49 protein-coding genes and 1 pseudogene (1 of these 50 cut by a window edge) are annotated in these 56,863 nt (G+C 71.3%); 27 read left to right on the forward strand and 23 right to left on the reverse strand.

The window, feature by feature from the left end:
* Positions 1-324 precede the first annotated feature (324 nt).
* A complete protein-coding gene (locus tag IE263_RS44575; RefSeq protein ID WP_189943859.1) occupies positions 325-975 on the reverse strand; it encodes a DNA-3-methyladenine glycosylase in 651 nt (216 codons plus the stop codon).
* Between the two features lie 147 nt (positions 976-1,122).
* Between IE263_RS44575 and IE263_RS44580 the strand changes: the two genes are divergently transcribed.
* A complete protein-coding gene (locus IE263_RS44580) occupies positions 1,123-1,905 on the forward strand; it encodes a sporulation protein (RefSeq protein WP_189943860.1) in 783 nt (260 codons plus the stop codon).
* A gap of 110 nt (positions 1,906-2,015) precedes the next feature.
* Here the strand turns inward: IE263_RS44580 and IE263_RS44585 are convergent, their stop codons facing one another.
* Complete coding sequence (locus tag IE263_RS44585) at positions 2,016-5,417, reverse strand: LamG-like jellyroll fold domain-containing protein (RefSeq protein ID WP_189943861.1); 3,402 nt, start codon at positions 5,415-5,417, stop codon at positions 2,016-2,018.
* A 77-nt stretch (positions 5,418-5,494) separates the two neighbouring features.
* Here IE263_RS44585 and IE263_RS44590 point away from each other — a divergent pair, with 77 nt between their 5' ends.
* Complete coding sequence (locus IE263_RS44590; protein ID WP_189943862.1) at positions 5,495-6,034, forward strand: YbhB/YbcL family Raf kinase inhibitor-like protein; 540 nt, start codon at positions 5,495-5,497, stop codon at positions 6,032-6,034.
* Positions 6,035-6,246: 212 nt separating this feature from the next.
* Positions 6,247-6,753 carry an HNH endonuclease gene (locus tag IE263_RS44595; RefSeq protein WP_189943863.1) on the forward strand — a complete coding sequence of 169 codons (507 nt, stop codon included), beginning with the start codon at positions 6,247-6,249 and terminating at the stop codon, positions 6,751-6,753.
* A 114-nt stretch (positions 6,754-6,867) separates the two neighbouring features.
* Here IE263_RS44595 and IE263_RS44600 read toward each other — a convergent pair whose 3' ends face one another.
* The 3 genes and pseudogenes from IE263_RS44600 to IE263_RS44610 form a co-directional block, all read right to left on the reverse strand.
* The gene (locus IE263_RS44600; RefSeq protein ID WP_189943864.1) at positions 6,868-7,824 is read right to left on the reverse strand and encodes an SPFH domain-containing protein; all 957 of its coding nucleotides are present in this window, start codon (positions 7,822-7,824) and stop codon (positions 6,868-6,870) included.
* Positions 7,825-7,966: 142 nt separating this feature from the next.
* Entirely contained in the window at positions 7,967-8,398 is a 432-nt protein-coding gene (locus IE263_RS44605) for an NfeD family protein (RefSeq protein ID WP_189943865.1), read from the reverse strand.
* 334 nt (positions 8,399-8,732) lie between these two features.
* A pseudogene (locus tag IE263_RS44610) lies at positions 8,733-9,263 on the reverse strand (ABC transporter ATP-binding protein); the annotation flags it as partial.
* A 154-nt stretch (positions 9,264-9,417) separates the two neighbouring features.
* On the opposite strand from IE263_RS44610, the gene IE263_RS44615 reads away from it, so the two are divergent.
* Positions 9,418-10,206 (forward strand): Rv1486c family protein, encoded by a 789-nt coding sequence (locus tag IE263_RS44615; RefSeq protein WP_189943867.1) that lies wholly within the window; start codon positions 9,418-9,420, stop codon positions 10,204-10,206.
* A 581-nt stretch (positions 10,207-10,787) separates the two neighbouring features.
* On the opposite strand, the gene IE263_RS44620 is transcribed toward IE263_RS44615, so the two are convergent.
* From IE263_RS44620 to IE263_RS44630, 3 genes are all read right to left on the reverse strand, one after another.
* Positions 10,788-11,033: a chaplin gene (locus tag IE263_RS44620; protein ID WP_189943868.1), complete on the reverse strand. Its 246-nt coding sequence runs from the start codon at positions 11,031-11,033 to the stop codon at positions 10,788-10,790.
* Positions 11,034-11,212: 179 nt separating this feature from the next.
* Entirely contained in the window at positions 11,213-11,854 is a 642-nt protein-coding gene (locus IE263_RS44625; RefSeq protein ID WP_189943869.1) for a response regulator, read from the reverse strand.
* Entirely contained in the window at positions 11,847-13,025 is a 1,179-nt protein-coding gene (locus tag IE263_RS44630) for a GAF domain-containing sensor histidine kinase (RefSeq protein WP_189943870.1), read from the reverse strand. The genes IE263_RS44625 and IE263_RS44630 overlap by 8 nt, the downstream gene beginning before the upstream one ends.
* 214 nt (positions 13,026-13,239) lie before the next feature.
* Here IE263_RS44630 and IE263_RS44635 point away from each other — a divergent pair, with 214 nt between their 5' ends.
* The 3 genes from IE263_RS44635 (at position 13,240) to IE263_RS44645 (ending at position 16,142) form a co-directional block, all read left to right on the forward strand.
* Positions 13,240-13,938: an SDR family NAD(P)-dependent oxidoreductase gene (locus tag IE263_RS44635; protein ID WP_189943871.1), complete on the forward strand. Its 699-nt coding sequence runs from the start codon at positions 13,240-13,242 to the stop codon at positions 13,936-13,938.
* Positions 13,935-15,101: an S-adenosylmethionine:tRNA ribosyltransferase-isomerase gene (locus IE263_RS44640; protein WP_189943872.1), complete on the forward strand. Its 1,167-nt coding sequence runs from the start codon at positions 13,935-13,937 to the stop codon at positions 15,099-15,101. The genes IE263_RS44635 and IE263_RS44640 overlap by 4 nt, the downstream gene beginning before the upstream one ends.
* A gap of 300 nt (positions 15,102-15,401) precedes the next feature.
* Complete coding sequence (locus IE263_RS44645; RefSeq protein WP_189943873.1) at positions 15,402-16,142, forward strand: transglycosylase SLT domain-containing protein; 741 nt, start codon at positions 15,402-15,404, stop codon at positions 16,140-16,142.
* A gap of 98 nt (positions 16,143-16,240) precedes the next feature.
* On the opposite strand, the gene IE263_RS44650 is transcribed toward IE263_RS44645, so the two are convergent.
* Complete coding sequence (locus tag IE263_RS44650) at positions 16,241-18,760, reverse strand: FHA domain-containing protein (protein WP_189943874.1); 2,520 nt, start codon at positions 18,758-18,760, stop codon at positions 16,241-16,243.
* 246 nt (positions 18,761-19,006) lie between these two features.
* On the opposite strand from IE263_RS44650, the gene IE263_RS44655 reads away from it, so the two are divergent.
* Both IE263_RS44655 and serB read left to right on the forward strand, forming a co-directional pair.
* Positions 19,007-21,355, forward strand: a complete 2,349-nt coding sequence (locus IE263_RS44655) for a streptophobe family protein (RefSeq protein WP_189943875.1) — start codon at positions 19,007-19,009, stop codon at positions 21,353-21,355.
* A 625-nt stretch (positions 21,356-21,980) separates the two neighbouring features.
* Positions 21,981-23,192 carry a phosphoserine phosphatase SerB gene (gene serB / locus IE263_RS44660; RefSeq protein ID WP_189943876.1) on the forward strand — a complete coding sequence of 404 codons (1,212 nt, stop codon included), beginning with the start codon at positions 21,981-21,983 and terminating at the stop codon, positions 23,190-23,192.
* Positions 23,193-23,274: 82 nt separating this feature from the next.
* On the opposite strand, the gene IE263_RS44665 is transcribed toward serB, so the two are convergent.
* The 4 genes from IE263_RS44665 to IE263_RS44675 all read right to left on the reverse strand — a co-directional run bounded on the left by IE263_RS44665 (position 23,275) and on the right by IE263_RS44675 (position 25,813).
* Positions 23,275-23,793, reverse strand: a complete 519-nt coding sequence (locus IE263_RS44665; protein WP_189943877.1) for a SixA phosphatase family protein — start codon at positions 23,791-23,793, stop codon at positions 23,275-23,277.
* Positions 23,794-23,899: 106 nt separating this feature from the next.
* Positions 23,900-24,106 carry a hypothetical protein gene (locus IE263_RS44670; RefSeq protein ID WP_189943878.1) on the reverse strand — a complete coding sequence of 69 codons (207 nt, stop codon included), beginning with the start codon at positions 24,104-24,106 and terminating at the stop codon, positions 23,900-23,902.
* Positions 24,107-24,331: 225 nt separating this feature from the next.
* Entirely contained in the window at positions 24,332-24,448 is a 117-nt protein-coding gene (locus tag IE263_RS49670) for an SGM_5486 family transporter-associated protein (RefSeq protein WP_268256143.1), read from the reverse strand.
* A gap of 78 nt (positions 24,449-24,526) precedes the next feature.
* Positions 24,527-25,813 (reverse strand): CynX/NimT family MFS transporter, encoded by a 1,287-nt coding sequence (locus IE263_RS44675; RefSeq protein WP_189943879.1) that lies wholly within the window; start codon positions 25,811-25,813, stop codon positions 24,527-24,529.
* Between the two features lie 70 nt (positions 25,814-25,883).
* On the opposite strand from IE263_RS44675, the gene IE263_RS44680 reads away from it, so the two are divergent.
* Positions 25,884-26,573 carry a FadR/GntR family transcriptional regulator gene (locus IE263_RS44680; protein WP_189943880.1) on the forward strand — a complete coding sequence of 230 codons (690 nt, stop codon included), beginning with the start codon at positions 25,884-25,886 and terminating at the stop codon, positions 26,571-26,573.
* Here the strand turns inward: IE263_RS44680 and IE263_RS44685 are convergent.
* The 3 genes from IE263_RS44685 to fabG all read right to left on the reverse strand — a co-directional run bounded on the left by IE263_RS44685 (position 26,554) and on the right by fabG (position 28,542).
* Positions 26,554-26,904 carry a hypothetical protein gene (locus tag IE263_RS44685; RefSeq protein ID WP_189943881.1) on the reverse strand — a complete coding sequence of 117 codons (351 nt, stop codon included), beginning with the start codon at positions 26,902-26,904 and terminating at the stop codon, positions 26,554-26,556. The genes IE263_RS44680 and IE263_RS44685 overlap by 20 nt on opposite strands.
* 160 nt (positions 26,905-27,064) lie before the next feature.
* The gene (gene fabI / locus IE263_RS44690) at positions 27,065-27,832 is read right to left on the reverse strand and encodes an enoyl-ACP reductase FabI (RefSeq protein WP_189943882.1); all 768 of its coding nucleotides are present in this window, start codon (positions 27,830-27,832) and stop codon (positions 27,065-27,067) included.
* 5 nt (positions 27,833-27,837) lie between these two features.
* Complete coding sequence (gene fabG / locus IE263_RS44695; RefSeq protein ID WP_189943883.1) at positions 27,838-28,542, reverse strand: 3-oxoacyl-[acyl-carrier-protein] reductase; 705 nt, start codon at positions 28,540-28,542, stop codon at positions 27,838-27,840.
* Between the two features lie 320 nt (positions 28,543-28,862).
* Here fabG and IE263_RS44700 point away from each other — a divergent pair, with 320 nt between their 5' ends.
* Genes IE263_RS44700 through tyrS form a run of 3 tightly spaced genes read left to right on the forward strand, consistent with a single transcriptional unit; the run spans position 28,863 to position 33,090 of the window.
* The gene (locus IE263_RS44700; RefSeq protein WP_189943884.1) at positions 28,863-30,386 is read left to right on the forward strand and encodes a TldD/PmbA family protein; all 1,524 of its coding nucleotides are present in this window, start codon (positions 28,863-28,865) and stop codon (positions 30,384-30,386) included.
* On the forward strand, positions 30,383-31,777 hold the full coding sequence (locus IE263_RS44705; protein ID WP_189943885.1) for a metallopeptidase TldD-related protein: 1,395 nt from the start codon (positions 30,383-30,385) through the stop codon (positions 31,775-31,777). Before IE263_RS44700 ends, IE263_RS44705 begins: the two co-directional genes overlap by 4 nt.
* 44 nt (positions 31,778-31,821) lie before the next feature.
* Positions 31,822-33,090, forward strand: a complete 1,269-nt coding sequence (gene tyrS, locus IE263_RS44710) for a tyrosine--tRNA ligase (protein WP_189943886.1) — start codon at positions 31,822-31,824, stop codon at positions 33,088-33,090.
* A gap of 219 nt (positions 33,091-33,309) precedes the next feature.
* Here tyrS and IE263_RS44715 read toward each other — a convergent pair whose 3' ends face one another.
* Positions 33,310-33,588 (reverse strand): GlsB/YeaQ/YmgE family stress response membrane protein, encoded by a 279-nt coding sequence (locus IE263_RS44715; RefSeq protein ID WP_189943887.1) that lies wholly within the window; start codon positions 33,586-33,588, stop codon positions 33,310-33,312.
* 161 nt (positions 33,589-33,749) lie between these two features.
* On the opposite strand from IE263_RS44715, the gene IE263_RS44720 reads away from it, so the two are divergent.
* Both IE263_RS44720 and IE263_RS44725 read left to right on the forward strand, forming a co-directional pair.
* Positions 33,750-34,226, forward strand: coding sequence for a DUF3099 domain-containing protein (locus IE263_RS44720; protein ID WP_373312285.1), 477 nt, complete (start codon positions 33,750-33,752; stop codon positions 34,224-34,226).
* 227 nt (positions 34,227-34,453) lie between these two features.
* Entirely contained in the window at positions 34,454-34,672 is a 219-nt protein-coding gene (locus tag IE263_RS44725; protein WP_189943888.1) for a hypothetical protein, read from the forward strand.
* 2 nt (positions 34,673-34,674) lie between these two features.
* Here the strand turns inward: IE263_RS44725 and moaA are convergent, their stop codons facing one another.
* From moaA to IE263_RS44740, 3 genes are all read right to left on the reverse strand, one after another.
* Positions 34,675-35,664 (reverse strand): GTP 3',8-cyclase MoaA, encoded by a 990-nt coding sequence (gene moaA / locus IE263_RS44730; RefSeq protein ID WP_229911524.1) that lies wholly within the window; start codon positions 35,662-35,664, stop codon positions 34,675-34,677.
* Between the two features lie 158 nt (positions 35,665-35,822).
* The gene (locus IE263_RS44735; RefSeq protein WP_189943890.1) at positions 35,823-37,442 is read right to left on the reverse strand and encodes a monocarboxylic acid transporter; all 1,620 of its coding nucleotides are present in this window, start codon (positions 37,440-37,442) and stop codon (positions 35,823-35,825) included.
* Positions 37,439-37,795, reverse strand: coding sequence for a DUF485 domain-containing protein (locus tag IE263_RS44740; protein ID WP_189943891.1), 357 nt, complete (start codon positions 37,793-37,795; stop codon positions 37,439-37,441). The genes IE263_RS44735 and IE263_RS44740 overlap by 4 nt, the downstream gene beginning before the upstream one ends.
* 318 nt (positions 37,796-38,113) lie before the next feature.
* Here IE263_RS44740 and IE263_RS44745 point away from each other — a divergent pair, with 318 nt between their 5' ends.
* Together IE263_RS44745 and IE263_RS44750 are read left to right on the forward strand one after the other, a co-directional pair.
* Entirely contained in the window at positions 38,114-39,643 is a 1,530-nt protein-coding gene (locus IE263_RS44745) for a S8 family peptidase (RefSeq protein WP_189943892.1), read from the forward strand.
* A 128-nt stretch (positions 39,644-39,771) separates the two neighbouring features.
* On the forward strand, positions 39,772-41,145 hold the full coding sequence (locus tag IE263_RS44750; protein ID WP_189943893.1) for a CoA transferase: 1,374 nt from the start codon (positions 39,772-39,774) through the stop codon (positions 41,143-41,145).
* A gap of 106 nt (positions 41,146-41,251) precedes the next feature.
* On the opposite strand, the gene IE263_RS44755 is transcribed toward IE263_RS44750, so the two are convergent.
* Positions 41,252-41,944 (reverse strand): lysoplasmalogenase, encoded by a 693-nt coding sequence (locus IE263_RS44755; protein WP_229911525.1) that lies wholly within the window; start codon positions 41,942-41,944, stop codon positions 41,252-41,254.
* The gene (locus tag IE263_RS44760) at positions 41,941-42,819 is read right to left on the reverse strand and encodes a sterol desaturase family protein (RefSeq protein WP_189943894.1); all 879 of its coding nucleotides are present in this window, start codon (positions 42,817-42,819) and stop codon (positions 41,941-41,943) included. Before IE263_RS44760 ends, IE263_RS44755 begins: the two co-directional genes overlap by 4 nt.
* A 154-nt stretch (positions 42,820-42,973) precedes the next feature.
* Here IE263_RS44760 and IE263_RS44765 point away from each other — a divergent pair, with 154 nt between their 5' ends.
* From IE263_RS44765 to IE263_RS44785, 5 genes are all read left to right on the forward strand, one after another.
* Positions 42,974-46,033 (forward strand): NACHT domain-containing protein, encoded by a 3,060-nt coding sequence (locus tag IE263_RS44765; protein WP_189943895.1) that lies wholly within the window; start codon positions 42,974-42,976, stop codon positions 46,031-46,033.
* A 189-nt stretch (positions 46,034-46,222) separates the two neighbouring features.
* Positions 46,223-48,991, forward strand: a complete 2,769-nt coding sequence (locus IE263_RS44770; RefSeq protein ID WP_189943896.1) for an MXAN_6230/SCO0854 family RING domain-containing protein — start codon at positions 46,223-46,225, stop codon at positions 48,989-48,991.
* 187 nt (positions 48,992-49,178) lie between these two features.
* Entirely contained in the window at positions 49,179-50,180 is a 1,002-nt protein-coding gene (locus tag IE263_RS44775) for a DEDDh family exonuclease (protein WP_189943897.1), read from the forward strand.
* An 80-nt stretch (positions 50,181-50,260) separates the two neighbouring features.
* Entirely contained in the window at positions 50,261-50,494 is a 234-nt protein-coding gene (locus IE263_RS44780) for a metallothionein (RefSeq protein WP_188291435.1), read from the forward strand.
* 48 nt (positions 50,495-50,542) lie between these two features.
* Complete coding sequence (locus IE263_RS44785; RefSeq protein ID WP_189943898.1) at positions 50,543-51,334, forward strand: SURF1 family cytochrome oxidase biogenesis protein; 792 nt, start codon at positions 50,543-50,545, stop codon at positions 51,332-51,334.
* A gap of 68 nt (positions 51,335-51,402) precedes the next feature.
* Here IE263_RS44785 and IE263_RS44790 read toward each other — a convergent pair whose 3' ends face one another.
* Entirely contained in the window at positions 51,403-51,783 is a 381-nt protein-coding gene (locus IE263_RS44790) for a hypothetical protein (protein WP_373312286.1), read from the reverse strand.
* A 315-nt stretch (positions 51,784-52,098) separates the two neighbouring features.
* Here IE263_RS44790 and IE263_RS44795 point away from each other — a divergent pair, with 315 nt between their 5' ends.
* The 5 genes in view from IE263_RS44795 to IE263_RS44815 are tightly spaced (at most 33 nt apart) and all read left to right on the forward strand, a layout consistent with a single transcriptional unit that may run on beyond the window.
* Positions 52,099-53,655, forward strand: coding sequence for a sodium:solute symporter family protein (locus tag IE263_RS44795; RefSeq protein WP_189943899.1), 1,557 nt, complete (start codon positions 52,099-52,101; stop codon positions 53,653-53,655).
* A 14-nt stretch (positions 53,656-53,669) separates the two neighbouring features.
* Complete coding sequence (locus IE263_RS44800; protein ID WP_189943915.1) at positions 53,670-54,233, forward strand: SigE family RNA polymerase sigma factor; 564 nt, start codon at positions 53,670-53,672, stop codon at positions 54,231-54,233.
* The gene (locus IE263_RS44805) at positions 54,230-54,544 is read left to right on the forward strand and encodes a hypothetical protein (protein ID WP_189943900.1); all 315 of its coding nucleotides are present in this window, start codon (positions 54,230-54,232) and stop codon (positions 54,542-54,544) included. The genes IE263_RS44800 and IE263_RS44805 overlap by 4 nt, the downstream gene beginning before the upstream one ends.
* Before the next feature lie 33 nt (positions 54,545-54,577).
* Positions 54,578-56,368 carry a glycoside hydrolase family 15 protein gene (locus IE263_RS44810; protein WP_189943901.1) on the forward strand — a complete coding sequence of 597 codons (1,791 nt, stop codon included), beginning with the start codon at positions 54,578-54,580 and terminating at the stop codon, positions 56,366-56,368.
* A 5-nt stretch (positions 56,369-56,373) separates the two neighbouring features.
* Positions 56,374-56,863: the 5' portion of an SDR family oxidoreductase gene (locus IE263_RS44815; RefSeq protein ID WP_189943902.1), read on the forward strand. The gene runs 266 nt beyond the window's last position; only the first 490 of its 756 coding nucleotides appear in the window; its start codon is at positions 56,374-56,376; its stop codon lies beyond the right edge, outside the window.

The raw sequence follows: 56,863 nt of genomic DNA on the forward strand, positions 1-56,863 counted from the left end.
CTCTCAGGCTTTCCTCCGGGCGCTTCCCTTCGGTCTTGCGTTTCCGACTCTATCAGATCCTTTCGGTGTCTGATTCCCGGTCGGCGGGATTTGTCTGGAGGCTTTGAGCTTTCGCCCGTCGGCCTTTCGACATTCACTACGTTAGCCGACTCCCTCGGCAACTCATAATCGAGTTCCTGCGAGTCGAATTCGGGCATGCAGGCACGCCGAATTCGCTCCCGCTGAGGGGCGTTGTAGGTAGTGGGTTGGCCGCTTCCGGCTGCTGGCGAATGCCGTACCCGGTTCAAGCGGCTCGGGCTACGTTACGCCCCCGTCAAGGGCGAGTCAACTTCGTCGGCGCCTGGGGACATGGGCCCGATAGGGGCTCACCGTCGGGTCGTCGGCCACCCAGTAGCGCCAGGGGTGGACGTCGCCGTTCCCGCCGTCACCGGCGACCCCGGTGCGCGGACCGTTGCGTACCTGGTCGGAGGGCACGGGGGCGCCGGTCAGTATCCGAAGCGGTGTCTCGCCGGGAGCGCAGGCATCCGTGCCGTCGAGGGCTCGGTCCACGTCCAGGGCCGTGGCCAGCCGGGCCGGGCCTTTGGCCAGTTCCTTGTCGTCACGGGCTGAGAGTCGACGTTTGCGGGCCAGCTCGGCGCCCTCGATCACCTCGCCGGCGCGGAGCAGGACGGCGCTCGCCTTGCCGTCCGGGCCGCAGACGAGGTTCATGCAGTGCCACATGCCGTAAGTGAAGTAGACGTAGACGTGGCCGGGCGGGCCGAACATCACGCTGTTGCGGGCGGTGCGGCCGCGATAGGCGTGGGAGCCGGGGTCGTTCGGGCCGTCGTAGGCCTCGACCTCCGTGAGGCGGAGGGTGATCGGACCGTCCGGGGTGGTGCGGACGAGGAGGCGGCCGAGGAGGTCGGGGGCCACGTCCAGGACAGGGCGGTCGAAGAAGGACCGGGGCAGGGGCGTACGGTCGGGGGTCGCGATCATGCACTCCGAGCGTAGTGGAGACGAGTGGGTGCGTCGGGGTGGTCGGCGGGCACTCGGCTTGCCAGGGTGTGAGGGCGGAACCGGCCACGGCCGGATCGCGTTTCTAGGGATCAAGGATCCCGTCGTACAGGTCGTAGAGGGAGAGTCATGGCGTTCAAGAAGCTGCTCGCGAGTCTCGGGGCCGGTGGGGCTTCGGTCGAGACGGTGCTGACGGAGGTCAACGTCGTCCCGGGCGGCGTCGTCCAGGGTGAGGTGCGGATTCAGGGCGGGTCCGTCAACCAGCAGATCGAGGGGCTGTCGGTCGGGCTGCAGGCCAAGGTCGAGGTCGAGAGCGGCGACCAGGAGTACAAGCAGGACATCGAGTTCACGAAGCAGCGGCTCGGCGGGGCCTTCGAGCTGCAGGCGAACGCGGTGCACGCGGTGCCGTTCGGTCTTGAGATCCCGTGGGAGACGCCGATCACGATGATCGACGGGCAGACGCTGCGCGGGATGAGCATCGGTGTGACCACCGAGCTGGAGATCGCGCGGGCCGTGGACTCCGGTGACCTGGACCCGATCAACGTGCACCCGCTGCCGGCGCAGAAGGCGATCCTGGACGCGTTCATCCAGCTGGGCTTCCGTTTCAAGAACGCGGACCTGGAGCGCGGTCACATCCGGGGTACGCGGCAGAAGCTGCCCTTCTACCAGGAGATCGAGTTCTTCCCGCCGACGCAGTACCGGGGGCTGAACCAGGTCGAGCTGAGCTTTGTGGCCGACGCGCAGACGATGGATGTCGTGCTGGAGATGGACAAGAAGCCGGGGCTGTTCAGCGAGGGCAGTGACACCTTCCGGTGGTTCCAGGTGGGCCTGAACGACTACCAGGGGACCGACTGGACGGCGTACCTCAACCAGTGGCTGTCCGAGGTCGGCAGCAAGCGCAACTGGTTCTGAGACGTACTGACGCACTGGCAGGGGCCCGGAACGCCGTCGGTGTTCCGGGCCCCTGTGTGTGTCCAGGTGTGTGTCCGGGTGTGTGTCCGGGCGCTGGATGTGTTGGGGCACTACATACGGGAGTAGCCCTGCGTGGTGACCTTCTCGAAGGGGAGGTGGACGACCGTGGCCCGGTCCACGGGGTCGGTGTTCGTCTCGCGGAGGGTGGCGAGTTCCTCCGGTGTCAGGGCGCGGCGGACGAGGCGGAACTCGTCGAGGGATCCCTTGAGGCGGGTGGAGGCGGCGCCGTCGGGGCGGACGCCGAGGTAGAGGCCGGTCACGTCGAAGGTGTCGCCGTAGGTGAGGGATCCTGCCGGGACGGTGCCGGGGGTGCCGGTCACGCCGTCGACGGACAGGGTCAGTTGGGTGCCCTTGCGTTGGAGGACGACGTGGTGCCACTGACTGCCGGTGCGGAACGCGGTGTCGGGTGCGTAGGCCGTGGTGGCGGCGCTCTCCGTCTGGATGAGGGCGGCCAGGCGTTGGGATCCTGGTTCCGCGCGGAGCCAGAACTGCCGTTCGGGGGCTCCCATGCCGTAGGCCCAGGCGAGTACCGGTGTTCCGGTGGCCGTGGTGGCGTCGTAGCGGAGCCAGGTGGCGAGGGTGAAGTCGCCGGTGCCGAGGGCCTTTGACGCGGTGTACGGGAGTTCGACGGAGTCGTCGGTTCCGTCGAGGTCGATGGCGCCGCCGAAGGCTCCCGAGGTTCCGGAGAAGCCGGGGTTGCCGCGGGCGTAGGCGTGGTTGCAGTGGACGGAGGCGTCCGGGGTGGCCGGCCCGGAGGCGGGGCGCACGATGTCGTGGGTCTGGGTGGTGCCGTTCTCCATCGGCCACCAGACGAAGCTGCCGGTGGGGTAGGCGCCGGTGCCCGAGGTGGGTGCGGTGATCTTGGTGAGTTCGGTGGCCGTGAGGGCGCGGTGGTAGAGGCGGAAGTCGTCGAGGGTGCCGGTGAGGATCTCGGTGGTGCCGGGGCGGGAGCCGAGGCGCAGGCCCGGGACGGTGGTGCGGCCGGTGGTGAAGGAGCCGGTCAGGCCGTCGGCCTGCTGGGTGTGGGTGCCGTCGACGGAGACGCTGAAGGTGGTGCCGGTGCGGGTGGCGGTCAGCAGGTGCCACTGGTTGTCGCCGAAGGCCGTGCGGGTGGTGTCCGGGTCGGGGAGGGCGAAGTTGACCCTGCCCTGGTCGGTTTCGGCCCAGGCGTAGAGCTGGTCGTCCTGGGGTCGGGTGCGGATCCAGAGGGAGGGTTGTCCCGAGGTGGTCCCGTAGGCCCACAGGAGGACGGCGTTGGGGGTGGTGGGTGTGGCGCTGTAGCGGAACCAGAGGGTGTGGGTGAAGTCGCCCTCAGCCGTGTCCAGGGCGGGTACGTAGGGGACTTCGAGGCCCGGGCGGTCCGTGGCGACGGGGAGGGCGCCGAGGCCCATGCGGCTGTCGGCGGTCACGCGGGGCGTGGCGCCGGAGGCGAGCAGGAGGGTCGCGTCGGCGCAGTTGGCGGAGATGTCGTCCTCGATGGCGACCCTGGTGAGTTCGGGTTCGTCGGCGGTGTCGACGGTCTGGAAGGGGAGGTGGGCCGCGAGGGCGTTCTCCGCTCCGGTGGCGGTGTTCTTGGTGCGCAGCTCTGCCAGCTGGGCGTCCGTGAGGGCGGTGCGGTAGAGGCGGAACTCGTCGAGGGCGCCGGTGAAGGTGTCGCTCGCGGTGGCGTCGGGTTTGGCGCCGAGGCGGATGCCGTCCACGCCGGAGGCGCGGGGTGAGGTGAGCGATCCGGTCAGGCCGGTGCGGGTGACGGTGGTTCCGTCGACGGCGAGGCGGATCTGGTCGCCGGCGCGGACGAGGGTCAGGTGGTGCCAGGCTCCGTCTCCGTAGGCGGCCGAGCCGTCCGGGGCCGGGAGAGTGAGGCTGAAGCGGCTGCCGGAGCCCTCGGCCCAGGCGACGATCTGGTTGTCCTTGGGGACGGCGCGGATCCAGAGCTGTGGTTCGACGGCGTTGTAGCCGTAGGCCCACAGCAGGGCGCGTTGGGGTGTGGTCGACGTCGCCTGGTGGCGGAAGAACAGGGAGTACGTGACGTCGCCGGAGCCCGGGTCGATGGTGGGGCTGTAGGGGATGTCGGCGTGACCGCCGGGGCTGGGGAAGTCGAGGGCCTGCCGGAATCTGCCGCTGACCGGGGTCGGAAGGCCGGTGAGGTAGGCGTCGTTGGCGTCCGGCGTGGTGTCGGGGGTGGTGGGGCCGGCGCCGGGGGTGGGTTGCGGGAGGATCGTTCCGTCGAAGGTGCCCGGCAGTCCGATCGTCGTGGGTGCGAAGCGGTTGAAGTAGATGTTCGCGGCGGAGAAGTTCGCGCCGCCCTCGTAGATCAGGCCGATCTCGCCGCCGGTGAGTTCGGCGAGGTCGGAGTAGCCGGCGCGCTCGGCGTTGATCTGGCCGTTCGGGGCGTCGGTCCAGGTGGTGCCGCGGTCGGTGGAGTAGCGGATGCGCATTTTCTCGCGGGCGCTGTTTCCGCTCGGCGCGGCCAGGATCAGGGTGTCGCCCGGGTTGTTCCGGTAGGTGTGGCGCAGGGTGAGGACCGGGGCCTGGATCTGCGGTGTGGTCAGGCCCGCGACCGTGTGGCGGCCGACGGTGGTGCCGCCGTCGGTGCTGATGACGTGGGTGCGGTGCGGCTTGGTGTCGTCCTGCTCGTTGCGGGAGGCGATGTAGACGTCGCCGTTGTCGAGTTCGGCGACCGCCGTTTCGGTGGGCTTGAGCTCGCCGGCGACGTAGGAGTTCGCGGTGGTGCTCGCCTGCCAGGTCTCGCCGTGGTCCGAGCTGTAGAGGACGCCGGCCAGTTGGGTCGTGGCGGAGGGGCTCTCGTACGCGCCGACGACCAGGCGGCCGGCGTAGGGGCCGTTCTTGAGCTGGATGCCGTGCGCGGGGCCGGTGGCGAACCAGCCGGTGTTCTTGCCGCTGAGCCGGGGGATGGCGCGGGGTGCGTCGAAGGTGAGGCCGTCGTCGGTGCTCTTCTGGACGTACGGCAGGCGGGTGCCGCGGGTGGCTGGTTCGCCGGTGGAAACGAGGAAGACGTCGCCGGTGGTCTCGTCGGCGACGGGGGTGGTGTTGTCGCGGGTGTACGGCGCCTCGGGGTCGGTGGCGCTGCCGGACAGGACGGTGCGTATCGGGCCCCAGGTGCGGCCGTCGTTGGTGGAGCGGCGGACGGCGATGTCGATGGGGCCGCGGTCGGCGCAGGACGGGGAGTGGCGGCCTTCGGCGAAGGCGAGGAGGGTGCCCGCCTTGGTGCGTATCAGAGTGGGGATGCGGAAGCAGCCGTAGCCGCCGGTGCCGGAGCGGAAGAGGATCTGCTGGGTGCCGATCAGCTTGTCGTCGGAGGTGCGGGTGCCGCTCGCGTCCGCGGTCGGTGCGGCGACGAGGGTCGTGGCGAGGGTGGTGGCGACGGACAGGAGGACGGTGGCCAGAGTTCTTCGGCGTCTGCGGCTCGTAAAGGATCTCTGAGAGGGCATGGGCGCAACCGTAGGTGACGCCGTGTTGGTCGTAGGCTCGCGGGTGGATCGTTTCCGATCGTTCAGGAGGTATCGAGGTGACCGAGCTGAAGAGGCGGCCACTCCCCCACGACTTCCATCCGCCGGTGCCGTCGTTCACGGTCACGAGCGAGGACGTGCAGGAGGGTGCGACGCTCAGGGAGGCGCAGGTCCACGCGGCGGGGAACACCTCGCCGCACCTGCGGTGGGAGGGTTTCCCGCCGGAGACCAAGAGCTTCGCCGTGACCTGCTACGACCCGGACGCGCCGACGGGCAGCGGGTTCTGGCACTGGGTGCTGTTCGACCTTCCGGCCTCGGTGACCGAGCTGCCGACGGGTGCGGGCGGCGGCAAGTTCGAGGGGCTTCCGGAAGGTGCCGTTCACGCCCGCAACGACTACGGGACGAGGGACTTCGGTGGGGCCGCGCCTCCGCCCGGGGACGGGCCGCACCGGTACGTCTTCACGGTGTACGCGGTGGACCAGGAGAAGCTCGGTCCGGACGCGGACGCCTCGCCTGCGGTCGTCGGGTTCAACCTGCGGTTCCACACGATCGCGCGGGCGCAGCTGATCGGTGAGTACGAGAATCCCGCGCAGAGTTGAGGCGGTGGGCTGAGTAAGCTCATCGTTCATTCAACGTTTGCCCGTCCCTGGTCTTGGAAGTGATCAGGGGCGGGCATTTTTGTTGCCGGGGGTCGCGGGGGTCACCCCCCCGTGGGAGCAGCAGATATTGCGTTGTCCATCTCGGCGTGCCCGGCCAGAGTTGATCCCAGCCCGCCATGGGGTGGGCCGGTGCACACGGGAGGTGGGCTGGTATGCGGGACACGCTGGTACTGAACGCGAGCTTCGAGCCGCTGTCGACGGTGACGTTGAACCGAGCCGTCGTTCTGGTGCTTCAGGACAAGGCTGTCGTCGAGCAGGCCCACCCCGAACTGCGGATGCGTGGAGCCGCGGTCGACATACCGGCGCCCCGGGTGATCAGGCTGTGCAGGTACGTGCGGGTGCCCTTCCGAAGACAAGCTCCGTGGTCGAGGCGGGGTGTGCTGGTCAGGGACCGGCACCGGTGCGCGTACTGCGGTCGGCGGGCGACCACGGTGGACCATGTGGTGCCTCGGGCTCAGGGTGGTCAGGACTCCTGGCTCAACACGGTCGCCTCGTGTGCGGAGGACAACCACCGTAAGGCGGACCGGACTCCTGAGCAGGCGGGGATGCCGTTGCTGCGGCAGCCGTTCGAGCCGACGCCTCAGGACGCGATGTTGCTGGCGCTGGGGCAGGAGGACTTGGCTGCGCTGCCGGAGTGGTTGACGGTTGACGCGGCTTAGCGTTTTTCGCGTGGGGGTTCAGGTAGTTCGTTCGCGTGGGTGGTTTGTGGCTGGTCGGGCAGTTCCCCGCTCCCCTGAAGGATTGGGGAACCGCACGGCGCTCAGGAAGTGCCACTAGTCGATCTGCGGCTTCTCCCGGCGTTCTGTTCCGTTGCCGTTGCCGTTGCCGTGGTTGCCGCCGTTCGAACCGCCGCCCAGGGGGCCGAAGTTGCCCATGGCGCCGGAGAGGCCCTTGAGGGCGTCGCCGATTTCGCTGGGGACGATCCAGAGCTTGTTGGCGTCGCCCTCGGCGATCTTCGGGAGCATCTGGAGGTACTGGTAGGAGAGAAGCTTCTGGTCCGGGTCGCCGGCGTGGATGGCTTCGAAGACCGTGCGGACGGCCTGGGCCTCGCCCTCGGCGCGCAGGGCGGCGGCCTTGGCCTCGCCCTCGGCGCGCAGGATCTGGGACTGCTTCTCGCCCTCGGCGGTGAGGATGGCAGCCTGACGCGTGCCTTCGGCGGTGAGGATCGCGGCGCGCTTGTCACGGTCGGCACGCATCTGCTTCTCCATCGAGTCCTGGATGGAGGTGGGCGGTTCGATGGCCTTCAGTTCCACGCGGTTGACGCGGATGCCCCACTTGCCGGTGGCCTCGTCGAGGACGCCGCGCAGCGCCGCGTTGATCTCCTCGCGGGAGGTCAGGGTCCGCTCCAGGTCCATGCCACCGATGATGTTGCGCAGCGTGGTGACGGTGAGCTGCTCGATCGCCTGGATGTAGCTGGCGACTTCGTAGGTGGCCGCCCTCGCGTCGGTCACCTGGTAGTAGATGACCGTGTCGATGTTGACCACCAGGTTGTCCTGGGTGATCACCGGCTGGGGTGGGAACGGCACGACCTGTTCACGCAGGTCGATGCGGTTGCGGATGGTGTCGATGAAGGGGACGACGATGTTGAGTCCCGCGTTGAGCGTCCGCGTGTAGCGGCCGAAGCGCTCGACGATGGCGGCGCTCGCCTGCGGGATGACCTGGATCGTCTTGATCAGGGCGATGAAGACCAACACCACCAGAATGATCAAGACGATGATGACCGGTTCCATCGCGCTCCCCGTACCCTTCTCCGCCTCGGCACTTTCGGAAGATCTTATGGGCTGTTGAAGATCTTGCTGGTCGAGTGTGACAGACCGTCGTGTGGCTCGTGGTGCGTTCGGTTCACTTGCGTCGTGCGGGAGTTGTGCAAGGTCAGATGACGATCGCTGTGGCTCCCTCGATCTCCACGACGTCCACTTCCTCGCCGACGTCGTAGGTGCGGTCGGTGTCGAGGGCGCGGGCCGACCAGACCTCGCCGGCGAGCTTGATGCGCCCGCCGGTGCCGTCGACACGCTCCAGTACGACGGCCTGTTTCCCCTTCAAGGCGTCTACGCCGGTGGCGAGTTGGGGTCGCTGTGCGCTGTGCCGGGCCGCGATGGGCCGTACGACGGCGATGAGGGCGACCGAGACGACGACGAAGACGAGCACCTGAGCGACGGTGCCGAAACCGAGGCCCGCGGCGACCGCGGCCGCGACGGCGCCGACCGCGAACATGCCGAACTCGGGCATCGCGGTCACCACGAGCGGGATTCCGAGCGCTGCCGCGCCGACGAGCCACCACACCCACGCGTCGATGTCGTTCACGCGTTCATGGTAGGACCGCGGGTCGTGCCGCCGACAGGGCGCGAAAGGGGGCGGTCGGGGACAGCGATCAGGACAGCGGCAGGCCCTGGGCGGTCCAGCGGTCGCCGACCTGCTCCACGACGAGGGGGAGGCCGAAGCAGCGGGAGAGGTTGCGGGAGGTGAGTTCGAGTTCGACCGGGCCCGCGGCGAGGACCTTGCCCTGGCGGATCATGAGGACGTGGGTGAATCCGGGGGCGATCTCCTCGACATGGTGCGTGACCATGATCATCGAGGGGGCGATCGGGTCGCGGGCGAGGCGGCCGAGGCGGCGTACGAGGTCCTCGCGGCCGCCGAGGTCGAGGCCGGCGGCGGGCTCGTCGAGGAGGAGCAGCTCGGGGTCGGTCATCAGGGCGCGGGCGATGAGGGTGCGCTTGCGCTCGCCCTCCGAGAGGGTGCCGAACTTGCGGTCGACGTACTCGCTCATGCCGAGGCGGTCGAGGAAGGCGCGGGCGCGCTGCTCGTCGACCTCCTCGTAGTCCTCCTGCCAGTGGGCCGTCATGCCGTACGCGGCGGTCAGGACGGTCTGCAGGACGGTCTGGCGCTTGGGAAGCTTGTCGGCCATGGCGATGCCGGCCATGCCGATGCGGGGGCGCAGTTCGAAGACGTCGGTGCCGGGCTTGCCGAGGGTCTCGCCGAGGATGGTGGCGGTGCCCTGGCTGGGGTAGAGGTAGCTGGACGCGACGTTCAGCAGAGTCGTCTTGCCGGCGCCGTTGGGGCCGAGGATGACCCAGCGCTCGCCCTCCTTGACCGACCAGGAGACCTGGTCCACGAGAGCCCGGCCCTCACGGACCACGGATACGTCCTGAAGCTCCAGAACATCGCTCATGAGCGCGTTGTCTCCCCTTGCAGTGTGGCCGGACTCGGTCGTCGCGTACGCCTGTGGCTCGGACCGCCGCGCGCGGGTGGGCGCGGCCCTCCAGGAAAATCTACGCCACCGGTCGGGTGAGCAGTTCCATCGGTCCGGTCCTTAGGGTGGGGGCATGCTCTCGGAACCGCGCTCTGGTCGCCTTGCCGCTTGGGGAAATGCCCTGTTGGCCGGACTTGTCTCTCCGGACGACGCCGTGCTCGCCATCGTCGGCGAGGACGCCGTGCACCGGGTGGAGGGGCTGCCCGGCGAGGCGGCGCCCGTCGGGCTCACGCTGGCGCTGGGGCGGCTGCGGGCGGTGGGTGTGAAGGGGCTGCGGGTGGCGCTGCCCGCGCCCGGGCATCCGCTGGGGTTGAGCGGGCCGCCGGAGTTCAACGCGCGGGCGTTGGAGGCCGAGGAGGCCGTGGTCTGTCATGGCGCGGCGTTCGGGCTGGTGCCGGAGGTGTACGAGGCCGGGCCCTCCGGTGATGTGCACGTCGAGGTGGTGTGGCACTGCCTCCCTGTGCGGGAGGCGCCGCCTGCCGATGTGCCGTCGCTGGGCGAGGCGGAGCGGGAGTTGGCGGAGGCTCTGCGGGATGCTACGGCGGTCTTGTCGCGGTTGGACGTGGCGGCGTCCGGGCCGGTGGCGGAGGCGGCGATCGACGCGTACCGGGCTCGGGCCGAGCGGGAGCGGGAGGTGTTGGCGCCGGGGTATCCGCCGCGGGCGGTGCGGGTGCTGGAGTTGGCCCAACGGGTGGGGCTGTTGATCTCCCTTGCCTATGAGAACGGGCATGGGGGTGCGGTGAGTGCGTCGGAGATGGGGGCTCGGAGGGAAGCGTTGCGGCCGGTGGAGCGGACGGCTCGGCGGGCGCAGGTCGCGGCTTACAACGCGTATGTGGAGGAGCTGGAGCGGGGGGCGAGGTGAGGGTTGGGCGAGGTGAGCGTCGGGTGAGGTGAGGGCTGGGCGAGGTCAGCGTCGAGTGAGCTGAGGGCTGGGCGAGTGAGGGCTGGGCGAGGTCAGCGTCGGTCGAGTGCCGGCCGGGGTTGGCGCTGGGGGGTGGGGTGCGCAGCCCGGCGCTACGGGGTGCCGCCTGCGCCCACCCGTGCCGCCCCAGGCGGCACGCATGCCCGCAGCTGGGCGGGGGGCTTGCCCCACAGCTGGGCGGGGGATGCCCCGCAGCTTGGCGGACACGCCACCGCGGCTTGACCACACGCGCGCCCGGAGCTTGGAGGCATGCACGTCCGGAGCTTGGAGGCACGCGCGCCCGGAGCTTGGAGGCATGCACGTCCGGAGCTTGGCGGCGCGTATGCCCGGAGCCGGGCGGGTTGTGCAGGGGTGTGTGTCGTGGCTTCGGGGCTTGCGTCGGGGGCAGGGGTTTCGGGGCGTCGGGGGGTGTCGGCGGCAGTGAGGGTGGGTTCGGGGGATCGGGGACCGAAAAAAGGGGACCGGCCTCCCCCGGGGTGGGCCGGGGGAGGCCGGGAGGCAGGGTGGGTCCAGGAGGGACCTCAGTGGTTGAGGCCCTGGTTGCCGAAGGCCGGGTTCAGGGCGCCGATGACGTTCACGCTGTTGCCGACGACGTTGACCGGGATGTGCACCGGGGCCTGGACGACGTTGCCCGAACCGACGCCCGGCGAGCCCTTGGCCACGCCGTCGGCCGAGGCGCCGCAGGTGGCGGAGGCCATGCCGGCGCCCGCGGCCAGCAGGCCGCCGGCCACCATCGTCACGGCCGCTGCCTTCTTCAGGTTCTTCACTTTCTGACCCCTCCTAGTGATGGCCGCGGCAGTCGCCGCAGCACGCACTGAAGAACGCGGGCGGTCGGCGGAGGATGCGCCATCCGGGGGACATTCCCACGACGGTATGAATCTCGGACCGGAGGAGACTCCTCCGCATGGGCGCCCGGAATGCCTCCGGTTGTGCGCAGGAGCGCGTTTCAGCCGGCTACCCCATGGCGTACGGCCCACAGGGCGGCCTGGGTGCGGTCGGCGAGGTCGAGCTTCATCAGGATGTTCGAGACGTGGGTCTTGACGGTCTTCTCGGACAGGACCAGGGCTCGGGCGATCTCGCGGTTGGAGCGGCCGTCCGCTATCAGACCGAGGACCTCACGCTCGCGTTCCGTCAGCGAACCGCCTCTGCCCTGGCCGGAGTTGGCCTCCTCCTGGGAGAGGAGGGCATCCGCGACCTCCGGCTGGAGCAGGATGTGACCGGCATGCACCGAGCGGATGGCGCCGGCCAGGGCGTCGGGGTCGACGTCCTTGTAGACGTACCCGGCGGCGCCCGCGCGCAGGGCCGGGACGACCGTGCGCTGTTCGGTGAAGCTGGTGACGATCAGCACGCGCGTGGGGTTGTCGAGTTCGCGGAGTCGGCGGAGCGCCTCGACGCCGTCCATGCCGGGCATCTTGACGTCCATCAGGACGACGTCGGGCTTCAACTCCTCGGCGCGGGCGACCCCTTCGGCGCCGTCGGAGGCCTCGCCGACGACCTCGATGTCGTCCTGCACCTCCAGGAAGGTGCGCAGGCCCCGGCGGACGACCTGGTGGTCGTCGACGAGCAGCACCTTGATTGCGTCAGCCACCGGGGGCCTCCATCTCGATCGTGGTGCCCTTGCCGGGCGCCGATTCCACCGTCAGGCTGCCGCCGACGCCGCTCGCCCGGTCCCGCATGGAGACGAGGCCCAGGTGGCGGCCGGCCCTGCGGACCGTCGAGGGGTCGAAGCCGCTGCCGTCGTCCGTGACACGCAGGACCGTGCCGGGGCCGCGCTTGTGGAGGGTGACGTCGACGTGTTCCGCGCCGGAGTGGCGCAGGGCGTTGTGCAGGGCCTCCTGGGCGACGCGCAGCAGGGCCTCCTCCTGGGTCGCGGGCAGGGCGCGCACACCGTGGCTGGTGAAGGTGACGCGCGCGGAGTGGGCGCGGTCGAGAACCTGTGTCTGGGTGCGAAGGGTGGCGACGAGGCCGTCCTCGTCGAGGGCGGCGGGGCGCAGCTCCACGACGGCGGCGCGCAGTTCGTCGGCGGCCTCCGCGGCGAGCGCGGCGACCTGCTGCAGTTCGCCCTTGGCGCGGGAGGGGTCGCGGTCGACGAGGGCGGCGGCGGCCTGGGCGGTCAGGCGCAGGGAGAACAGCTTCTGGCTGACCGCGTCGTGCAGCTCGTGGGCCAGGCGGGAGCGCTCCTCGGCGATGGTCAGTTCGCGACTGCGCTCGTACAGGCGGGCGTTGGTGAGGGCGATCGCGGCGTGCTGGGCGAGGATGGCGAGCAGTTCCTCGTCGTCTTCGGTGAAGCCGCAGCCGCCGGCCGGCTTCGAGCACGGGGGGTGTGGAGGGTTTCCCCCCGCAGGACGCAGCTTGTTGGCCAGGAACAGCGCGCCGATGACCTCGTCGCCGTCCCGGATGGGCAGGCCCAGGAAGTCGGACATCTCCGGGTGGGCGGACGGCCAGCCCTCGAAGCGTGGGTCCTTGCGCACGTCGGCGAGGCGCTCGCGCCTGGCCTCGTGGAGCATCGCGGCCAGGATGCCGTGCTGGCGGGGCAGGGGGCCGATGGCCTTCCACTGCTCATCGCTGACGCCGTCGACGACGAACTGGGCGAAGCCTCCGTGGTCGTCCGGGACGCCGAGTGCGGCGTACTGCGCGTCGAGCAGCTCGCGGGCCGAGGCGACGATCGTCTTGAGGACGTCGCGCACCTCGAGGTGCCTGCTCATGGCCAGCAACGCGGAGCTCACCGCGGCGAGGCCGGACCGGGGGCCTTGACTCATGCCCTCACGGTACCGGCGGGGTGTGACAGCGGGGATCGGACCTGTGACGGCCGCGGGGTAGGGCGGGAGGCCTAGGGCGCAGGTCCCCGGATGGGGGGTGTAGGGCGAAGGGCCCCGGTGAGGCCCGTCTCGCGTCCGAGGTGGTGAGCGGGGGCGCGTTCCTAGGTTGAGGTCACCGCCGAGTGGAGGCGGGTCGGACGAGGGGACGGTTGTCATGCCGGTAGCGATCATCACGGGGGCTTCGAAGGGGCTGGGGCGGGCGCTGGCCGAGGCGCTGGCGGCGCGGGGCTGGGATCTGGTGCTCGACGCCAGGTCGGCGGAGGTGCTGAAGGAGACGGCGGCCGCGGTCGCGGAGCGCGGGATGCGGGTCGAGGCGGTCGTGGGGGACGTCACGGATCCCGGGCACCGGTCCGCGCTGGTGGCGGCCGCCTGGCAGCTCGGCGGCTGCGAGCTGCTGGTGAACAACGCGAGCGCGCTGGGCGCCGAGCCACTGGTGCGGCTCGAGGAACTGGAGCTGGACGGGCTGCGGCGGGCGCTGGAGGTGAACGTCGTGGCCGCCCTGGGTCTGGTCCAGGAGGCGCTGCCGCTGTTGCGCGGGGCGCGGGCGGGCACGGTGATCACGGTCAGCTCGGACGCGGCGGCCGAGGCGTACGAGACGTGGGGCGGCTACGGCGCCTCGAAGGCGGCCCTCGACCAGCTCGCGGCGGTGCTCGGCGCGGAGGAGCCGGAGCTGCGGGTGTGGGCGGTGGACCCGGGGGACATGGCCACGGACCTGTACGCGGCGGCCGTACCGAACGATGACGATCCGCGTCCGGAGCCGGGCAGTGTCGTGCCGGCCTTTCTGCGGTTGCTGGACGAGCGGCCGGCGAGTGGCCGGTACGCGGCGCCGGCTCTGCTGGAGGGGCGGCGATGACGCCGGCGACGGGCCTCTCCCCGCTCGAGCGCGGTCGGGAGCGGACGAGGGTGCCGGAGGAGCTGTCGGCGCGGGTGCCGGCCGAGCAGCGCGGGCCCGGGCGCGACCGGGACGACGTACGGCTGCTGGTGTCGCGTGGGACCGAGGTGGCGCATCACGCCTTCCGGGAGCTGCCCGGGCTGCTGCGGGCCGGGGACCTGCTGGTGGTGAACACCTCGCCCACGCTGGCGGCCGCCGTGGACGGGCGGATCGGGCACGCGCGTGTGGTGGTGCACTTCTCCACGCGCGGGGACGACGGGCGGTGGGCGGTCGAGCTGCGGGATCCGGACGGGAGGGGCACCACGCGTGCGCGTGCGGGAGGGCCCGCGGGTACGGAGGTGCGGCTGGCCGGGGGTGTGCGGCTGGTTCTGGAGGAGTCGCTGAGCGGGGGCAGTGGGCGGCTGTGGTGGTCCCGGGTGTCCGGTGGGACGGTGCCGGCGCTGCTGCGGGAGCACGGTCGGCCCATTCGTTACTCCTATACGGAGCGGGACCAGCCCCTGTCCGTGTACCAGACGGTGTTCGCGCTGCCGCCGGCCGACGGGGCGGGCAGTGCGGAGATGCCGAGTGCGGCGCGGCCCTTCACGGCGCGGCTGGTGACGGAGCTGGTGAGCCGGGGGGTGCAGTTCGCGCCGGTCACGCTGCACACGGGGGTCGCCTCGGCGGAGGCGCACGAGCCGCCGTATCCGGAGCGGTTCGCGGTGCCGGAGGCGTCGGCTCGGCTGATCAATGCCGTCAGGGCCCGAACGCACAGGGCGCGAGGCGCTTCCTTGGAAGGGTGGTGGGAGACGGGCGGGCGGGTGATCGCGGTGGGGACGACGGCTGTGCGGGCCGTGGAGTCGGCGGCCGGGGCGGACGGAGTCGTACGCGCGCGTGAGGGGTGGACCGATCTCGTCGTGACGCCCGAGCGCGGGGTGCGGGTGGTGGACGGGCTGCTGACCGGGCTGCACGAGCCGGAGGCCTCGCATCTGCTGATGCTGGAGGCGGTGGCGGGGCGGGCCGCGATCGACCGGGGTTACGACGAGGCGCTGCGCGGGCTCTACCTGTGGCACGAGTTCGGGGACGTGCACCTGCTCCTCCCGGAGGAGGACCCTCACACACGGCATTGCTCCAGCAACTCGTGGTGAGATTCGCCGGGATCCGGTGTGAGCCCGCACATAGGGCGCACATCACGTACGAAGGCCAATAGGAGACAAAAGGGTCCGGCATGAACGGGGCAGACGTGACAGTCTGTCCCGTTTTGCCCTTCCCTGATCCACTACCTGGCGTCGTACGTCACACCTTTGCCTGGCTTTTTTGCGGCCGCTAAGAATGGCTCCCGTCGCTCAGCGCCTCGGGTTCCTACCGTGGCGTTCGTGCCGAAAGCACCCGTGTCCGCCGACGGACAAACAGAGCGACCTCCGCGCTACACGAAGAGGTCCTTCACCATGCCCAAGAACACTCACAAGATCGCGATCGCCGGTGCCGCCACGATCGGCGCCACCGCCCTCGCCTTCTCCGTGGTGCCGGCCAACGCGCAGACGACCACGACGGAAGCCGTCGTCTCGTCCCCCGTGGCCTTCAGCTCCGAGCCGGTGAAGGATGTCAAGGCCAGCGTGACGGACCAGCTGGCCGGCGCCAGCGTGAAGGTCGAGGCCATAGCGGCGCAGAAGAAGGCCGTCGCCGCCGCGGCCAAGGAGAAGGCCGCCGCCGCTGCCGTCACCGCCGCGAAGAAGAAGGCGGCCGCCGCTGCCACGGCCAAGAAGGCCGCGGCCGCCCGCAAGGCCGCTGTCGAGCGCAAGGCCCAGGAGGCCGCGAGCCGGACCGTGCAGCGTGCCGCGATCAAGAAGGCCGTCGCCAAGACCTACCCCAACAACCTCGACGGCTGGATCCGTGAGTCGCTCGACATCATGAAGAAGCACGGCATCCCGGGCTCCTACGACGGCATCAAGCGCAACATCATGCGGGAGTCCTCGGGCAACCCGAACGCCATCAACAACTGGGACATCAACGCCATCAACGGCATCCCGTCGAAGGGCCTGCTGCAGGTCATCCCGCCGACCTTCCAGGCCTACCACGTCCCCGGCACGTCCTGGAACATCTACGACCCGGTCGCCAACATCACCGCCGCCTGCAACTACGCGGCCGACCGGTACGGCTCGATGGACAACGTCAACAGCGCCTACTGAGCGACCTGACGAGTCCGTGCACGCCGAAGGGCGGCACCCCTGCGAGGGGTGCCGCCCTTCGTTTGATTTCCCAACCCGCGTGAGTTGGGATGTCGGACTTACTTCCGCATGACCTCGGGCTCGTGGCGGCGCAGGAAGCGGGCCACGAAGAAGCCGCAGATCACTCCGAGGACGATCAGGGCGGCCATGTCCATGCCCCAGGCGCCGACGGTGTGCTCCCACAGCGGGTCGTTGTCGCCGCCGTCCTGGGGCGGGCTGATCTTGTTGAAGTCCAGCGTGGCGCCCGCGGCGCCGACCGCCCAGCGCGACGGCATCAGGTACGAGAACTCGTTGACACCGATCGAGCCGTTCAGGGCGAACAGACAGCCGGTGAACACCACCTGGATGATCGCGAACATGACCAGCAGCGGCATGGTCTTCTCGGCCGTCTTCACCAGCGAGGAGATGATCAGGCCGAACATCATCGAGGTGAAACCGAGCGCCATGATCGGCAGGCACAGCTCCACCAGCGTGTTGCCGATGACCACGCCCTCCTCCGGGATCTCCCGGCTGGAGAAGCCGATGACACCGACCAGCAGGCCCTGCAGCGCGGTGACCAGACCGAGCACGAACACCTTGGACATCAGGTACGCCGAGCGCGACAGGCCGGTGGCGCGCTCACGCTCGTAGATGACCCGTTCCTTGATCAGCTCACGGACGGAGTTCGCCGCGCCCGCGAAGCAGGCGCCGACCGCGAGGATCAGCAGGACGGTGGTGGCCGTGCCGTTGGGGATGATCCGGCCGGTCTTCGGGTTGACCGGATTGGGCAGCAGACTGTTGCCGGAGTCGATGAGCAGGCTCACCGAGCCGAGGACGACCGGCAGGATCAGCGACAGGGCGAGGAAGCCCTTGTCCGAGGCGATCACCGACACATAGCGGCGCACCAGCGTGACGAACTGGGACATCCAGCCCTGCGGCTTCGGCGGCTTCATCGCCTGCATCGCCGGCATCTGTACGGCCTGCGGGGCCACGGCGTCGATGTCCGCGGCGTACATCTGGTAGTGCTGCGAGCCCTTCCAGCGGCCCGCCCAGTCGTAGTCGCGGTAGTTCTCGAAGGCGGAGAAGACGTCGGCCCAGGTGTCGTAGCCGAAGAAGTTCAGCGCCTCCTCCGGCGGGCCGAAGTACGCCACGGCGCCGCCCGGCGCCATCACCAGGAGCTTGTCGCACAGGGCCAGTTCGGCGACGGAGTGGGTGACGACGAGGACGGTGCGGCCGTCGTCGGCGAGGCCGCGCAGCAGCTGCATCACGTCGCGGTCCATGCCCGGGTCGAGGCCGGAGGTGGGCTCGTCCAGGAAGATCAGCGACGGCTTGGTGAGCAGCTCCAGGGCCACGGAGACACGCTTGCGCTGGCCGCCGGAGAGGGAGGTGACCTTCTTCTCCTTGTGGATGTCCAGCTTCAGCTCGCGCAGCACCTCGTCGATGCGGGCCTCGCGCTCGGCCGCCGTGGTGTCGGCGGGGAAGCGGAGCTTGGCCGCGTACTTGAGGGCCTTCTTGACGGTCAGCTCCTTGTGCAGGATGTCGTCCTGCGGGACCAGACCGATGCGCTGGCGCAGCTCGGCGAACTGCTTGTACAGGTTCCGGTTGTCGTAGAGGACGTCGCCCTGGTTGGCGGGCCGGTAACCGGTGAGCGCCTTGAGCAGGGTGGACTTGCCGGAGCCGGACGGGCCGATGACCGCGATCAGCGACTTCTCCGGGACGCCGAAGGAGACGTCCTTCAGGATCTGCTTGCCGCCGTCGACGGTGACCGTCAAGTGACGTGCGGAGAAGGAGACTTCACCGGTGTCGACGAACTCCTCGAGTCGGTCGCCGACGATCCGGAACGTGGAGTGGCCGACGCCGACGATGTCGGTCGGGCCGAGCAGCTGTGCGCCGCCCTTGGCGATCGGCTGGCCGTTGACGTACGTGCCGTTGTGCGAGCCGAGGTCGCGGATCTCCATGCGGCCGTCGGGCGTCGAGTGGAACTCGGCGTGGTGGCGCGAGACCTGCAGGTCGGAGACGACCAGGTCGTTCTCCAGGGCACGGCCGATGCGCATCACACGGCCGAGGGAGAACTGGTGGAACGTGGTCGGGCTGCGGTCGCCGTAGACCGGCGGCGCCCCCGCGCCGACGCCGGAGCCCTGCTGCTGCGGGACCTTCGCCACGGGCGGCTGCGGCTGCTGCCAGCCTGCCTGCGGGGCCGCTGCGGCGGCCTGCGGCTGCGGCGCCTGCTGGGCCCAGCCCGGATTCGCGGCCTGCGCGGCGTACGGCTGCTGTTGTGGCTGAGCCTGCGGCACGGCGACGCCCGCCGCGGCTCCGGAGAGGTTCAGGCGCGGTCCGTCGGTCGCGTTGCCGAGGTGCACCGCCGAGCCCGGACCGAGCTCCACCTGGTGGATCCGCTGGCCCTGCACGAACGTGCCGTTGGTGCTGCCGTGGTCCTCGAGGACCCAACCACGGCCGTTGAAGCTGACCGTGGCGTGACGCCAGGAGACCCTGGCGTCGTCGAGGACGATGTCCCCCTGCGGATCGCGTCCCAGGGTGTAGGACCTGGACGGATCCAGCGTCCAGGTGCGTCCGTTCAATTCCAGTACGAGTTCCGGCACTCCATGCCCCACTGAGTAGTCCCCCGAGTTACCCCCATCACAGGGAGTCTAGGGATGTCGAACATCGTCGGGAACTATTTCAGGCGCGGCCCCCTGACCGAAAGTCGGGCCTTGTGAAGACCGGGTACGGGCTCATCGGCCGTTTCCGTTGACGGGGTTGAAACCGGGCCGGAGAGTGGTAAACGCACGCGAGGGGGACGGAAGCGGCGATCTTCGCCGCTCCGCGCCGCGGATCGGGGGGTCTGCATGAGTGCCGGCACGGGTGTCGAGGGCGTCGGAAGCGCGGAGCGCGGCGGCGGTGTGCCGTGGGTGGACGTGCTGTTGTCCGCGATCGCCGCGGTGAGCTGGGCGTTGATCGGGATGGCGGGGACCGCGGCGCTGGGCCTGCATCTGCTGGAGGCCGACGGAGCGGGCTCGTTGGGGCCGATGACCGCGGCGGTCGTGGCGCTCGGGGCGGGTGGTTCGGTGACGCCCTCGGGCGACGTGTCCGCCTTTGGTCTCACGGGCGCGCAGGCGGACACGGCCATCGAGATCACGCCACTGGGTGTGGGGCTCGTCGGGGCGCTGCTGCTGTCGTGGTTCTTCCTGCGGTCTCTGCGCACGGCGGGAGTTGTGATCGCGCCCGCCGAACTCCTCGCGCGTGCGGGAGCGGTGGTCGTGCTGTTCGTGGCGACGCTGGGCGGGCTGGCCTGGGCCGGGCACGACGTCATCACGATCGACGGAGGGTCACTGGGGCTGGACGATCTGCCCGGTGGGGACGGGGGCGGCGGGGGCGGTGTCGAGATTCCCGGGCTGGGTGACCTCGGGGACATCGGCGGGCTGTTGCCGGACCGCATCGGGGACCTGGTGGACGCGCAGGCGGCCGTCGGCTTCACCGTGGACACGGCCCCGACGCTGCTCGGTGGGTCGGTGTGGTCGGCGGGGGTGCTGCTGATCGCCCTGCTGGCCTCGCGCCGTACGCCGCTTCCACGCGGGTGGGAGGCCGTGCACCGGGTGGTACGGCCCGCCGTGTCCGCCGTCGTCACCGTGCTGTTGGTGGCCGTCACGGCCGGGTTCGCCGCGGCGGCGTACGCGGCGATCGGCGACGACCATCCGAAGCGGATCGCGGGTGCCGCGCTGCTCGGCGCGCCGAACGGGGTCTGGCTCGGCGTGGACGTGGGCCTGTTCGTGCCGTGGGACGGCAGGGCGACGGGCGCGCTGACGAGTCTTCTGCCGGATCCGCTGGACGACTTGCTGGGCGTCGAGAGCGAGCAGTCGGTGACGCTGGGGCGGCTGGCCGAACTCGACGGGCGGGTGTGGCTGTTGGGGGTCGCGGCGGCCACGATGATGCTGCTCGCGGGGGTGTTGGTGGGAGTGCGGACGCCTGTGGACGGGACGGGCGTCGGAGGCGGCGCGGGTTCCGGGGGTGTACGAGGTTCGGGCGTCCCCGGTTTCGTCGGGCGGTGTGCGCTCCGGCTGGGGATCGTGACCGCGCTGACGCTGCCGCTGCTCGCCTGGCTGACGGACGTCTCCGTGGACGCCTCCCTGTCCGTACTCGGCTTCGACGCCTTCGACGCCGGCATCGAACTGCACGGCCACCTCGGTATGGCACTGCTCCTCGGCGCCCTGTGGGGCGCGGGTGCGGGCGCCGCCGGCGCGCTGCTCGCGTGCGCGACTGGAGCCGCGGGCGGGCGGGCGGCGCCGTTGGCACGGGGTGACGGGGCGGGGGTGCCGGGACCGGGTGGGAGTGGGGTGGCATCGGGGGGTGCGGCCGGAGGCGGGTGGTACGGGAGCGATCGGCATGGGGTGGAGGGCGGTTCGGGTACGAGGGCTGGGCATCCGCCGTACAGGGAGGACGGGCGCACCGGGGCGGGGGACGGAGGGGTCGGACATCCGCCGTACGGAGGTGAGAGGAGCGCGGCGGAGGGGCCATCGGGTGCGGGCGCCCCGCATCCTCCGTACGGAGGTGACGGGCGCACGGCAAAGGGGCCTTCCGTCGGGGAGTCCGAGCATCCGTCGCACGGGGACGACCCGGCCGGGCCGTACGCCCCGCGCACGCCGTACCGGCCGCCCAACCCGTCGACCAATCCGTATCTGCGGGTGCCGGAGGAGCTGAGGGAACCGGAGGATGCGCGGCCGGAGGACGCAGGCCGGGGGCGCGAGGCCTGGCCTCCGGGAGGCGGACGAGGGGAAGCGGCGACCGGCGGTGACAGGGCCGGACGGGCCGGGCCGCGTGCCGGGTCCCGGCCGGGCGGGAGCGGACCCGCCGCGCCCGCGGCCGGCTCCCGACCCGGCGAGGGTTTGCCCACGCCACCCCCGGCCGGCTCACCTTCCGGCCCATGGCGAGCCACCCCGCCTCCGGCCGGCCCTCGGCCGCCCGCGCCCTCGCCCCCTGGTGCCGGGCAGCCCCCGGAGGTGCCGCCGTCGCGGGACGACCTGTACGACGCGCCCACCATGGTTCGTCCCATGGGGCCGCCTCCCCGGTCGCCGGGGCGTCCGTCCGAGCCCCCGCGTTCCGGGGAGCAGCCGACGCCGCGCGCGGACGACGGGCCACCGCCGCCTCCTCCCCCGCCTCCGGCCGCACCCCCGCCGAGGAAGCCGAAGGGGCCACGCTGAGCCGTCGGCCGCACCTCCGAGGCACGCGACAGCCGCCGGCGGCCGAGCCGGCGCGCGTCGACCGCCGGGCGCCGAACCCCTACCCGTACGTCGACCGCCGTGGCCCACACCGAGGCGCTTCAGCCGCCGAGGCCACCCTCCTCAAGGCACACGTCAGGTCCCGTGGCCCTGCTGCAAGGCGCGCCCCGGCCGCCGAGGCCGCACCCGAGACGCCGTGGTGGTAGTCCGAGGCGCACCCCAGCCGCCGTGGCCCGAGGCGCACCCCAGCCGCCGTGGCCCGAGGCGCACCCCAGCCGCCGTGGCCCGAGGCGCACCCCAGCCGCCGTGGCCCGAGGCGCACGCCACCCGCGGTGCCCTGCTGCGAGACACGGCCCCGGCCGCCAAAGCCATACCCCGAAGGCGCACCCCAGCCGCCCATGCCATACGGCCAAGCGCTCCTCGGCCGCCAAGGCCGTAGCCGAGCCCCCGCCTCCAAGGCCGTAGCCGCCCCCTCCCCCGCCGCGCGTCCCGGCCGCCGTGGCGTCCCCTTAAGGTGCCCGCCACCTGTGCGACACCCACTGTTCCGTGTCCGCTAGGCGGACCTCGGCGGCGGGCGGCACTGGGTGCCGGATACGGTGGGTACACCATGAGCGCTGAGCAGACCTCGCCGACCGATGTCCCCACTCTCCTTGTCAAGATCTTCGGCAAGGACAGGCCGGGCATCACGGCCGGCCTCTTCGACACCCTCGCCGCCTACTCCGTCGACGTGGTCGACATCGAGCAGGTCGTCACCCGTGGCCGCATGGTGCTGTGCGCCCTCGTGACCGAGCCGCCGCGTGGGATGGAGGGAGACCTGCGGTCGACCGTGCACAGCTGGGCGGAGTCGATGAAGATGCAGGCGGAGATCATCTCCGGCATCGGTGACAACCGTCCGCGTGGCCTCGGCCGCTCCCTGGTCACCGTGCTCGGTCACCCGCTGACCGCGGAGGCCACGGCCGCCGTCGCCGCCAAGATCACCAAGGTGGGCGGCAACATCGACCGTATCTTCCGGCTGGCCAAGTACCCCGTCACCGCCGTGGAGTTCGCGGTCTCCGGTGTGGAGACGGAGCCGCTGCGCACCGCCCTGGTCACGGACGCGGCCGCGCTCGGTGTGGACGTGGCGGTCGTGGCGGCGGGTCTGCACCGGCGTGCCCAGCGGCTCGTCGTCATGGACGTCGACTCCACGCTCATCCAGGACGAGGTGATCGAGCTCTTCGCCGCGCACGCCGGCTGCGAGGACAAGGTCGCCGAGGTGACGACGGCGGCGATGCGAGGTGAGCTGGACTTCGAGCAGTCGCTGCACGCGCGCGTGGCGCTGCTGGAGGGGCTGGACGCCTCGGTCGTGGACAAGGTGCGCACGGAGGTGCGGCTGACGCCGGGTGCGCGCACCCTCATCCGGACCCTGAAGCGCCTCGGCTACCAGGTGGGAGTCGTCTCCGGCGGCTTCACCCAGGTCACCGACGATCTGAAGGATCGGCTGGGGCTGGACTTCGCCCAGGCCAACACGCTGGAGATCGTCGACGGGAAGCTGACGGGCCGGGTCACCGGGGAGATCGTGGACCGCGCGGGCAAGGCGCGGCTGCTGCGCCGGTTCGCCGCGGAGGCGGGCGTACCGCTCTCGCAGACGGTGGCGATCGGTGACGGTGCCAACGACCTGGACATGCTCAACGCGGCGGGTCTCGGGGTCGCCTTCAACGCCAAGCCGGTTGTGCGCGAGGCGGCGCACACCGCCGTGAACGTGCCGTTCCTGGACACGGTCCTGTATCTGCTGGGCATCACGCGTGAAGAGGTCGAGGCGGCGGACACGCACGACGAGTAGAGCCGCCCGGCGTCGACGACAGGGCCCGGCACCACCAAGGTGCCGGGCCCTCGTGTTCCGGAGCCGTACGCCGGCCGGAGGGTTACTCGGACGGTGTCCAGTAGTCGAGCAGCGTGGCCACGCCCGGCTCCAGGGACTTCCAGGAGCCGTCGAAGGAGACGACGGCGAAGGCGGCGGCCGGGAAGCCGCGGCGGTCCATCCGCTCGCGGGCGTCGCCCTCGGCCGTGCCGGAGAGGATGTCGGCGAGGCCCTGGATGCCCGGGTTGTGGCCGACGAGGAGGAGGTTGCGCACGTCGTCGGAGGTTTCGTTGAGCAGGGCGATCAGCTCGCCCGGGGAGGCCTCGTAGATCCGCTCCTCGTAGACGGTTTTCGGCCGCTGCGGAAACTCCTGGACGGCGAGCTTCCACGTCTCCCGGGTACGGGTGGCGGTGGAGCACAGGGCCAGGTCGATGGGGATGCCGGTGTCGGTCAGCTTGCGTCCGGCGACGGCGGCGTCCTGGCGGCCCCGCTCAGCGAGTGGTCGCTCGTGGTCGGTCACCTGGGGCCAGTCGGCTTTCGCATGCCGGAAGAGGACGATCCTGCGGGGTTCTGCGACGCTCATGGCTCCCAGCTTCGCATGAAACAGGCCATGCGGCGCAGGGAGTTGACATGCGCCTTCACGGTCCGGCCGGGGTGTGAAGGGTGTGCCCGGGGCGTGATCGACATGGCTAGCGCGCCAGGAGGTCCCGCACGCGCTCGACGAGGTGTGTGATCGCGGGGTCACCGCCGGCCGCGTGGGCGTCGGCCGGGTTCAGTATCAGCGTGAGCAGCGCGACGAAGGCGAGGGTCGGGAGGGCGAGGGCCCACCAGGGCAGCCGGGTGCCGACGCGGCCCGGGGCGACCGGGTGGAGCCGGGTGTGCGTAGGGGCCGACATGGGTGCCTCCGCTGCTCTTCGAGTGGTCCGTGGTCCGCGTCGCGCGGCCACAACTCGAAGGTACGGATCCGACGGCCCTCAACCCATCCGGTGGTCCACCCACTTGACCCTGACCCTGACCCCCTAGGGGACAGGGGGGTTAACCCCACCATCGCCGACGCGAAGGCATGAGCGAAAGGGGCCGGGCCGGTTCGGGACGCGGCGGGGCGGTGCGGGGCGAGGGCGTCAGGGCGAGGCGATCGTCGCGATGACGGCGATGATCACGAAGATGAGGAAGAACGAGCCGAAGACCATCAGCATCTTCTTCTGGCCGTTCTGGGGGTTCGGGTCGAGCACGGGCATGCGCCCAGTCTCGCACCCGGGGTGCGGGGCGGTTCGCCCGGGGTCGGTGGGCCCCCTGGGCCGGCGGGCCACCCGGAGTCAGCGGGCGGCCTCGTCCTCCACCGTGCGGTCGCGGCCGGCCAGGACGCCCACGACCATCTGCGGGACCATCAGCGCCGCCATCAGCGCGAGGGGCAGACCCCAGCCGCCGCTGTGCTGGTAGAGCACGCCCACGAGGAGCGGGCCCGGGATCGAGATGAGGTAGCCGGTGCTCTGCGCGAAGGCCGACAGCTGTGCCACGCCCGCGCCGGTCCTGGCCCGCATCCCGACCATGGTGAGGGCCAGGGGGAAGGCGCAGTTGGAGACGCCGATCAGCAGCGCCCAGGCCCAGGCGCCGCCGGCGGGCGCGGCATAGAGGCCGGCGTATCCGGCGAGGCCGCAGACGCCGAGGGCGAGCGCGATCGGGCCCTGGTGCGGCAGCCGGGTCGCCACGCGCGGGATGACGAAGGCCAGGGGTACGCCCATCACCATCGTGAGGGCGAGGAGCAGGCCCGCCGTGCTCGCGGGCACGCCCGCGTCCCGGAAGATCTGCGCCATCCAGCCCATCGTGATGTAGGCGGCGGTGGCCTGGAGCCCGAAGAAGACGGCGAGCGCCCAGGCGGTACGGCTCCGGGTCATCCGCATCCGGGCCGGCGTCCCCGCGCGCGGGGTGTCCTGGGGAGCGGGTGCCGCCGCTCGGTCCCGTACCAGCGGCAGCCACGGCAGTACGGCCGCTGCCGCCAGGCCGGCCCAGACCGCGAGCCCGGACTGCCGGCTGCCGCCCAGCGCCTCGGTCACGGGCACGGTGACCGCGGCGGCGGTCGAGGTGCCGAGGGCGAGGGCCATCGAGTACAGGCCGGTCATGGACCCGACCCGGTCGGGGAACCAGCGCTTGACGATGACCGGCATCAGGACGTTGCTGACGGCGATGCCCATGAGCGCGAGGGCACTGGCGGCCAGGAAGCCGGCCGTACTGCCCGTGTACGGCCGTATGAGCAGGCCCGCGGTGATGGCGGCCATGCCCGCGCACACCACCGCGCCCGGTCCGAAGCGGCGGGCGAGGCGGGGGGCCATGACGCCGAAGACGGCGAAGCAGAGCGGGGGCACGGAGGTGAGGAGGCCGGCCACGCTGCCGCTCATGCCGAGGCCGTCGCGCACCTCTTCGAGGAGGGCGCCGAGGCTGGTGATGGCGGGGCGGAGGTTGAGCGCGGACAGCACGATGCCGACCACGAGCAGCCGTTTCGTCCACGCGCGCGTGGCCGCTCGCGAGGGCTCGTCCGCCACCGGGGTACGCAGGGTCGGGGAGGTCGTCGTCCGGGTTTCCTCGCTCGCCATGGGCGCCATCATAGAATCATAGGATGATTGGTTGTCCACCCTCGGGTTCTCCTACCCCGTCCCGCCCGTGCGAAGGTGTGCCATGCCCCTGAGCCATCCCCGTCGCTCGGCGCTCTCCGAGCAGGTCATCGCCGCACTGCGCACCCAGATCACCTCGGGCGAGTGGCCGGTGGGCTCGCGCATCCCGACGGAGCCCGAGCTGGTCGAGCAGCTGGGCGTCGCCCGCAACACGGTCCGCGAGGCCGTCCGCGCGCTCGCGCACAACGGACTGCTGGACATCCGGCAGGGCTCGGGCACCTATGTGGTGGCGACCAGCGAGCTGGCGGGTGTGATGCACCGCCGCTTCGCCGACGCCGACCCGCGGCACATCGCCGAACTGCGCTCCACCCTGGAGTCGGGCGCGGCGAAGCTGGCGGCAGAGCGGCGCACGGAGAAGGACCTCAAGCAGCTGGACGCGCTGCTGGTGCGCCGCGAGGAGGCCTGGGAGTCGGGCGACACGGAGGCGTTCGTCGCGGCGGACGCGACCTTCCACCTGGCGGTGGTGGCCGCGTCCCACAACGACGTCATGACGGCGATGTACGCGGACCTGGGCGAGGTACTGCGGGACTGGCTGCGCGAGGACGTCGGCGAGGAGCTGACGCCGGAGACGTACATGGACCACACGCGGCTGCTGGACGCGATCCGCGCCGGCGACGCGGAGGCGGCCGCCGAGGAGGCCGCGAGCTATCCGTTCCAGTGCCGGCCCGGACGGTTCACGTCCTCCAGTGGCTGACCCAGGCCGCGCCGACCTCCTTCCAGCACCGGCCGGTCAGCCGTACGGTCACGGCGGGCCCCACGTCGGCAGGGGCGCCGTCGGTGTCGAGGTCCCACCAGCGGGCGCACTCGATGTGCAGGCGGACGCGGTCGGTGTCGGCGTAGGGGTTGTGGCAGTAGGCGACCACGCGGGAGCCGCGGACGCTGATGCGGCACTCCGCGCCGAACGGCTCCGACGTGACGGTGGTGTCCGGTGCCTCCACGCGCGCGTGGGGCCGGGCGTCGTACGGCAGGGCGAGGACGAGACAGACGGCGACAGTCACTGGGGCCAGGCTGCGAGACAGGCGCACAAGGGGACCTCCTCGGCCGTGCTGGGGAGGGAAGCGCGGGGAACGTGCACTTCAGCGTGCCTTGCCGGGGCCCTCCCCCGCCCGGCCGAGTACGCCGAACGGGTGACGCCCCGCTCCCCGCGCGGATGCGGGGAACGGGGCGCCGACGACGTACCGGAGATCAGGCACCGATGGCGTGCAGACCGCCGTCCACGTGGATGATCTCGCCCGTGGTCTTCGGGAACCAGTCGCTCAGCAGGGCGACGACGCCGCGACCGGCCGGCTCGGGGTCCTTCAGGTCCCACTCCAGCGGGGAGCGGCTGTCCCACACGGAGGCCAGTTCGCCGAAGCCCGGGATGGACTTGGCGGCCATGGAGCCGAGCGGGCCCGCCGAGATGAGGTTGCAGCGGATGTTCTGCTTGCCCAGGTCACGCGCCATGTAGCGGTTGGTGGCCTCCAGGGCGGCCTTGGCCGGGCCCATCCAGTCGTACTGCGGCCAGGCGAACTGGGCGTCGAAGGTGAGGCCGACGACCGAGCCGCCGTTCTGCATCAGCGGCAGGCAGGCCATGGTCAGCGACTTCAGGGAGAACGCCGAGACGTGCATGGCCGTGGCCACCGACTCGAACGGCGTGTTGAGGAAGTTGCCGCCGAGCGCGTCCTGCGGCGCGAAGCCGATGGAGTGCACGACGCCGTCCAGGCCGCCGAGCTCCTCGCCGACGATGTCGGCCAGGCGGCCGAGGTGCTCGTCATTGGTGACGTCGAGCTCGATGACCTTGGTGGGCTTCGGGAGCTTCTTGGCGATGCGCTCGGTCAGCGTGGGCCGCGGGAACGCGGTGAGGATGACCTCGGCGCCCTGCTCCTGGGCCAGCTTCGCGGTGTGGAAGGCGATGGAGGCCTCCGTCAGCACACCGGTGATCAGGACGCGCTTGCCCTCGAGAATTCCGCTCATGGTGATCAGTGACCCATTCCCAGTCCGCCGTCTACGGGGATGACGGCTCCAGTGATGTACGAGGCGTCGTCCGAAGCGAGGAACCGCACGGCCGCGGCCACCTCCTCCGGCTGCGCGTAGCGGCCGAGCGGGACCTGCGACACGATGTTCGCGCGCTGCTCGTCGGTGAGCACCTTGGTCATGTCGGTGTCGACGAAGCCGGGCGCGACGACGTTGAAGGTGATGTTGCGGGAGCCCAGCTCACGGGCGAGCGAGCGGGCGAAGCCGACGAGGGCGGCCTTGGAGGCGGCGTAGTTGGCCTGGCCGGGACCGCCGTACAGGCCGACGACCGAGGAGATCAGTACGACGCGGCCCTTCTTGGCGCGCAGCATGCCGCGGTTGGCGCGCTTGACGACCCGGAAGGTGCCGGTGAGGTTGGTGTCGATGACCGAGGTGAAGTCCTCCTCGGACATGCGCATCAGGAGCTGGTCCTTGGTGATGCCGGCGTTGGCGACCAGGACCTCGACGGGGCCGTGCGCGTCCTCGATCTCCTTGTAGGCCTGCTCCACCTGCTCGGCGTCGGTGATGTCGCACTTGACGGCCAGGAAGCCGGCCGGCGGCTCCCCCGAGCGGTATGTGATCGCGACCTTGTCGCCGGCGTCGGCGAACGCGCGGGCGATGGCGAGGCCGATGCCCCGGTTTCCTCCGGTGACGAGAACCGAGCGGCTCAACGGATCACCCTTTCCATAGGGGTCTGACACAACCGCCCGAACGCTGGATGACAGGCGGCTTCCTTCGAAACCTATCGGTCCGCTCCGGCTCGGGGACATTCGGGCACCGACAGTGGGGCACGGGAGTCGCTGTCGGATTCCTACAGTTTCGCCCAGCGGCGGGGGCGTCCTCGACCGGCTCCGCCGAAACCCGTTGGACACAGCGCGATCGGGTGTGACGTGCTTGACTGCGGCCTGTCCGCCTCGCAGAGAACACGCAAGTGCACGGCGAGTACACGGCAAGTACACGCAGAGAACACATCGATAGGGGAGAGCCTCCTGTGGCCCACGGCATCGATCCAACCTTTCTCGCGCTACCCCTACGCGCCCTGGCCGACGCCGCGCTGGCACGCGCGCGTGCGCTGGGGGCGGAGCACGCGGACTTCCGGTTCGAGCGGGTGCGCAGTGCGTCCTGGAGGTTGAGGGACGCCAAACCCGCCGGATCGTCGGACACGACCGACCTCGGGTACGCGGTGCGGGTCGTGCACGGCGGCACGTGGGGGTTCGCCTCGGGTGTGGACCTGACGATGGACGCCGCCGCGAAGGTCGCCTCCCAGGCCGTGGCCATGGCCAAGCTGTCCGCGCAGGTGATCAAGGCCGCCGGGTCGGAGGAGCGGGTGGAGCTGGCCGACGAGCCGGTGCACGCGGAGCGGACGTGGGTCTCGTCGTACGAGATCGACCCGTTCACCGTGCCCGACGAGGAGAAGGCGACGCTGCTCGCGGAGTGGAGCACGCGGCTGCTGGCGGCCGCCGGCGTCAACCACGTCGACGCCTCGCTGCTCACCGTCCACGAGAACAAGTTCTACGCCGACACGGCCGGGACGGTGACCACGCAGCAGCGGGTACGGCTGCATCCGTCGCTGACGGCGGTGTCGGTCGACGAGTCGAGCGGCGAGTTCGACTCGATGCGGACGATCGCGCCGCCGGTCGGGCGCGGCTGGGAGTACCTCACGGGCACCGGCTGGGACTGGGACGACGAGCTCGAGCGGATCCCGGAGCTGCTCGCCGAGAAGATGCGGGCACCGAGCGTCGAGCCGGGGCTGTACGACCTGGTCGTGGACCCGTCGAACCTGTGGCTGACGATCCACGAGTCCATCGGCCACGCCACCGAGCTGGACCGCGCCCTCGGCTACGAGGCCGCCTACGCCGGCACCTCCTTCGCCACCTTCGACCAGCTCGGCAAGCTCAAGTACGGCTCGGAGTCGATGAACGTCACCGGGGACCGCACCGCCGAGCACGGCCTGGCGACCGTCGGCTACGACGACGAGGGCGTCGAGGCGCAGTCCTGGGACCTGGTGAAGGACGGCACACTCGTCGGGTACCAGCTCGACCGGCGCATCGCGAGACTCACCGGGTTCGAGCGTTCCAACGGGTGCGCGTACGCCGACTCCCCCGGACATGTCCCGGTGCAGCGCATGGCCAACGTGTCGTTGCGGCCGGATCCGGCTGGGATGTCGACCGAGGGCCTGATCGGGAGCGTGGACCGCGGGATCTACGTCGTCGGGGACCGGTCCTGGTCGATCGACATGCAGAGGTACAACTTCCAGTTCACGGGCCAGCGCTTTTTCAAGATCGAGAACGGGCGGATCACCGGGCAGCTGCGGGACGTGGCCTACCAGGCGACGACCACCGACTTCTGGGGCTCCATGGCCGCCGTCGGCGGTCCGCAGACATACGTCCTCGGGGGCGCCTTCAACTGCGGCAAGGCCCAGCCGGGACAGGTAGCGGCCGTCTCGCACGGCTGCCCGTCGGCCCTCTTCAAGGGCGTCAACATCCTCAACACGACGCAGGAGGCCGGCCGATGAGCGCCCCTACGAACAAGCCGCACGAGGTCGTGGAGCGGGCCCTGGAGCTGTCGCGGGCCGACGGCTGTGTCGTCATCGCCGACGAGCAGTCGACCGCCAACCTGCGCTGGGCGGGCAACGCGCTCACCACGAACGGCGTCACGCGCACGCGTACGCTCACCGTGATCGCGACGGTCGACGGCAAGGAGGGCACCGCCTCCGGGGTGGTCTCGCGGGCCGCGGTGACCGCGGACGAGCTCGAGCCGCTGGTGCGGGCCGCCGAGGCCGCCGCGCGCGGTGCCGGTCCCGCCGAGGACGCGCGGCCGCTGGTCACGGACGTACCGGCGGCGCCCGACTTCACGGACGCGCCCGCCGAGACCTCCTCCGCCGTGTTCGCCGACTTCGCCCCCACGCTCGGTGAGGCTTTCGCACGCGCGCGTGCGGGCGGGCGCGAGCTGTACGGCTTCGCCAACCACGAGCTGGTGTCGACGTACATGGGGACGTCGACGGGGCTGCGCCTGCGCCACGACCAGCCGAACGGGACGCTGGAGCTCAACGCCAAGTCGCCGGACCGTACGCGTTCGGCGTGGGCGGGCCGGTCGACCCGGGACTTCAAGGACGTCGACCCGGCGGCGCTGGACGCCGAACTCGCCGTACGCCTCGGCTGGGCGGAGCGGCGCGTCGAGCTGCCGGCCGGGCGGTACGAGACGCTGCTGCCGCCGACCGCCGTCGCGGACCTGCTGATCTACCAGATGTGGTCGGCGTCGGGCCGGGACGCGGCCGAGGGCCGCACGGTGTTCTCCCAGCCGGGTGGCGGCACGCGCGTGGGTGAGAAGCTCACCGACCTGCCGCTGACCCTGCGCAGCGACCCTAACGAGCCGGGCCTGGAGTCCGCCCCCTTCGTGCTCGTGCACTCCTCCGGCGGCGACCAGTCGGTGTTCGACAACGGGCTGCCCCTCACGGCCACCGACTGGGTGCGCCAGGGCGAGCTGAGCAACCTGCTCACCAGCCGGCACAGCGCGGACCTGACCGGGCTGCCGGTCGCGCCGGGGATCGACAACCTGATCCTGGACGGGGGCGAGGACCGCTCCCTGGAGGAGATGGTCGCGAGCACCACGCGCGGGCTGCTGCTGACCTGCCTGTGGTACATCCGCGAGGTCGACCCGGCGACGCTGCTGCTGACCGGCCTGACCCGGGACGGCGTCTATCTCGTCGAGAACGGCGAGGTCGTCGGCGAGGTCAACAACTTCCGGTTCAACGAGTCCCCGGTGGACCTGCTGGGCCGGGCGACCGAGGCCGGGCGCACGGAAAAGACGCTGCCCAGGGAGTGGAGCGACTGGTTCACCAGAGCTGCGATGCCTGCGCTGAGGGTGCCGGACTTCAATATGAGCTCTGTCAGCCAGGGCGTATAACCTCGTACCTGATTACAAGCCCCACTCAAGGAGATACGAGAACCGTGACGGACATCGTCGACGAGCTGAAGTGGCGGGGGCTGTTCGCCCTGTCCACTGACGAGGACGCTTTGCGCAAGGCGCTCGCGGACGGTCCCGTCACGTTCTATTGCGGCTTCGACCCGACCGCCCCGTCCCTGCACGTCGGGCACCTGGTGCAGGTGCTCACCGTGCGCCGGCTCCAGCAGGCCGGTCACCGGCCGCTGGCGCTGGTGGGTGGGGCGACCGGTCTGATCGGAGACCCCCGCCCCACGGCGGAGCGCACGCTGAACGACCCGGAGACGGTCGCCGGCTGGGTCGGCAAGCTGCGTTCCCAGATCGAGCCGTTCCTCTCCTTCGAGGGCGAGAACGCGGCCGTGATGGTCAACAACCTCGACTGGACGGCCGGTCTGTCCGCGATCGAGTTCCTGCGTGACATCGGCAAGCACTTCCGTGTCAACAAGATGCTGACGAAGGACTCCGTGGCCCGGCGCCTGGAGTCCGACCAGGGCATCAGCTACACGGAGTTCAGCTACCAGATTCTCCAGGGCATGGACTTCCTCCAGCTCTTCCGGCGCTACGGCTGCACGCTCCAGCAGGGCGGCAGCGACCAGTGGGGCAACCTCACGGCCGGTCTGGACCTGATCCACAAGCTGGAGCCGCACGCGTCCGTGCACGCGCTGGCGACGCCGCTGATGACCAAGGCGGACGGCACCAAGTTCGGCAAGACCGAGGGCGGCGCCGTCTGGCTCGACCCGGAGATGACGACGCCGTACGCGTTCTACCAGTTCTGGCTGAACGTGGACGACCGGGACATCTCCTCGTACCTGCGCATCCTGTCCTTCCGGTCCCGCGCGGAGTTGGAGGAGCTGGAGAAGCAGACCGAGGAGCGGCCGCAGGCGCGGGCCGCGCAGCGGGCGCTGGCCGAGGAGCTGACGACGCTGGTGCACGGCGCCGACCAGACGGCCGCCGTGATCGCCGCGTCCAGGGCCCTCTTCGGGCAGGGCGAGCTGGCCGATCTCGACGACCGGACGCTGGCGGCGGCCCTCTCCGAGGTGCCGCACATCCAGGTCGCCGAGCTGGGTCCGGTCGTCGACCTGTTCGCCGAGGTCGGCCTCGTGGCCAGCAAGTCCGCCGCGCGGCGCACGGTGAAGGAGGGCGGCGCCTACGTGAACAACGTCAAGGTGACCGCGGAGGACGCCGTCCCGGCTCAGGAGGATCTGCTGCACGGGCGGTGGCTGGTGCTGCGGCGCGGCAAGAAGAACCTCGCGGCGGTGGAGGTCACCGGCGCGTAGGCGCTCCGCTGGGAGTGCCGCGATGTGCCGTCGGTCGTCTGCGGCACTGTTGTGGCTGGTCGCTCCCCCACTCTCGGCTCCGCTCGAGCGGGAGGGACCCCCATCGCGGCGGGGCCGCATACCGGCACAGCCCCGCGCCCCGTCAGGGGCGCTGCCGAACCGCAGCAAGCACGGCCCCGCGCCCCGAAGGGGTTGCGGGGCCGTGGGCGTTCCTCAAGCTCACACCCGATGCTTCCTCTTGCCCAGCGTCGCCATGTACAGCATGTCGCCGAAGGCCACGATGATGATCGCGGCGATCAGCTGGAAGATGTGGCGGCTCCAGTCGATGCCGGGGGTCTCGTCCACGCCGAAGCCGCGGGCGACCGCGTTGCCGACGATCGCGCCCAGGATGCCGAAGATGGTGGTCAGCCAGAGAGGACTGTGCTGCTTGCCCGGGATGATCGCCTTGGCGATCAGGCCCAGCACGAATCCCACGATGATCGCCCACAACCAGCCCATGGCTGCCTCCTCGTACGGCTCGACGTGAGCACTGAACTCAGTGTCGGTCCGTGTGCCCTACGGCGCATGTCGGGTGGCGCCGTACGCGGTACGGCGCAGGGTGTCCGCCCAGGCGGGAGGCGACCCGGCCTCGAAGGCGGCGGAACCGCGGCGTACCGTGGATGCGGGGAGAGTTCGATGCGGGCGGATGGTGGAACGTGATGCGGAAGCAGGGTGACGGCGGCAACGCCCAGGTGTTCCGGATCACCGGAGCCCGTCAGGGGCTCCAGGACGACGTGCGGGGCCGGCAGCGGCGCTATGTGATCTCGATGTCGATCCGCACGGTCTCGGTGATCCTCGCGGCGGTGCTGTGGAACGTGGAACGCCATGTGGCCGTGGTGGCGCTGGTCCTCGGGCTGGTCCTGCCCTATATCGCGGTGGTGATCGCGAATGCGGGGCGGGAGAACGCGCCGGGGCTTCCCTCGACGTTCCTGACCGCGCCGACGCGGCCGATGATCGCGCCGCCGCCCGCGGACGGCGGTTCGGCGGATTCCGGCCCTGAAGAGGAGCGATCCGCGGGCTCCGGCCGACAAGAGGAGCGCGTCGCGGAACCCCTCCGGGAGGACGCGAAGGCCGATCCGGCTGAGCGGCGGCCGTGAGGCGGCTGTGTGCCAAGCTCAGGAAAAGCTCAGATCAATCATGCTGTTCCGGTGCCCTGGGGCCGGTCCTCCGTGACATACTTCGTACGCGCTCCGCATCCCCCGTCGGAGCGACGGACCGACGCCGGGCAGCTCCCCCCGTGGCTGCTCGGCGTCGCCTTTTTGTGCAAGTTCTTTGTGCACGTTCCTGTGCGTGTGCTGAGTGCGCGTGACTGTGAGACGAATCCGTGAGTGACGAGATCCCCATCTGTTCCGCCAAGGGCTGCCGTGTCGACGCGGTGTGGGTGCTGGCGTGGAACAACCCGAAGATCCACACGCCGGAGCGGCGGAAGACGTGGCTCGCGTGCGAGGAGCACCGGGAGCACTTGTCGCAGTTTCTCGGGGTCCGGGGTTTCCTGAAGGACGTCGTGCCTCTCAAGGAGTGGGAGGAACGGGCGGGCGCGTAGCGTCAGCCGCCGATCGCCGACATCGGGCGGTCGGGCTGGACGAACGACGGATCGTCCAAGCCCGCGCCCGCCTTCTTGCCCCACATGGCCAGGCGCCAGATGCGGGCTATCTCCTCGTCGGGGGCGCCGGAGCGCAGGGCTGTGCGCAGGTCGGTCTCCTCGCGAGCGAAGAGGCAGGTGCGGATCTGGCCGTCGGCGGTGAGGCGGGTACGGTCGCAGGCGGCGCAGAACGGGCGGGTGACGGAAGCGATGACGCCGACGCGGTGGGGGCCGCCGTCGACGATCCAGCGTTCGGCCGGGGCCGAGCCGCGTTCCTCGGAGCCCTCGGGGGTGAGGTCGAAGCGGGTGCGCAGGGAGGCCAGGATGTCTCCGGCCGTGACCATGCCCTCGCGCTTCCAGCCATGCTGGGCGTCGAGGGGCATCTGCTCGATGAAGCGCAGCTCGTAGTCGTGCTCGACGGCCCAGGCGAGCAGGTCGGGGGCCTCGTCGTCGTTGAACCCCGGCATCAGGACGGTGTTGACCTTCACCGGGGTCAGGTCCGCGTCGCGGGCGGCCTGGAGGCCTTCGAGGACGTCCTTGTGGCGGTCGCGGCGGGTGAGGGCCTTGAAGACGTCCGGACGCAGGGTGTCGAGGGAGACGTTGACCCGGTCCAGGCCCGCGGCCTTCAGGGCCGTCGCCGTGCGCTTGAGGCCGATGCCGTTGGTGGTCAGCGACATCTGGGGGCGCGGGGTGAGGGCGGCGACCCGCTCGACGATGCCGACGAGACCGGGGCGCAGCAGGGGCTCGCCGCCGGTGAAGCGGACCTCTTCGATGCCGAGGGAGGTGACGGCGATGTCGATCAGGCGGACGATCTCGTCGTCCGTGAGGAGGTCGGGCTTGGCCAGCCACTGCAGGCCCTCCTCGGGCATGCAGTACGTGCAGCGCAGGTTGCAGCGGTCGGTCAGCGAGACCCTCAGGTCGGTGGCCACTCGGCCGTAGGTGTCGATGAGCACGCGGGCCCCCTCCCTCGTAGCGGATCGCATGTGTCCCGTCCTCTGCGAGCCTACGTGACGGCACCGACATCACCACAGGCCGGATCCCACGAGGTAGGACGCGGCCGCGTCGTAGGGACCTACAGGTGACCTACGACGCGGCCGCTCGGGGGCGTCGCTCAGTGGGCGCCGGTGCCGGTCAGGGACCGGACCTCCAGCTCCGCGTACTTGCCGGTGTCCGGCTCCTCCTTGGACAGGACGGTGCCGAGGAAGCCCATCAGGAAGCCGAACGGGATGGAGATGATGCCCGGGTTCTTCAGCGGGAACCAGGCGAAGTCGACGTCGGGGAACATCGCCTTGGGGTCGCCGGAGACCACGGGCGAGAACAGCACCAGGCCGACGGCGACGATCAGACCGCCGTAGATCGACCACAGGGCGCCCTGGGTGGTGAACCGCTTCCAGAACAGGCTGTAGAGGATGGTCGGCAGGTTGGCGGAGGCGGCGACCGCGAAGGCCAGGGCGACCAGGCCGGCCACGTTGAGGTCGCGGGCGAGGGCGCCGAGGCCGATGGAGACGATGCCGATGAAGACGGTCGCCCAGCGGGCCGCGCGGACCTCCTCCGCGCCGGTGGCCTTCCCCTTGCGGATGACGTTGGCGTAGATGTCGTGGGCGAAGGAGGACGACGAGGCGAGGGTGAGGCCGGCGACCACGGCGAGGATCGTCGCGAAGGCCACCGCCGAGATCGTGGCGAGCAGGATCGCGCCCCAGGTCGAGTCGACGCCGCCCAGGTGCAGGGCGAGCAGTGGTGCCGCCGTGTTGCCGGACGGGTTGGAGGCGATGATCTCGTCCTGGGAGATCAGCGCGGCGGCGCCGAAGCCGAGGGCGATGGTCATCAGGTAGAAGCCGCCGATGATGCCGATCGCCCAGTTCACGGACTTCCGGGCGGCCTTGGCGTTGGGCACCGTGTAGAAGCGGATCAGGATGTGCGGCAGACCGGCGGTGCCGAGCACCAGGGCGATGCCGAGCGAGATGAAGTCCAGCTTGGAGGTCCCGGTCGCGCCGTACTGCAGGCCGGGCTCCAGGAAGGCGGCGCCCTTGCCGCTGTTCTCGGCGGCCGAGCCGAGCAGGTCGGAGATGTTGAAGTTGAACTTCAGCAGCACCAGGAAGGTGATCAGGAGGGTGCCGCCGATGAGCAGCACGGCCTTGACCATCTGGACCCAGGTGGTGCCCTTCATGCCGCCGATGGAGACGTACACGATCATCAGGATGCCGACGAGGGCGACGATGAGGATCTTGCCGGCGTCGGAGGTGATGCCCAGCAGCAGGGAGACGAGGACGCCGGCGCCCGCCATCTGGGCCAGCAGGTAGAAGATCGAGACGACGATGGTGGAGGTGCCGGCCGCGGTGCGGACCGGGCGCTGGCGCATGCGGTACGCCAGGACGTCGCCCATGGTGTAGCGGCCGGAGTTCCGCAGCGGCTCGGCCACCAGGAGCAGCGCCACCAGCCAGGCGACCAGGAAGCCGATGGAGTAGAGGAAACCGTCGTAGCCGAAGAGGGCGATGGCGCCCGCGATGCCGAGGAAGGACGCGGCCGACATGTAGTCGCCGGAGACCGCGAGGCCGTTCTGGAAGGCGCTGAACTGGCGGCCGCCGGCGTAGAAGTCGGCGGCGTCCTTGGTCTGGCGGCCCGCCCAGACGGTGATGATGAGGGTCGCGACGACGAACACCGCGAACAGGCTGATGATCAGGGGCCGGTGCTCGCTGGCCTCGCCGGCCGCAAGAGTGATCGCGGGGCTCATGCGCCGCCCTCCATCCGGGACTTGATGGCGTCCGCCTTCGGGTCGAGCTTCGCGGCGGCGTGCCGCGAGTACCACCAGGCGATGAGGAACGTGGTGACGAACTGGGCGACGCCGAGGACGAAGGCGACGTTGATGTTGCCGAACAGCTTGGTGCCCATGAAGTCGCCCGCGTAGTTCGACAGCAGGACGTACAGCAGGTACCAGGCGATGAAGGCCACGGTCAGCGGAAAGGCGAAGCTGCGGTAGGAACGGCGCAGTTCACCGAACTCCGCGCTCTCCTGCACCGCGACGAACTCCTCGGTGGAGGGGAGTTGAGCTTGGGTTTTCGAGGGGGGCGGTGTCTCGGTGGCCACGGAGTCTCCTCGCGTTGCGGATGGCAGGTGTGCGGGGGGCTCGATCGTCCTCGGGCTCCCTGCACAAGGTCACGGCGGCGCGCGAAGGCTGGTTCAACTCGATCGGGTTCTTTCGCAAGTCGTCACCGGGTTCCTCAAGAAGGCGTAACCGGGTTCGTTCCGAGGGCATTGCCGGATTCGTTCAGAAGTCATCCCCGTAGGTCATTGCTGGCCGGCGAGTCAGGAAGATAGCTTCGGGCCTGCACCACCCCGTCATGTACCTGTCCAGGCGCGACCCGCGTCCGGGCAGGTCCCGTTTCCGGATGATGTGGAGACCCCATGGCTCATCTGCCTTCCAGACGCCGCCTCGCCCTCGCGGTGCCCGTCGTGCTGTCGCTGACCGCCTCCCTCGGCTTCCTGCCGACGGCGGCCTCCGCGGCCCCCGTCACGGCCTCCGCCGCGCAGGCGGCCGACGCCGGCACCCTGGCGTACGTCGTCAACACGAAGGTGGACCACCGCACGATCGCGTCGGTGAAGAAGGCGATCGCCGCGGCCGGCGGAACCGTCACCGTGGCGTACGAGAAGATCGGTGTGCTCGTCGTGCACTCGGCGAACCCCGACTTCGGCCCGACGATACGCGCGGTGCGCGGGGTGCAGTCGGCGGGTGCGACCCGTACCGCGCCGCTGAGCCTCGCGGGGACCACCGACGAGGGCGCGGCGCAGCTGCTGTCGAAGGCGGACGCCGCGAAGACGGCGAGCGCGTCGGCCGCGGCGGGTGAGAGCGAGCCGCTCGAGGCCGACCAGTGGGACCTGCGCGCGATCGGCGCCGACAAGGCCGCCGAGATCAACCCGGGCAGCAAGAAGGTGACGGTCGCGGTGATCGACACCGGCGTCGACGACACCCACCCGGACCTCGCCCCGAACTTCTCCGCGTCCCAGTCGGCCAACTGCGTCGGCGGCGTCCCGGACACCAGCGAGGGCGCCTGGCGGCCGTACACCGCGGAGGACTACCACGGCACGCATGTCGCCGGTGAGATCGCGGCGGCCCGCAACGGCATCGGCGTGGCCGGTGTCGCACCCGGTGTGAAGGTCTCCAGCATCAAGGTGAGCGACCCCAAGGACGGCCTCTTCTACCCGGAGAACGTCGTCTGCGCCTTCGTGTTCGCCGCCGACCACGGCGTCGAGATCACGAACAACAGCTACTACGTCGACCCGTGGCTGTACAACTGCAAGGACGACCCCGACCAGAAGGCGATCCTCGACGCGGTCAACCGGGCGCAGCTGTACGCCCAGAAGAAGGGCACGCTGAACATCGCTTCGGCGGGCAACTCCAACCACGACCTGGACGCCGACTCGATCGTCGACACCAGCAGCCCCGACGACTCCACGCCGGTGACCCGGACGGTCGACCCGCATGTCTGCCTCGACGTGCCGACCCAGCTGCCGGGCGTCGTCACGGTGAGCGCGACGGGCGTCAAGGGCACCAAGTCGTACTACTCCACCTACGGCTTCGGCGTCACCGATGTCGCGGCTCCGGGCGGCGACCGCTACCAGATCCCGGACACGCCGTCGGCCAACGGCCGCATCCTGTCGACGATGCCGAACAACGCGTACGGCTTCCTGCAGGGCACCTCGATGGCGTCCCCGCACGTCGCCGGTGTGGCCGCGCTGCTGAAGTCGAAGTACCCGTACGCGTCCCCGGCGGCGCTGCAGGCGCTGCTCAAGGCGCAGGCGGACAACCCGGGTTGCCCGACCGAGCCCTACGACGGCAACGGTGACGGCGTGGTGGACGCCACGTGCGTGGGCGGCAAGCGGGTCAACGGGTTCTTCGGCTTCGGTGTCGTGAACGCGTTGCGTGCGGTGAAGTAGCCGAGCCGGGCGCCGAGTTCGCTGAGGGCCGGGCGGGGATCCGTCCGGCCCTCACGCGTTGCTCCGGCCCTCGTGTGCCGGTCCGGGCCCTCATGTGGTGGGCGGATCGGATCATGCATAGTGCCGTCATGACTGACATCGAGTTCGCCTGGTCGGAGCTGGGCGGCGATCCCGCCCTCCTCGCGCGCGTGTCGACCGTCGTACGGGAGGGTGCCCTGACGGCACGGCTTCCGGTACGGGAGCTGGCGCGGGCCTGCGTCGGGGTGTGCGCGCTGGCCGGGGCCGAGCTGGCGGCGCGGCGGGCCGGGCTCGTGGAGGTGCCCCGGGTGCGGGTGGACGACGGGGCGGTGGCCACGGCGTTCGTGAGTGAGCGTCATCTGCTGATCGACGGGCGGGAGCCGGTCACCTTCGCACCGCTGTCGCGGTTCTGGCGGACGGCCGACGGGTGGGTGCGCACGCACGCCAACTATCCGCACCACCGGGAGCGGTTGCTCCGGGCGCTGGGTCTGTCCGACGAGGACCCGGCGTCCGTCGAGACGGCACTCGGCGAGCGGTCCGCCCTGGAGGTGGAGGAGGCGGTGTACGCGGCGGGGGGCCTGGCGGTGGCGCTGCGCACGCCCGAGGAGTGGGCCGCGCACGAGCAGGCGGCGGAGATCGCCCGGCGGCCGCTCGTGGAGAGCGAGCGTCCGGACACGGCACGCGCACGCGTGCTGCCGCCGCTCGACGGCACTCCCCTGCTGCCCGCCGCCGGACTGCGCGTCCTGGACCTGACCCGGGTCATCGCCGGCCCGGTCGCCACCCGCACCCTCGCCCTGCTGGGCGCCGACGTCCTGCGCGTCGACGCCCCTCACCTCCCCGAACTTCCCGACCAGCACGCCGACACGGGCTTCGGGAAGCGGTCGGCGACCCTGGACCTCGCCACCGACCGGCGGATGTTCGAGGAGTTGCTCGCCAGGGCGGACGTCGTCGTCACCGGCTACCGGCCGGGCACCCTGGACCGGTTCGGCCTCTCCCCCGAGGCACTCGCCGAACGCCGGCCCGGGCTGGTCGTGGCGCAGTTGTCGGCGTGGGGGGCGTACGGCCCGTGGGGCGGGCGGCGCGGCTTCGACAGCCTCGTCCAGGTCGCGACCGGCATCGCGGCGACCGAGGGAACGGCCGAACGCCCCGGCGCGCTGCCGGCCCAGGCCCTCGACCACGGCACGGGGTACCTCCTGGCGGCAGCGGTCCTGCGGGCCCTCACCGAGCAGTCGTCCGAGGGTTACGGCCGCGTGCTGCGGGTGGCACTGGCGCGGACGGCGGCGTGGCTGACGGGCGGGGTCCGGTCGGACGAGGGAGCGGCCGGCGCCGCGTACGACGGCCCGGAGGCCTGGCTCACCGAGGCCGACAGCGGCATCGGGCGAGTGCGGTACGCGCTGCCGCCGGTGTCCTTCGACGGCGGCCCGGCCGACTGGGCACGGCCGCCGGGACCGTGGGGGGCGGATCGGGCTCGCTGGGCGGGCTGAGCCGCCGGGGCGGGCGGGGGGGCGATGTGGGGTCCCGGGTCGGTAGCGGCCCGGGGAGGCGGGTGCGGGCCGCGGCGACACTCGCGCCGCTCCGCTGTCGGTGCGCTCAGGGGGTGGTGGAGCGCACCGCACCGTCCGCCGTCGTCGGCGCCGGCCGGGTGTCCAGGGCGCCCCGGGCCAGCAGGAACTGTGCGGCGACGTACGTGAGCATGATCCAGAAGTCGGGGCGCGGGGCCTGCGGCCAGTCGGCGACGCCGGTCGCGATGAGGGTGTCGGAGAGGAGGAACAGCGCGCCGCCGAGACCCGCGACGAGGCCGAGCCGGGTGGCGGCGGTGTACGCCATGGCCGTGAGGAGCGTGCTGTAGCAGGCGACGGGGATGCGGAGGTCCGCCGGGAGGTCCGGCCACAGTTGGGCGACGGTGGCGATCAGCGCGGTGACGTAGGCCGGGGCGAGGAAGGCGGCACGCGCGCGTGGTGGGCCGTAGTGGCGGAAGAGGGCGAGGTAGCAGACGTGGCCGGCGGCGAAGGAGGCCATGCCGGCGAGGAAGGCGGGGTCGGCGTCGGACAGGAGCAGGGTGTCGCCGCCCCAGCCGCACAGGAGGGCGGCGACGAGCAGCCGGGGTGCGCCCTGTACGGCGGCCCAGGCGGCCAGGAGCGGCATCAGGAGGGGCTTGGCCGCCAGGTGGGCGGGGGTGAGGCCGGCCACGAGGCCGAGCAGGTCGACGGCGGTGGCGACGGCGAAGGCGGCGAGGAGCAGGCCGGGGAGGCGGGAGAGGCGCAGGCGGCGGGGGCGGGTCACGCGGCCGTGGTCTCCTCGACCGGCGTGGGCGCGGAGGCGGGGGCGGGCGTCGGCTGCCAGCCCGGCCCGCGGAACACACGCCCGGCCCGCTCGCGCCAACCGCGCGCCGCCTTCAGGTCCTTGGCGATGGCGACGTACTCATGAGTGGCCACCTTGATCGGGTTGTACGTGTGGATGTTCTTCGTCAACCCGTAGACGGGCCGCTCGGCCTCCGGCGTGAACGACCCGAAGAGCCGGTCCCAGACGATGAGGATGCCGCCGAAGTTGCGGTCAAGGTAGCCGCCCTGGGAGGCGTGGTGGACGCGGTGGTGGGAGGGCGTGTTGAACACGAACTCGAACCAGCGGGGCATCCTGTCGATGCGCTCGGTGTGGATCCAGAACTGGTACACGAGGTTCGCCGAGGAGCAGAAGGCGAGCGCGGCCGGGTGCACACCGGCGGCGACGACCGGGACGTAGAAGGGCCAGACGGTCAGGGACGTCCAGGGCTGGCGCAGCGCGGTGGTGAGGTTGAACTTCTCGCTGGAGTGGTGGACGACGTGGCAGGCCCACAGGATGCGGACGACGTGGTGGCCGCGGTGGGACCAGTAGTAGAAGAAGTCCTGCGCGAGCAGCATCAGCGGGATCGTCCACCACAGGACGGGGACGCGCAGCGGGGTCAGTTCGTAGAGCGCGGTGTAGATCGCGACGATCGGGATCTTCCAGAGGAAGTCGAAGGCGAGGCTCCCGAGTCCCATGCCGATGCTCGTGGCCGCGTCCCTGGCCTCGTAGCCGGCCGCGTCCTCGTCGGGATGGAGACGGACGCTGATCATCTCGACCACGGTGAGCAGCACGAAGGCGGGGATCGACCACAGCACGACATCGGGCAGGTTCGGCATGGGGGCACCGTAGAACCGCAGGTCGGCCCGGGGAAGACGTTGTTACCCACAAGTATTACCGACGGTACGCGCTTGCTTGTTGGCGATCTCCACCAAACGCCGTCCCCGCTCGGCCTACGATTCCCACCGTCTGCGGCGTTCGGGGAGGCTGGGGATGCAGGGGCTCGAAGTGGTGCTCGTACGGCTCGCGTCGACGGTGGCCTCGACGGTCATGAAGTCGGTGCTGGCACCACGGCCGGGGGCGGGGCTGGTGGCGGATCCGGTACGTCCGCTGCCGAAGCCGGCGGGACCGGAGCGACTGGCGCGGGTGCTGGGCGGGCGGATCTCGGCAGGGTACGCGGCCGTGCCTGAGAACGAGCGGCTGGCCGCCGTGGCCGCGGTCCAGGACACGTTCACCGCAGCCGGTGAACTGACCGCGGACCGGCTCTTCGCGGCGGACCTGGACCCCGCGCGGCTGGCGGCCGGATTACGTCGCCCGGTGCCGGACCTGACGGAGCGGGCCCGCGACCTTTACGGAGAGCTGTTGGAGCTGTGCTGCGCGCACCTCGTCGAACAGCTCACCGCGCAGCCGTCGTTCGGCGCGCGGGCGGCGCTGGAGCACACCCGGCGGACCGGGGAGCTGCTGCGGGGCCGGGAGGCGGCCACGGGATCGGCCGCCATCGCCTTCGAGGAGCGGTACGCGCGCTACCTCATCGAGGCCCACGGCCGACTGGAGCTGTTCGGGCTGACGCTCGGCCGGTCGGGACGGGATTGGCCGCTGGACACCTCGTACCTCAGCCTCGCGGTCACCGGTGACGGCGGACGGCCGTCGGCCTTCGGACTGCCGCACCAGGGGCTCGCGACGCTGAAGGCCGAGCAGGCGCTGGAGAATTCGGACCGCATCCTGCTGCGCGGACCCGCCGGCTCCGGGAAGTCGACGCTGGTGCAGTGGCTCGCGCTGAACGCCGCCCGGCGTGAGTTCGGCCCCGAACTCGCGGACTGGAACCGGTGCGTGCCGTTCGTGCTGCGGCTGCGCGCCTTCGCCACCGCCGAAACGCCGCCCCTGCCGGAGGACTTCCTGCGCGCGTCCGGTGTACCGCTGTCTCCCCCGCCGGGCTGGGCGGAGACGCTGCTGTCCGAGGGACGGGCGCTGGTGCTGGTGGACGGCGTGGACGAAGTGCCGAGCCGGTTGCGCTCCCGCACGGAGACCTGGCTGAAGTCGCTGGTCGCAGCCTTCCCGGAGGCGCGCTACGTGGTGACGACACGGCCGTCCGCGGTACCGGAGGACTGGCTGGTCACACAGGGCTTCGCCGCGCACTCCTTGCTTCCGATGGGCCGGGACGACATTCGGGCCTTCGTCGCTCGCTGGCACGAGTCGGTACGGCTCGAGTGCGGGGACGAGGTGGAGCGGGCCCGCCTGGACACGTACGAGAAGGCGCTGCTGCACGCGGTGAAGACCCGCCGGGACCTGGGACGGCTGGCGACGAACCCCCTGATGTGCGCCCTGCTGTGCGCCCTGAACCGCGACCGTCACATGCAACTCCCCCGCGCCCGCAAGGAGTTGTACGACGCCGCACTGGAGATGCTGCTCGTACGGCGGGACGCGGAGCGAGAGATCGTCGGTGTCGAGGGCGTCACGCTGACACGCGACGAGCAGACCGTCCTGCTGCAGCGGCTGGCGTACTGGCTGATCCGCAACGGCCAGGTGGAGGCAGCTCGCGACGAAGCCGTGGAGATGGTCGCGGAGTGGCTCACCGCGATGCCGCAGGTCGAGGCCGACGCGGCCCGGGTCTACCAGCACCTGCTGATCCGCAGCGGGCTGCTGCGCGAACCGGTACCGGGTGCGGTCGACTTCGTCCACCGCACCTTCCAGGACTACCTGGGCGCCAAGGCGGCCGTCGAGGCGCGTGACTTCGGCGTCCTGGTGCGCAACGCGCACGACGACCAGTGGGACGACGTGGTGCGCATGGCGGTGGGACACGCGCGCGTCGAGGAACGGGGACGGCTGCTACGAGCACTGCTGCGGCGGGCCGACCGGGCACCGCGTCTTCGGCACCGTCTGGTGCTGCTGGCGGCGGCGTGTCTGGAGCATGCAGCGGAGCTTGATCCAGAGGTGCGGAGGGAAGTCGAGGGACGGGCCGGGGAGTTGGTACCGCCGCGTGACCTGGGCGAGGCGGAGGAACTGGCGAAGGTCGGAGAGCTGGTGCTGGAGCTGCTGCCGGGGCCCGAAGGGTTGTCCGAGGTGGTGGCAGCGGCTGTGGTGAGGACCGCGGGGCTGGTGAAGGGGGACGCCGCTTTCGAGGTGATCACTCGGTTCCGGGAGGATACGCGCGCGCCCGTGAACCATGAGATGTGTGAAGCCTGGGCTTCGTTCGACAGCCCGCGCTTTGCGGATGAGGTGCTCTCCGGCCACGACTGGTCCACGGCGTTCCTCTTGGTCCAGAAGCCCGAGCAGCTCAATGCGATCCAGTACGTGGCTGACGCACGTCATGTGCTGCTGCACGGCGACCACCCGGACCTCACGCCGTTGCGGAAACTCACAGATGTGAAGTGGCTGTACCTCATGGAAAACAGGAGCGTGGCGGATCTCTCACCGCTCTCCGGCATGCGGTCCGTCCGCCGCGTGCTCCTCGACCGGTGTGAGAACGTACGCGACGTGTCTCCACTTGCCGGGTCGGGGATCACGCGTCTGGACCTACGCTCCCTCTCCTACGAGATCTCCCTGGAGCCCCTGCGCGACATGCCGGATCTCCAGAACCTGCTGCTCGCCTACACCCCGCTGATCGAGAGCGTCGACGAACTGCCCGTCGGCCCGCAGCTCACGGAGCTGCACCTCTTCCGGGAGACGCGGTACGTGACGCTGGACGGCGTCGAGCGCTGGGCCGGCATGACCGCGATGACTTTGGCGAGCGAGACCCAGATCGGCGAACTCGCCCGGCATCCTTCCCTGAACCATCTGACCGACCTCAGCCTTCAGCACCAGGATCCACTCGACCTTCGGCAGATCCTGCATCTCAAGGACCTCAAGAGCCTGTTCCTCTTCCAGTGCTCGGTTCCCGAGAACATCGGCCTCCTGCGGGAGCTCCCGGCGCTCACCCGGCTTACGCTCTCGTCATGCCGACCGATCGACATCGGTCCACTGGCCGACCGCGACGACATCACCATCGACCTCCTCGGAACGGCCGTCACCGGCGAAGAGAGATTCCCCCCGGACCGGATCATCCGCCGACGCTGAAAAAGAAGTGGCACGCCCAGAAGCAGGCGTCCTAAAGTCATCCCCACGGGGGCGGCTCCGCCGCGTGCTTCCTTCTTTCTTCCGACGAATCCGTAGCGCGCCCACTCTCCGCCCCCGTTTCCGACAGACCTCTCGCCCCGACTCGCCCGACGAGTCCGGAGGCCTTCCACGCGTTCCGGGGGATTCCGCTTGTCCGTACTCGCGTCCGTGCTGCTCCGCCGTCTCCGTACCGTCTACGTCGACCAGGCCGGGCCGCGGCCGGGTGACCCGTCGACGGACGAGGGGCTCGTCGCGCTCGAAGCCGAGCTGCTGGACCGGGGGTTCGCACCGAACGCGCAGTTGCGGGCGGCGCTGGCGTGGCTGGGGCCCGCCGGGCTGGCCGACGCGGGGCGGCAGATGATCGCGCACATCGACGCCGAGCTGGGTGCCGACCGTACGCACATGCCGCTGTTCCGCAGCTTCCCGGCCTCCGTGCCCGACGACACCTTCCAGCTGTGGATCGACCGCGTCTTCACGCTGCTGCTGCAGTGGCCGAAGCAGCCGTGCGTGCTGTGCGGCACCGTCGGCAGCGTGCACCCGGTGTCGCCGTGCGCGCATCTGGTGTGCCGGGAGTGCTGGGACGGCGCGGACTACTCCGGCTGTCCGGTCTGCCACCGCCGTGTCGACCCCGCCGACCCCTTCCTGAAGCCTGTTCCGCCGCGGCACGCGCGCGAGGTGTCCGTGGGTCCGCTGAAGGTGCTCGCGCTCGGGCGGGACGCGCGCGCCGACGCCGTGACCGCGCTGCGGACGCTGCTGGCCCGTCGTACGCCGCTGCCGCCGCGGGACCGGGAGGACCTGGCAGTGCTGCTGGCGCACGCGCCGACGGGGGTGGAGTGGTTCCCGGAGGACGTTCCGGTGCGTGAGACGAAGGCGCTGGTGCTGGGGCGGATGCTGCGGGTGCGTGAGCGGCGCGCGGGCGCCCTGGAGTTGCTCGGCAGGCATCTCACGACGGCGACGGACGTGCTGCGCCTGCTGTGCGTGTGGTCCGGCGGCGAGGCCGACCTGATCGAGCCGCCGCGGCTGCGGTCGCTGCCGCGCGGGCTGCGCCGGCGACTTCTCGCCCTGCTCGACGGGCTGTCGGCGCCCTCGCTGGTGGAGGACGTGCTGCGGCATCCGGTCCTGTGGAAGCGCGCGGCCGAGATCCTGCACCCGTACGAGCAGCATGCCCGCCATCCGAAGGCGGCGATGGCGTTCGCCGTGCTGCGCGGGACGGATGTGTCGGGTGCGGCGGCTCCGGGTGACGCGGGCACGCCGGGCGAGGCCCGTCCGCGCGACACCAGTGCCGCGGGCACCGCGTCGAGCGGGACGCCGTCGCCTGATACCGGCGTCGCGGGCGCCGTGGCCGCCGAGACCCTCCCCCACCCCACGAACACCCCCGGCATCCCCCTCGCCGAGGCCCTGCTCCGCACCGCCGCCGCGCACCCCGACGCCGTCCGTGTCGACGGCGCCCGGCTCCGTGCCGCCACCTGGAGTGCCCGTGTCGAGCAGGCGCTGGCCGAGAAGGACGCCGAGGGCGCCCTGGCGTTGCTGGCCCGGCGACCCGGTGAGCTGCTGCGCCGCCTCGACCACCTGCTGCGGCTGCGCCCTCTCGATGTCCTGCCGGAAGACTTCGCGGACGTGCTGCGGCGCGCCCTGCCGCAGGCGGGTCCGGCGCCGCTGCTGGCCGCGCTCGGGCGGCTGAGGATCCGCCATCTGCCGTCCGAGCGACGGGTGTTCTTCCCGCGCGGCCAGGTCACGCACGCGTACACCCTCGACGACAGCCGCGCCCCGCTGTCGCCCGTCGTGACGCGCGAGGTGTGCGCGCTGCTGGAGGCCGAGGCGGTGCGCCGGCTGTCCGCCACCCCGCGTGTCGACCTGGCCGTCCTGGACTCGGCGCTCACCGGTCTCGCGGTGCCGGCCACCGAGCGTGCCGACGCCAAGGCCCTGGTCGCCGTCCCGCGCGGCAGCACGCAGCCGCTGCCCGACGGCGAGGTCATGCGGCTGTTCCTGCACTGGACGGAGCCCGCGAAGACCCGTGTCGACCTCGACCTGTCGGTGGCGCTGTACGACGAGAACTGGGAGTTCGCCGGCCTGTGCGACTACACCAACCTGGTGTACGGCGAGCGGTGGGCGGTGCACTCCGGCGACCTGACGTCGGCCCCCGCGCCGGACGGTGCCACCGAGTACGTCGACCTGGACCTCACCTCGCTCGGCGGCCGCGGCGTGCGGTACGCGCTGCCCGTCGTCTTCAGCTACAACGACATCGCCTTCGAACGGCTCCTGGACGCCTTCGCGGGCTTCATGACCCTCCCCTCTGCCGCCGAGGAGGCCCGCGACGCGTCGTACGACCCGCGCACCGTGCGCCAGCGCTACGACCTGGTCGGCGACTCCCGTGTCCATGTCCCGCTCATGGTCGACCTGCGCCACCGCACGTTCCTGTGGACGGACCTGCACCTGTCGGCCGCCGAGGGCTACCACAACGTGTACCGGCACGCCGCCGACCTGGGCCGCGCCGGCCGTGACCTGTACCAGTACTTCGCCTCCGGCCGGACGACGCTGTGGGACCTGGCGGTGTGGCACGCCGCCGCGCGCGCGGACGAGGTCGCGGTGGTACGGCGCGCGCCGCGGCCGGGCGCCGACGACGAGCTGTGGCACTACGTCAGGCGCGCCGCCGAGCCGGACACGGCGTTCGCGGCACGCGTGCGTGCGCTGGAGGCACCGGAGCGGCGGGAGCGGCCGGACGGCGTGCCGGGCGGCGCCTCCGCCGACGAGCTCGCCGGCGAAGCCGCCGCCAAGAAGCATGTGTTGCTCGCGCTGGTGCACGGGGGCGTGGCACCGGAGCGCGCGACCGGGGAGGTGTACCGGCTGCTGCCCGGCCCGGTCGACGGCTGCGGTCTGACGCCGCTGGCGGCCGGGGACCTGGTGGCCGCACTGGGCTGACGGCGCTCCGTGCGGGCGCCCCGTACGCCCCTCCCACGGGTACCCCGGTCGGGCGCTCCGAGTCGAACTCCCGTACGCCCGGGGAGCGTTCCGTCCGTCTTCGTCCCGCACGCGCGTGTGGCCGCGCCCGGTGCTGCGCCGGGACATGTGCACGGAGTGTCAGTGGCGGCCCGTATCCTCAGGGACCATGCTCGAAGACCGCACGACCACAGTGTCCTCCTCCACGGAGTGGCCGACCGCGTATCCCCAGGGGTACGCGGTCGTTGACGTGGAGACCACCGGCCTGGCCCGCGACGACCGGATCATCTCCGCCGCCGTCTACCGGCTGGACGCGCGCGGTGAGGTCGAGGACCACTGGTACACGCTGGTCAACCCGGAGCGCGACCCGGGCCCGGTGTGGATCCACGGTCTGACCAGCGAGGCGCTGGAGGGTGCGCCGCTCTTCCCCGAGGTGGCCGAGGAGTTCGCGGCCCGGCTCGCGGGCCGGGTGCTGGTCGCGCACAACGCGGTCTTCGACTGGCAGATGATCGCGCGGGAGTACGCGCGCGCGGAGCGCGAGGCCCCGGTGAAGCAGCGGCTGTGCACGATCGCGCTCGCCAAGGAGCTGGGGCTGCCGCTGCCCAACCACAAGCTGGAGTCGCTGGCGGCCCACTTCGGTGTCGTCCAGCGGCGGGCGCACCACGCGCTGGACGACGCGCGGGTGCTGGCGGAGGCGTTCCGGCCGAGCCTGCGGGCCGCGGCGGCGGGTGGTGTGCGGCTGCCGCTGCACGAGTGCCGGCCGCTGACGGAGTGGCAGGACCGGCCCGCGCCCCGGATCGGTCAGCAGGCGGGCGGTCCGGGCGGCTATGGCGGCGGCTACCGGCCGAGCAGTTGGCGCCCGGCCCGCAAAAGGCCCGCATGCCCCTATCCCAACCCCGGTCGTTACGAAGACGGCAAAAGGCTCAAACAGGGCATGCGGGTGGCCTTCTCGGGCGACACGTCGGTCGAGCGCGAGCTGCTGGAGGACCGCGCGACCGAGGCGGGGCTGCATGTGGCGACGAGCCTGTCGCGGCTGACCAGCCTGCTGGTCACGAACGACCCCGATTCGGGCACGTCGAAGGTGGTCAAGGCCCGGCAGTTCGGGACGCCGGTCGTCGACGAGGCGGCGTTCGGGCAGTTGCTGCGCGATGTGGAGCCCGCCGACGAGTGACCCGTACGTACGGGTGATTGGCACGCGACTCGCCCGTCGCCCGCTCGCCCGCGCCACGGCGACCGCTCACCCTGTGGCGCATGGCGACATGTGAAGTCTGCGGCAACAACTACGGAATGACCTTCGAGGTGCACGCGCAGGGCGCGGTGCATGTCTTCGACTGCTTCTCCTGCGCGATCCACCGTATGGCCCCGATCTGCGAGCACTGTCGTGTGCAGATCATCGGCCAGGGCGTCGAGGTCGAGGGTCACTGGTACTGCGGCGCCCACTGCGCGCGGGCGGAGGGGAAGGTGGGCATCGTCGACCGCGTCTGAGCGCACCCTGCCGGAAGCACCCCACGGCCCGAGATGTACGGTCGTGGGGTGTACCGCTTCCTGTTGTCCCGGCAGTGGGTGATCATCACGCTGGTCGCCCTCCTCCTCATCCCCACGATGATCAGGCTGGGCATCTGGCAGATGCACCGCTACGAGGAGCGCTCCGCCCGGAACCAGCTGGTCTCCGACGCGCTGACCGCCGAGCCGGCGCCCGTGGAGAAGCTGACCTCGCCAGGGCACACCGTCACCACCGACCAGCGGTACCGCACGGTGACCGCCGAGGGCCACTTCGACACCGAGCGGGAAGTCGTCGTCAGGCGGCGCGTCAACGCCGACGAAGAGGTCGGCTTCCACGTCCTCACCCCCTTCGTCCTGACGGACGGCAAGGTGCTGCTGGTCAACCGCGGCTGGATCCCCGCCGACGGCCCGAGCCAGACCGCGTTTCCCAGGATTCCCGCACCGCCCGGCGGCCGGATCACCGTCACCGGGCGGCTGATGCCCGACGAGACGACCGAGGCGAGCGGCATCAAGGACCTCAAGGGCCTGCCCGACCGGCAGATCATGCTGATCAACAGCGAGCAGGAGGCACGGCGCCTGGGCGCCCAGGTCCTCGGCGGCTACATCGCGCAGATCACTCCCGAGCCCAAGGGCGACACCCCGGAACTGCTCGGCAAGCCGGGTGACGAGAACGCCGCGCTGAACTACGCGTACGCCATCCAGTGGTGGCTGTTCGCCGCCGGCGTGCCCATCGGCTGGGTGATCCTGGTCCGCCGTGAGCTCCGCGACCGGAAGGAAACGGCACACCAGGAGACGGAGCAGGCGGAGCCGGCGACGGTGTAGCGCACGCGCGCCGCGCCGCGGGGCGGGCGCGCACCTCGGCAGCGGGTGGCGTTCGCCCCGCGGCCCGGTCAGCAGCAGCGGCTCTGCGGGTGTTCCTCCCGGTGCCGTGCGCGCAGCGCCTCGCGCCCAGCGGGCGGCCCGCACGGCCGCACCCCCACCGGCGGCTCGGCCGGCTGCGACCGACACGTCGGCGGCGGAGGGGTGGCCGAGCAGCATCCGGCGGTCGGTCGGCTGTTGGTCGACGCCGTCCTCCAGCCGTTCCGCCGCAGCGGCACGGCGGTCGTCGGGCCGCAGCACGCGCCGGGCGAGGAAGCGGAGCCGAACCGGTGGGCGATGGCATACGAGCCGAGCGCGGCCGTCATCAGCCGGACCGCGGAGATCTCCGCGCCCCAGGCGGGCGCGAGGACGCCCGGGACCACGGCACCGAGCAGGGCGACGGCGGTCCACACAAGGGTCGACCGAAGTAGCATTCGCGACTTTTCCGGCATTGAACGACCGGTTCCGGGCAGGGTGGCGGCAGGCATGGCGGCTCCTCGCCCGGACTGCGGGTGAACGGTGCCCAGCCGCTCGGGAGACCGCGCCGACCAGCGGTGACCATGCCCTTGGGGCTCCCGTCCGCTGTCGGACTGTGCAAGAGTTGCCCACCCGCCGGAAACCGGTTGCCGGTGAATTTCCAGGAGATTTCCCGCCGGTTTTCCGTCAACCGAATCGGTCGCCCGCGCAACCAAGGGTTGAGGGCACAGGCACACCAAGGACGGTGACCCATGGCCGACGGCGCCATGACCGCGACGTTCCTCGCCGTGATCGGCGCGGCGTCGCTGCTCGCCGTCACCGCACGGCGCCTGCGCCCCAGCGACCGGCTGCCCTCCCTCGAGGGCTGGGCGCTGGCCGACCGCGCCCTGGGCCCGGTGTGGACGTGGTTGCTGCTCGGCGGCACGATCTTCACCGCGTACACCTTCACCGCCGTGCCGGGGCTGGCGTACGGCAACGGCGCGCCCGCGTTCTTCGCGGTGCCGTACACGGTGATCGTCTGGCCGCTCGCCTTCGTCCTGCTGAGCCGTCTGTGGAGCGTGGCCCGCCGGCACGGCTACGTCACCGCCGCCGACTTCGTGCGCGGGCGGTACGGGTCGCCGCCGCTGGCCCTGGTGGTCGCGCTGACCGGGATTCTGGCAACCATGCCGTATCTGGCGCTGCAACTCCTCGGCATACAGGCGGTGCTGACCGCCGGCGGGGTCTCTCCGCGCGGTCCCGCCGGGGACCTGGTGATGGTGGCGCTGTTCGCGGGGCTCGCGGTGGCCACGTACCGGCACGGGCTGCGCGCGCCCACGGTGATCTCCGCACTGAAGGCGGTGGCGGTGTTCGTCTCGCTCACCGCCGTGTGCTGGCTGGTCCTGGCACGGCTCGGCGGGCCCGGGCCGGTCTTCGAGGGCGCGGCCCGGCGCCTCGGCGGAACGGACCTCGCCCACTCCCCGCTGCTGCTCTCCCCCGCCCAGCAGCCCGCGTACGCCACGCTCGCCCTCGGCTCCGCGCTGGCCCTGCTGATGTACCCGCACGTGCTCACCGCCGGGTTCGCCGCCGACGGCCCGCGGACCCTGCGCAAGGTCTCCGTGGCCCTGCCCGCCTGGACGGGCCTGCTCGCCCTCTTCGGCTTCCTCGGCATCGCGGCCCTCGCGACGGGGGTGGAGGCTCCCCGGGGCAGTGCCGAGGCCGCCGTGCCCATGCTGGTCGACCGGCTGATGCCAGCGCCGCTGGCCGGGCTGGTGTTCGCCGCGATCACCGTGGGCGCGCTGGTCCCGGCCGCCGTCATGTCGATCGCCGCGGCGACGAGCTTCGTGCGGAACGTGTACGTCGAGTACGTCCATCCGACGGCCACGCCCAAGCGGCAGGTGCGCATCGCCAAGGGCGTGTCGCTCACCGCGAAGGTGGGCGCGGTGGCGTTCGTGTTCGGGCTGCGCGACCAGGACGCCGTCAATCTCCAGCTGCTGGGCGGAGTGTGGATCCTGCAGATCTTCCCGGCCGTGGCCGTCGGGCTGTTCACCGCGCGGCTGCACCCGAGGGCGCTGCTCGCGGGGTGGGCCACCGGCATGCTGGCCGGAACCCTCATGGTGGTGCGCGAGGGGTTCTCGTCCCTCGTGCCCCTGGGGTTCGGAGCGCCGACGGTCTACGCCGGACTCGCGGCCCTGCTGCTCAACCTGGCCGTCGCGGTCACCGTCACCGCCGCCCTCGAACACTTCGGCGTCCCGCGTGGCGCCGACGCGACCGACCTGCCGTCCCGCCTGACCGTCAGGCGCCGCCCCGAGACGGGAGCGAACCACCCGTGAGACGCAGACACCCGATTCCCGTGCCGGAGCCGTTCGTCGAGCAGCAGGCGCTCGCTCCCGTGGTGACCGACCCGGCCGAGCTGGAACGCGAGGCCGGCCTCGCCCGGCTCTTCGAGCTGCACTACTCCTCGATGCTGCGGCTCGCCGTGCTGCTCGGCGCCGACGACCCGGAGAACGTGGTGGCCGAGGCGTACTACCAGATCTACCGCAAGTGGCGGCGGCTGCGGGACGTCGAGGCGGCGGAGGCCTATCTGCGCTCCACCGTCTGCAATCTGACCCGGATGCGGATACGCCACCTCCAGGTCGCCCGCAAGCACGTGGAGAATCCACCGGAACTCCCGGACGAGACCGTCGCCTCCGCCGAGAGCACCGCACTGCTCCGCGACGACCAGCGGGTGCTGATCGACGCCCTCCAGCAGTTGCCGGCACGGCAGCGCGAGGCGCTGGTGCTGCGACACTGGCTGGGGCTGAAGGAGGGTGAGATCGCCGCCGCGATGGGCATCTCCTGCGGCTCCGTCAAAACCCACACCTCGCGCGGCCTGGCCGCCCTGACCCAGGCGATGGAGGCCCGGCGATGACGCATCGAGATGCGACTCCGTCGCGTGGCACCGGTGCGGACCGCACGGAGCGGGAGCTGCGCGAAGCCCTGGAGGCGCTGGCCGGAGGCGTGCGGGCGGCCCCCGACGCCTACCGCACGGCACGCGGCGAATGGCTGCGCCGGGAACGCCGGCGACGGCTGGTGCTGGCCGTACTGATCGCCGTCGTCTTCACCCTGGCGACGCTGATCGGGCTGTGGGTGCTCAACCAGGCCCCCTCGGACCCCGGCGTGATCTTCTCAGGCACCGGCGACGCGGTGAGCCACGCGTCACTCCCCCGGCCGCACCCCTGATTGCCCCCTGGTTCCGCCGGGAACCCGCACCCCGTGCACCCCCTGATCGAGGACTACGCGCTCATCGGCGACGAGCAGACCGCCGCCCTGGTCGGCCTGGACGGCTCCGTCGACTGGCTGTGCCTGCCCCGCTTCGACTCCGCCGCCTGCTTCGCCCGCCTCCTCGGTGACGAGGAGAACGGTCACTGGCGCATCGCGCCCAAGGGCGTCGACGGCGGCCCCTGCACACGGCGCGCCTACCGGCCCGACACCCTCGTCCTGGACACCGAGTGGGAGACGGACGAGGGGGCGATCCGCGTCACCGACCTGATGCCGCAGCGCGACCGCGCCCCCGACGTCGTACGCATCGTGGAGGGCCTGCGCGGCCGGGTCACCGTCCGCAGCACGCTGCGGCTGCGCTTCGACTACGGCTGGGTCATCCCGTGGATGCGCCGGGTCGACGGCCACCGTGTGGCGATCGCGGGCCCGGACGCGGTCTGGCTGCGCAGCGAACCCGCGGTGGACACCTGGGGCGAGGACTTCTCCACCCACTCCGAGTTCACCGTCGGCGAGGGCGAGTCGGTCGCCTTCGTGCTGACCTGGCACCCCTCGCACCACCCGCGCCCACCGCTCGTCGACCCCTACGAGGCACTGCGGGCCAGCGTCGACGACTGGCAGGCCTGGTCCGCCCGGTGCCGCTACGACGGACCCCACCGGGACGCCGTCATGCGCTCCCTGATCACGCTCAAGGCCCTCACCTACGTGCCCACCGGCGGCATCGTCGCCGCGCTCACCACCTCCCTGCCCGAGGAGCTCGGCGGGGTGCGCAACTGGGACTACCGCTACTGCTGGCTGCGCGACTCCACCCTCACCCTCGGCGCCCTGCTGGCGGCCGGCTACCAGGAGGAGGCCGAGGCCTGGCGCGACTGGCTGCTGCGCGCCGTCGCGGGCAGCCCGGCGGACCTGCAGATCATGTACGGGCTGGCGGGCGAGCGCCGGCTGCCCGAGTGCGAGCTGCCATGGCTGTCCGGCTACGCCGGCTCCCAGCCCGTACGCATCGGCAACGAGGCCGTGAACCAGCTCCAACTGGACGTCTACGGCGAGGTCATGGACTCCCTGTCGCTGGCCCGCGCCTCGGGCATGTCGCCCAAGCCGCACATGTGGTCGCTGCAGTGCGCGCTGATGACGTGGCTGAGCGAGAACTGGCGGCAGCCGGACGAGGGGCTGTGGGAGGTGCGCGGCGGACGCCGCCAGTTCGTGCACTCCAAGGTGATGGTGTGGGTGGCCGCCGACCGGGCCGTCCGCGCGCTGGAGGAGTACCCCCGGCTGCACGGCGACCTGGAGGGCTGGCGAAAGCTGCGCGAGGAGGTGCATCGCGAGGTGTGCGAGAAGGGCTACGACCCGGAGCGGAACACCTTCACCCAGTACTACGGCTCACACGACCTGGACGCCTCCCTGCTGCTGATCCCCCGTGTCGGCTTCCTGCCGCCCGACGACCCGCGCGTGATCGGCACCATCGACGCGGTCCGCGAGGAACTCGGCCACGGCGGCCTGGTGCGCCGCTACAGCACCGACGGCACCACGGTCGACGGCCTGCCCGGCGACGAGGGCACCTTCCTGGCGTGTTCCTTCTGGCTCGCCGACGCGCTCCACATGACGGGCCGCACGAAGGAGGCACGGGAGCTGTTCGAACGACTGTGCCACCTGGCCAACGACGTGGGCCTGCTGGCGGAGGAGTACGACCCGGTGAGCGGCCGTCACCTCGGCAACTTCCCCCAGGCCTTCAGTCACATCGGCCTGGTCAACACCGCCCTCACGCTGTTCGACGGCGAGGGGGCAGGATAGGGGCCATGGATCTTGGACTGAAGGACCGGGTGTACGTCGTCACCGGGGCCACGCGCGGCCTCGGCAACGCCGCCGCGCGCGAGCTGGTCGCGGACGGCGCGAAGGTGGTCGTCACGGGGCGGGACGCACAGCGTGCCGTCGACGCGGCGGCCGAGCTGGGGGCGAACGCGGTAGGCGTCGCCGTCGACAACGCCGACCCCGAGGCGCCCGCGCGGCTGATCGCGGCGGCCCGTGAGCACTTCGGGGGGTTCGACGGCATCCTCGTCAGCGTGGGCGGGCCGCCGCCGGGGTTCGTCGCCGACAACAGCGACGAGCAGTGGCAGACGTCGTTCGAGTCGGTGTTCCTGGGCGCGGTGCGGCTGGCGCGGGCGGCCGCCGCCGAGCTGGAGGCCGGGGGTGTCATCGGGTTCGTGCTGTCCGGGTCGGTGCACGAGCCGATTCCCGGGCTGACGATCTCGAACGGACTGCGGCCCGGGCTGGCGGGGTTCGCGAAGT

This window comes from Streptomyces aurantiogriseus (genome assembly GCF_014649375.1).
In the GTDB taxonomy this organism is placed as follows: domain Bacteria; phylum Actinomycetota; class Actinomycetes; order Streptomycetales; family Streptomycetaceae; genus Streptomyces; species Streptomyces aurantiogriseus.

Coding starts and splice junctions, on each gene's coding strand:
- IE263_RS44575 (WP_189943859.1), bottom strand. CDS start 975: ATGATCGCGACCCCCGACCGTACGCCCCTGCCCCGGTCCTTCTTCGAC.
- IE263_RS44580 (WP_189943860.1), top strand. CDS start 1,123: ATGGCGTTCAAGAAGCTGCTCGCGAGTCTCGGGGCCGGTGGGGCTTCG.
- IE263_RS44585 (WP_189943861.1), bottom strand. CDS start 5,417: ATGCCCTCTCAGAGATCCTTTACGAGCCGCAGACGCCGAAGAACTCTG.
- IE263_RS44595 (WP_189943863.1), top strand. CDS start 6,247: ATGCGGGACACGCTGGTACTGAACGCGAGCTTCGAGCCGCTGTCGACG.
- IE263_RS44600 (WP_189943864.1), bottom strand. CDS start 7,824: ATGGAACCGGTCATCATCGTCTTGATCATTCTGGTGGTGTTGGTCTTC.
- IE263_RS44615 (WP_189943867.1), top strand. CDS start 9,418: ATGCTCTCGGAACCGCGCTCTGGTCGCCTTGCCGCTTGGGGAAATGCC.
- IE263_RS44630 (WP_189943870.1), bottom strand. CDS start 13,025: ATGAGTCAAGGCCCCCGGTCCGGCCTCGCCGCGGTGAGCTCCGCGTTG.
- IE263_RS44635 (WP_189943871.1), top strand. CDS start 13,240: ATGCCGGTAGCGATCATCACGGGGGCTTCGAAGGGGCTGGGGCGGGCG.
- IE263_RS44640 (WP_189943872.1), top strand. CDS start 13,935: ATGACGCCGGCGACGGGCCTCTCCCCGCTCGAGCGCGGTCGGGAGCGG.
- IE263_RS44645 (WP_189943873.1), top strand. CDS start 15,402: ATGCCCAAGAACACTCACAAGATCGCGATCGCCGGTGCCGCCACGATC.
- IE263_RS44655 (WP_189943875.1), top strand. CDS start 19,007: ATGAGTGCCGGCACGGGTGTCGAGGGCGTCGGAAGCGCGGAGCGCGGC.
- serB (WP_189943876.1), top strand. CDS start 21,981: ATGAGCGCTGAGCAGACCTCGCCGACCGATGTCCCCACTCTCCTTGTC.
- IE263_RS44665 (WP_189943877.1), bottom strand. CDS start 23,793: ATGAGCGTCGCAGAACCCCGCAGGATCGTCCTCTTCCGGCATGCGAAA.
- IE263_RS44670 (WP_189943878.1), bottom strand. CDS start 24,106: ATGTCGGCCCCTACGCACACCCGGCTCCACCCGGTCGCCCCGGGCCGC.
- IE263_RS49670 (WP_268256143.1), bottom strand. CDS start 24,448: ATGCCCGTGCTCGACCCGAACCCCCAGAACGGCCAGAAGAAGATGCTG.
- IE263_RS44675 (WP_189943879.1), bottom strand. CDS start 25,813: ATGATGGCGCCCATGGCGAGCGAGGAAACCCGGACGACGACCTCCCCG.
- IE263_RS44680 (WP_189943880.1), top strand. CDS start 25,884: ATGCCCCTGAGCCATCCCCGTCGCTCGGCGCTCTCCGAGCAGGTCATC.
- fabI (WP_189943882.1), bottom strand. CDS start 27,832: ATGAGCGGAATTCTCGAGGGCAAGCGCGTCCTGATCACCGGTGTGCTG.
- IE263_RS44705 (WP_189943885.1), top strand. CDS start 30,383: ATGAGCGCCCCTACGAACAAGCCGCACGAGGTCGTGGAGCGGGCCCTG.
- IE263_RS44715 (WP_189943887.1), bottom strand. CDS start 33,588: ATGGGCTGGTTGTGGGCGATCATCGTGGGATTCGTGCTGGGCCTGATC.
- IE263_RS44720 (WP_373312285.1), top strand. CDS start 33,750: ATGCGGGGAGAGTTCGATGCGGGCGGATGGTGGAACGTGATGCGGAAG.
- IE263_RS44735 (WP_189943890.1), bottom strand. CDS start 37,442: ATGAGCCCCGCGATCACTCTTGCGGCCGGCGAGGCCAGCGAGCACCGG.
- IE263_RS44745 (WP_189943892.1), top strand. CDS start 38,114: ATGGCTCATCTGCCTTCCAGACGCCGCCTCGCCCTCGCGGTGCCCGTC.
- IE263_RS44750 (WP_189943893.1), top strand. CDS start 39,772: ATGACTGACATCGAGTTCGCCTGGTCGGAGCTGGGCGGCGATCCCGCC.
- IE263_RS44760 (WP_189943894.1), bottom strand. CDS start 42,819: ATGCCGAACCTGCCCGATGTCGTGCTGTGGTCGATCCCCGCCTTCGTG.
- IE263_RS44765 (WP_189943895.1), top strand. CDS start 42,974: ATGCAGGGGCTCGAAGTGGTGCTCGTACGGCTCGCGTCGACGGTGGCC.
- IE263_RS44775 (WP_189943897.1), top strand. CDS start 49,179: ATGCTCGAAGACCGCACGACCACAGTGTCCTCCTCCACGGAGTGGCCG.
- IE263_RS44780 (WP_188291435.1), top strand. CDS start 50,261: ATGGCGACATGTGAAGTCTGCGGCAACAACTACGGAATGACCTTCGAG.
- IE263_RS44795 (WP_189943899.1), top strand. CDS start 52,099: ATGGCCGACGGCGCCATGACCGCGACGTTCCTCGCCGTGATCGGCGCG.
- IE263_RS44805 (WP_189943900.1), top strand. CDS start 54,230: ATGACGCATCGAGATGCGACTCCGTCGCGTGGCACCGGTGCGGACCGC.